The organism is Streptomyces sp. NPDC027189 (assembly GCF_055566975.1).
This window is the reverse complement of the sequence record NZ_JBVHRI010000007.1, coordinates 1-57,254: the sequence shown is the minus strand read 5'-3', so window position 1 is coordinate 57,254 and position 57,254 is coordinate 1. Positions and strand designations below refer to the sequence as shown.

General features: G+C 69.7%; 46 protein-coding genes, 1 tRNA gene and 2 pseudogenes (1 of these 49 running past the window's edge). 22 read left to right on the top strand and 27 right to left on the bottom strand.

The genetic code is table 11. From position 1 onward, the window contains the following. Both ACZ4RZ_RS18755 and ACZ4RZ_RS18750 read left to right on the top strand, forming a co-directional pair. Positions 1-549, top strand: the 3' portion of a protein-coding gene (locus ACZ4RZ_RS18755; protein ID WP_467745892.1) for a hypothetical protein. Its footprint begins 507 nt before the window's first position; the window shows 549 of its 1,056 coding nt (coding positions 508-1,056); its start codon lies off the left edge, out of view; its stop codon occupies positions 547-549. A gap of 114 nt (positions 550-663) precedes the next feature. Next, positions 664-1,896, top strand: a complete 1,233-nt coding sequence (locus ACZ4RZ_RS18750; RefSeq protein WP_467745890.1) for a lactonase family protein — start codon at positions 664-666, stop codon at positions 1,894-1,896. Here the strand turns inward: ACZ4RZ_RS18750 and ACZ4RZ_RS18745 are convergent. Beyond that, positions 1,864-2,589 carry a DUF2470 domain-containing protein gene (locus ACZ4RZ_RS18745; protein ID WP_467745889.1) on the bottom strand — a complete coding sequence of 242 codons (726 nt, stop codon included), beginning with the start codon at positions 2,587-2,589 and terminating at the stop codon, positions 1,864-1,866. The genes ACZ4RZ_RS18750 and ACZ4RZ_RS18745 overlap by 33 nt on opposite strands. Positions 2,590-2,708: 119 nt before the next feature. Beyond that, on the bottom strand, positions 2,709-3,317 hold the full coding sequence (locus ACZ4RZ_RS18740; protein ID WP_467745887.1) for a TetR/AcrR family transcriptional regulator: 609 nt from the start codon (positions 3,315-3,317) through the stop codon (positions 2,709-2,711). Positions 3,318-3,424: 107 nt separating this feature from the next. Here ACZ4RZ_RS18740 and ACZ4RZ_RS18735 point away from each other — a divergent pair, with 107 nt between their 5' ends. Beyond that, positions 3,425-4,909: a cytochrome P450 gene (locus ACZ4RZ_RS18735; protein WP_467745886.1), complete on the top strand. Its 1,485-nt coding sequence runs from the start codon at positions 3,425-3,427 to the stop codon at positions 4,907-4,909. Here ACZ4RZ_RS18735 and ACZ4RZ_RS18730 read toward each other — a convergent pair. After that, complete coding sequence (locus ACZ4RZ_RS18730; protein WP_467745884.1) at positions 4,871-5,725, bottom strand: pentapeptide repeat-containing protein; 855 nt, start codon at positions 5,723-5,725, stop codon at positions 4,871-4,873. The genes ACZ4RZ_RS18735 and ACZ4RZ_RS18730 overlap by 39 nt on opposite strands. Before the next feature lie 191 nt (positions 5,726-5,916). On the opposite strand from ACZ4RZ_RS18730, the gene ACZ4RZ_RS18725 reads away from it, so the two are divergent. Together ACZ4RZ_RS18725 and ACZ4RZ_RS18720 are read left to right on the top strand one after the other, a co-directional pair. Further along, positions 5,917-6,005, top strand: a tRNA-Asp gene (locus ACZ4RZ_RS18725). A 268-nt stretch (positions 6,006-6,273) separates the two neighbouring features. Next, on the top strand, positions 6,274-7,149 hold the full coding sequence (locus ACZ4RZ_RS18720) for an SDR family oxidoreductase (RefSeq protein ID WP_467745883.1): 876 nt from the start codon (positions 6,274-6,276) through the stop codon (positions 7,147-7,149). A gap of 3 nt (positions 7,150-7,152) precedes the next feature. Here ACZ4RZ_RS18720 and sigJ read toward each other — a convergent pair whose 3' ends face one another. The 10 genes from sigJ to ACZ4RZ_RS18670 form a co-directional block, all read right to left on the bottom strand. Beyond that, complete coding sequence (gene sigJ, locus ACZ4RZ_RS18715) at positions 7,153-8,043, bottom strand: RNA polymerase sigma factor SigJ (RefSeq protein ID WP_467745881.1); 891 nt, start codon at positions 8,041-8,043, stop codon at positions 7,153-7,155. A gap of 51 nt (positions 8,044-8,094) precedes the next feature. Then, positions 8,095-8,928 carry an enoyl-CoA hydratase/isomerase family protein gene (locus ACZ4RZ_RS18710; protein WP_467745880.1) on the bottom strand — a complete coding sequence of 278 codons (834 nt, stop codon included), beginning with the start codon at positions 8,926-8,928 and terminating at the stop codon, positions 8,095-8,097. Positions 8,929-8,985: 57 nt separating this feature from the next. Further along, a complete protein-coding gene (locus ACZ4RZ_RS18705) occupies positions 8,986-10,287 on the bottom strand; it encodes an alpha/beta fold hydrolase (protein ID WP_467745878.1) in 1,302 nt (433 codons plus the stop codon). A gap of 168 nt (positions 10,288-10,455) precedes the next feature. Beyond that, entirely contained in the window at positions 10,456-11,481 is a 1,026-nt protein-coding gene (locus tag ACZ4RZ_RS18700) for a LacI family DNA-binding transcriptional regulator (protein ID WP_467745876.1), read from the bottom strand. Between the two features lie 76 nt (positions 11,482-11,557). Next, a complete protein-coding gene (locus tag ACZ4RZ_RS18695) occupies positions 11,558-12,976 on the bottom strand; it encodes a BNR repeat-containing protein (RefSeq protein WP_467745875.1) in 1,419 nt (472 codons plus the stop codon). 13 nt (positions 12,977-12,989) lie between these two features. Then, on the bottom strand, positions 12,990-13,310 hold the full coding sequence (locus ACZ4RZ_RS18690) for an L-rhamnose mutarotase (RefSeq protein ID WP_467745873.1): 321 nt from the start codon (positions 13,308-13,310) through the stop codon (positions 12,990-12,992). A 16-nt stretch (positions 13,311-13,326) separates the two neighbouring features. Then, positions 13,327-14,409 (bottom strand): rhamnose ABC transporter substrate-binding protein, encoded by a 1,083-nt coding sequence (rhaS, locus tag ACZ4RZ_RS18685; protein ID WP_467745871.1) that lies wholly within the window; start codon positions 14,407-14,409, stop codon positions 13,327-13,329. Positions 14,410-14,466: 57 nt separating this feature from the next. Next, a complete protein-coding gene (locus tag ACZ4RZ_RS18680; RefSeq protein WP_467746459.1) occupies positions 14,467-15,459 on the bottom strand; it encodes an ABC transporter permease in 993 nt (330 codons plus the stop codon). Between the two features lie 28 nt (positions 15,460-15,487). Next, positions 15,488-16,528, bottom strand: coding sequence for an ABC transporter permease (locus ACZ4RZ_RS18675; RefSeq protein ID WP_467745869.1), 1,041 nt, complete (start codon positions 16,526-16,528; stop codon positions 15,488-15,490). A 28-nt stretch (positions 16,529-16,556) separates the two neighbouring features. After that, the gene (locus tag ACZ4RZ_RS18670; protein WP_467745867.1) at positions 16,557-18,074 is read right to left on the bottom strand and encodes a sugar ABC transporter ATP-binding protein; all 1,518 of its coding nucleotides are present in this window, start codon (positions 18,072-18,074) and stop codon (positions 16,557-16,559) included. Positions 18,075-18,347: 273 nt separating this feature from the next. On the opposite strand from ACZ4RZ_RS18670, the gene rhaI reads away from it, so the two are divergent. The 6 genes from rhaI (at position 18,348) to ACZ4RZ_RS18640 (ending at position 26,231) form a co-directional block, all read left to right on the top strand. Continuing rightward, positions 18,348-19,508, top strand: coding sequence for an L-rhamnose isomerase (gene rhaI / locus ACZ4RZ_RS18665; protein WP_467745865.1), 1,161 nt, complete (start codon positions 18,348-18,350; stop codon positions 19,506-19,508). 145 nt (positions 19,509-19,653) lie between these two features. Next, a complete protein-coding gene (locus ACZ4RZ_RS18660; RefSeq protein WP_467745864.1) occupies positions 19,654-21,693 on the top strand; it encodes a bifunctional aldolase/short-chain dehydrogenase in 2,040 nt (679 codons plus the stop codon). Between the two features lie 14 nt (positions 21,694-21,707). Next, positions 21,708-23,144: a rhamnulokinase gene (locus ACZ4RZ_RS18655; RefSeq protein ID WP_467746457.1), complete on the top strand. Its 1,437-nt coding sequence runs from the start codon at positions 21,708-21,710 to the stop codon at positions 23,142-23,144. Positions 23,145-23,332: 188 nt separating this feature from the next. Further along, on the top strand, positions 23,333-24,088 hold the full coding sequence (locus ACZ4RZ_RS18650; RefSeq protein WP_467745862.1) for a (Fe-S)-binding protein: 756 nt from the start codon (positions 23,333-23,335) through the stop codon (positions 24,086-24,088). After that, a complete protein-coding gene (locus tag ACZ4RZ_RS18645; RefSeq protein ID WP_467745860.1) occupies positions 24,085-25,566 on the top strand; it encodes a LutB/LldF family L-lactate oxidation iron-sulfur protein in 1,482 nt (493 codons plus the stop codon). The genes ACZ4RZ_RS18650 and ACZ4RZ_RS18645 overlap by 4 nt, the downstream gene beginning before the upstream one ends. Further along, a complete protein-coding gene (locus ACZ4RZ_RS18640) occupies positions 25,563-26,231 on the top strand; it encodes a LutC/YkgG family protein (RefSeq protein WP_467745859.1) in 669 nt (222 codons plus the stop codon). Before ACZ4RZ_RS18645 ends, ACZ4RZ_RS18640 begins: the two co-directional genes overlap by 4 nt. Here the strand turns inward: ACZ4RZ_RS18640 and ACZ4RZ_RS18635 are convergent. Next, positions 26,204-29,224: a family 78 glycoside hydrolase catalytic domain gene (locus ACZ4RZ_RS18635; RefSeq protein ID WP_467746455.1), complete on the bottom strand. Its 3,021-nt coding sequence runs from the start codon at positions 29,222-29,224 to the stop codon at positions 26,204-26,206. The two genes, ACZ4RZ_RS18640 and ACZ4RZ_RS18635, sit on opposite strands and share 28 nt — an antisense overlap. A 364-nt stretch (positions 29,225-29,588) precedes the next feature. Between ACZ4RZ_RS18635 and ACZ4RZ_RS18630 the strand changes: the two genes are divergently transcribed. After that, complete coding sequence (locus ACZ4RZ_RS18630) at positions 29,589-30,743, top strand: ABC transporter ATP-binding protein (RefSeq protein WP_467745857.1); 1,155 nt, start codon at positions 29,589-29,591, stop codon at positions 30,741-30,743. Here the strand turns inward: ACZ4RZ_RS18630 and ACZ4RZ_RS18625 are convergent. The 5 genes from ACZ4RZ_RS18625 to ACZ4RZ_RS18605 form a co-directional block, all read right to left on the bottom strand. After that, entirely contained in the window at positions 30,710-31,666 is a 957-nt protein-coding gene (locus ACZ4RZ_RS18625) for a hypothetical protein (protein WP_467745855.1), read from the bottom strand. The genes ACZ4RZ_RS18630 and ACZ4RZ_RS18625 overlap by 34 nt on opposite strands. Positions 31,667-31,785: 119 nt before the next feature. After that, positions 31,786-32,373, bottom strand: a complete 588-nt coding sequence (locus ACZ4RZ_RS18620; protein ID WP_467745853.1) for a hypothetical protein — start codon at positions 32,371-32,373, stop codon at positions 31,786-31,788. A gap of 40 nt (positions 32,374-32,413) precedes the next feature. After that, complete coding sequence (locus ACZ4RZ_RS18615; RefSeq protein ID WP_467745851.1) at positions 32,414-33,349, bottom strand: ABC transporter substrate-binding protein; 936 nt, start codon at positions 33,347-33,349, stop codon at positions 32,414-32,416. Next, complete coding sequence (locus ACZ4RZ_RS18610) at positions 33,346-34,017, bottom strand: ABC transporter permease (RefSeq protein ID WP_467745849.1); 672 nt, start codon at positions 34,015-34,017, stop codon at positions 33,346-33,348. The genes ACZ4RZ_RS18615 and ACZ4RZ_RS18610 overlap by 4 nt, the downstream gene beginning before the upstream one ends. Continuing rightward, complete coding sequence (locus ACZ4RZ_RS18605) at positions 34,014-34,694, bottom strand: ABC transporter permease (protein ID WP_467745847.1); 681 nt, start codon at positions 34,692-34,694, stop codon at positions 34,014-34,016. The genes ACZ4RZ_RS18610 and ACZ4RZ_RS18605 overlap by 4 nt, the downstream gene beginning before the upstream one ends. A 167-nt stretch (positions 34,695-34,861) precedes the next feature. Here ACZ4RZ_RS18605 and ACZ4RZ_RS18600 point away from each other — a divergent pair, with 167 nt between their 5' ends. The 3 genes from ACZ4RZ_RS18600 to ACZ4RZ_RS18590 all read left to right on the top strand — a co-directional run bounded on the left by ACZ4RZ_RS18600 (position 34,862) and on the right by ACZ4RZ_RS18590 (position 37,404). Further along, positions 34,862-35,644: an ABC transporter ATP-binding protein gene (locus ACZ4RZ_RS18600; RefSeq protein ID WP_467746453.1), complete on the top strand. Its 783-nt coding sequence runs from the start codon at positions 34,862-34,864 to the stop codon at positions 35,642-35,644. 3 nt (positions 35,645-35,647) lie between these two features. Continuing rightward, entirely contained in the window at positions 35,648-36,958 is a 1,311-nt protein-coding gene (locus ACZ4RZ_RS18595; RefSeq protein WP_467745845.1) for an FtsX-like permease family protein, read from the top strand. A gap of 122 nt (positions 36,959-37,080) precedes the next feature. Further along, on the top strand, positions 37,081-37,404 hold the full coding sequence (locus ACZ4RZ_RS18590) for an ANTAR domain-containing protein (protein WP_467745843.1): 324 nt from the start codon (positions 37,081-37,083) through the stop codon (positions 37,402-37,404). A 162-nt stretch (positions 37,405-37,566) separates the two neighbouring features. Here the strand turns inward: ACZ4RZ_RS18590 and ACZ4RZ_RS18585 are convergent, their stop codons facing one another. Further along, complete coding sequence (locus ACZ4RZ_RS18585) at positions 37,567-38,361, bottom strand: RNA polymerase sigma factor SigF (protein WP_467745842.1); 795 nt, start codon at positions 38,359-38,361, stop codon at positions 37,567-37,569. A 462-nt stretch (positions 38,362-38,823) separates the two neighbouring features. Here ACZ4RZ_RS18585 and ACZ4RZ_RS18580 point away from each other — a divergent pair, with 462 nt between their 5' ends. After that, positions 38,824-39,618 (top strand): COG4705 family protein, encoded by a 795-nt coding sequence (locus ACZ4RZ_RS18580; protein ID WP_467745841.1) that lies wholly within the window; start codon positions 38,824-38,826, stop codon positions 39,616-39,618. 144 nt (positions 39,619-39,762) lie between these two features. Further along, a complete protein-coding gene (locus ACZ4RZ_RS18575; RefSeq protein ID WP_467745840.1) occupies positions 39,763-41,208 on the top strand; it encodes a glyceraldehyde-3-phosphate dehydrogenase in 1,446 nt (481 codons plus the stop codon). 224 nt (positions 41,209-41,432) lie between these two features. On the opposite strand, the gene ACZ4RZ_RS18570 is transcribed toward ACZ4RZ_RS18575, so the two are convergent. Further along, positions 41,433-42,047 carry a toll/interleukin-1 receptor domain-containing protein gene (locus tag ACZ4RZ_RS18570; RefSeq protein WP_467745839.1) on the bottom strand — a complete coding sequence of 205 codons (615 nt, stop codon included), beginning with the start codon at positions 42,045-42,047 and terminating at the stop codon, positions 41,433-41,435. 228 nt (positions 42,048-42,275) lie between these two features. After that, positions 42,276-44,498, bottom strand: coding sequence for a catalase/peroxidase HPI (gene katG, locus ACZ4RZ_RS18565; RefSeq protein WP_467745838.1), 2,223 nt, complete (start codon positions 44,496-44,498; stop codon positions 42,276-42,278). 347 nt (positions 44,499-44,845) lie between these two features. On the opposite strand from katG, the gene ACZ4RZ_RS18560 reads away from it, so the two are divergent. Beyond that, positions 44,846-45,256 (top strand): Fur family transcriptional regulator, encoded by a 411-nt coding sequence (locus ACZ4RZ_RS18560; protein ID WP_467745836.1) that lies wholly within the window; start codon positions 44,846-44,848, stop codon positions 45,254-45,256. A 149-nt stretch (positions 45,257-45,405) separates the two neighbouring features. Here ACZ4RZ_RS18560 and ACZ4RZ_RS18555 read toward each other — a convergent pair whose 3' ends face one another. The 3 genes from ACZ4RZ_RS18555 to ACZ4RZ_RS18545 form a co-directional block, all read right to left on the bottom strand. Continuing rightward, positions 45,406-46,812: an IS1380 family transposase gene (locus ACZ4RZ_RS18555; RefSeq protein ID WP_467745834.1), complete on the bottom strand. Its 1,407-nt coding sequence runs from the start codon at positions 46,810-46,812 to the stop codon at positions 45,406-45,408. 476 nt (positions 46,813-47,288) lie between these two features. Continuing rightward, complete coding sequence (locus tag ACZ4RZ_RS18550; protein WP_467745832.1) at positions 47,289-48,185, bottom strand: alpha/beta fold hydrolase; 897 nt, start codon at positions 48,183-48,185, stop codon at positions 47,289-47,291. Between the two features lie 272 nt (positions 48,186-48,457). Beyond that, entirely contained in the window at positions 48,458-49,360 is a 903-nt protein-coding gene (locus tag ACZ4RZ_RS18545; RefSeq protein ID WP_467745830.1) for a LysR family transcriptional regulator, read from the bottom strand. Between the two features lie 167 nt (positions 49,361-49,527). Between ACZ4RZ_RS18545 and ACZ4RZ_RS18540 the strand changes: the two genes are divergently transcribed. Then, complete coding sequence (locus tag ACZ4RZ_RS18540; protein ID WP_467745828.1) at positions 49,528-51,015, top strand: MFS transporter; 1,488 nt, start codon at positions 49,528-49,530, stop codon at positions 51,013-51,015. A 379-nt stretch (positions 51,016-51,394) separates the two neighbouring features. Here ACZ4RZ_RS18540 and ACZ4RZ_RS18535 read toward each other — a convergent pair. Then, a pseudogene (locus ACZ4RZ_RS18535) lies at positions 51,395-52,792 on the bottom strand (IS1380 family transposase); the annotation flags it as partial. A 383-nt stretch (positions 52,793-53,175) separates the two neighbouring features. On the opposite strand from ACZ4RZ_RS18535, the gene ACZ4RZ_RS18530 reads away from it, so the two are divergent. Continuing rightward, positions 53,176-53,526 (top strand): hypothetical protein, encoded by a 351-nt coding sequence (locus ACZ4RZ_RS18530; protein WP_467745826.1) that lies wholly within the window; start codon positions 53,176-53,178, stop codon positions 53,524-53,526. A gap of 1,579 nt (positions 53,527-55,105) precedes the next feature. Then, a pseudogene (locus tag ACZ4RZ_RS18525) lies at positions 55,106-56,005 on the top strand (replication-relaxation family protein). 169 nt (positions 56,006-56,174) lie between these two features. On the opposite strand, the gene ACZ4RZ_RS18520 reads toward ACZ4RZ_RS18525, so the two are convergent. Beyond that, positions 56,175-56,681: an allene oxide cyclase barrel-like domain-containing protein gene (locus tag ACZ4RZ_RS18520; protein ID WP_467745824.1), complete on the bottom strand. Its 507-nt coding sequence runs from the start codon at positions 56,679-56,681 to the stop codon at positions 56,175-56,177. Positions 56,682-57,007: 326 nt separating this feature from the next. Between ACZ4RZ_RS18520 and ACZ4RZ_RS18515 the strand changes: the two genes are divergently transcribed. Continuing rightward, positions 57,008-57,254: transposase (locus ACZ4RZ_RS18515; RefSeq protein ID WP_467745822.1), on the top strand; the 247-nt coding region annotated here is incomplete at its 3' end.

Below are 57,254 nucleotides of genomic sequence, written 5' to 3'. Positions count from 1 at the left end.
GACGGGGAGCTGGCCGCGTGGCGCGAGGCGGAGCGCCGCAGGGCGGAGGAGCTGACGCGCATGCCCGTGGGGGGCTACGGCACCGCGTTCCCCATGGCAGCCGCTCCGCCCGCGCCGGGTGCCGCTCCGTCCCCCGCGGGCGCTCCGGCGGGGCGCCCGCGGAGCGCTCCGGCGATGGGCCTCGGCGTCGGCGGTTCGATGCGCCAGGAGGTCTACCGGGACGACCGGCCGCTGCGGGCCTGGGCCAAGGAGCCGGCCGGGCGTGTGTTCGTCCATCTCGTGACGCCCCCGGAGTGGCGCCGTATCACCGGCGAGACGCCCCCGCCGTCCCCGGTGGACCGCGCGGCCTACACCCGGGCCGGGCTCCCCTGGTTCGACTACTACGACCAGGACGCCACCGACCTGGCCCCGACGGACACGCTGGGCTCGGTGCAGCCGGTCGGCGACTGGCTCGGCGACGACCACGAGCCCTGGCAGCAGCCCTCGCCCCACCAGGTGAAGCCGCTCGGGGACGCGCCAGGCAAGCCGGTCGAGGACGGTGACTGGTAGTCGACGACCCGGCGTTGCACCGTACGCAACGGCTGTTGCCGTTCTTGCACTCCACGGGTGTCGCACGTCATGGTGGCTGTCACAGCTGAGGCAACCGACACCCGAGGTGCAGGCATGAGCAGTGGTGCAGACCCGGCGCGAGGCCCGGGCGGCGGCTGGACCAGGCGCCGCTTCGTCGGGGCGCTGGCGGGAGCCGTCGCGGTGACGACGGTCCCGGCACCGGCCGCCCCCCGGACGGACCCCGCGGTCGCCTCCACGACACCGACAGCACCGCCAGCACCGGCAGCCAGTTCCTCCCCGTCCCCCGCCCACCGCTCCGGACCACGCCCGCTCTTCCTCGGCACGTACACCTCGGTCGACGGCGGCGGCACCGGCATCGGCCTCGCCACCTACGACGCCACGACGGGCCGTATCACCGCCGCCGGCACCATCACGGGCGTCGGCGACCCGTCGTATCTCGCGCTGCACCCGGACGGCCGCACGCTGTACGCCGTCAATGAGCGGGAGGAGGGCGGTGTGACGGCCGTACGGCTTCCGAAGAACAAGGTGCTCGGCACGCGCGGCACCGGTGGCGCGGCGCCCTGCCATCTGTCCGTGCATCCGAGCGGGCGTTGGCTGCTGAGCGCGAACTACGGCTCGGGCAGCGTCGCCGTGCACCCCATCGACGCTTCGGGCGCGCTCGGCGAGCGCACCGATCTGGTCACGCACTCCAGTCCGGCGCCCGGCCCGGGCCAACAGGGCCCGCACGCCCACCAGGCCATCACCAGCCCCGACGGCGGCCATGTGCTCGCCGTCGACCTCGGCACCGACACGGTCTACAGCTACCGCCTCGACCGGTCCAAGGGCACGCTCACCGAGGTCTCCCAGGCGCATACCCGGCCGGGCGCGGGCCCGCGCCATCTCACGTTCCACCCCGGCGGCCGCTACGCCTACCTCGCCAACGAGGTCGACAACACCGTGGCGGTCTGCGCCTACGACCCGGCGACCGGGCGCCTCACGCCGGGTGAGGCGCAGTCCACGGGTACGGGCGCGGGCACGAGTTACCCCGCACAGATCGTGGTGACGTCGAACGGGTCGTACGCCTACCTCGCCAACCGCGGCCACAACAGCCTCACGCGCTACGCGATCGAGGCGGACGGGGCCCGTCTGAGGCTCCTGGACACCGTGCCGGTGGGCGGCGACTTCCCGCGCCACATCGCGTTCTCGCCGGACGGGCGGCTGCTGTTCGCCGCCAACCAGAAGTCGGGCACGGTCAGCGTCTTCCATGTGGACGGCAAGCGCGGCGAACTCCGGCTCGCGGGCGAGCCGTTCGCCTCACCCGTCGCCGTCTGTGCGCTGCCGCTGTAGGGCGCGGGGGCAGGTGGCCGCCGCGGCCTGCGCGAGCAGGACGTGCATGCGTTCCGTGAGCTCGGCGACATCGTCGGCGGGTGCGTGGAAGGGCAGGCGTACGTCACCGTTGCCGCGCGCCCGTTCGATGCGCAGGGTGAGGCCGTGGCGGTCGACGGCGAGCGGCTGGACGCGCACCACACCGTGCAGGCTGTCGGGTTCGACGAGGCGGGTGAGCCGCTCGACGGCGTCCGGGTGGGCGTCGGCGAGGTGGGTCAGCAGCTTGGCCTCGGCCGTCGCGAGCGGGTCGGGCCGGGCGTCGGCGAACTCGTCGAGGTCGAGCACGACCGTCCCGGACGCTTGGCGCAGCACCGCCCGCGTCGGCCGGAATGCCAGGTGTCCGTCCTCGGGGGCGAACCAGCCGGCGAGCCACAGCCGGGCGCGGATCCGGTTGCGCAGCGGAACGGGCGCGACATCGGCGAACTCGAGGACGGCGGACGGCTCGCCACGCGGCGCGCAGATCGCCGCCGTGAGCAGCACACTGTCCTCCGGCACATGCAGGAGCACCCGGCCGTCCGCGGCGACGGTGTGCGCGCCGACGAGCTCCTCCCGGCCGCCCTCGGCGGTCACCGCGCAGGACCATGCCGCGGCGAGTACCGAGCGGGCGCGTTCCGCCGCGGCGGGCGCGGCCGTCCAGGTGTGACGGTCACCCATCAGATTCCTCCTTAGGTAAGGCTTGCCTAACCTATCGAAGATCCGGGGGTACGCCAACCACGCCTCGCCACCCTGTGAGCACCCTGTCCAACCTGCGAGCCCGCCGAGCGGGAGCCGATTCAGGGTGTGATCGCGCCCAGCAGCGCCCGCGCGCACAGATCGCGCACCTGCTCCCGGGTCAGCTCCGCCCCCCTGAGCCACTCCAGGCACACGGCCGTGGTGAAGGCCAGCCACCCCCGGACGGCGATCCGGAGGTCGGGGCGGTCCTCCGGCGCCCAGCCGAGCTCGGGGTCCGCGGCGAGCGCCTCGAGGATCTGCCGCTCCTGTGCGGCCAGCGCCTGCTGGTAGACCTTGCGTACAGCCTGGTCTCCCGCCGCGTCGGCGCGATGGAAGGCGCGGAAGCCGTGCGCGTGCTCCTCGACGTATCCGAGGAAGGTGTCGAGGCCCGCGCCGAGCTGCTCGCGGACCGGAATTCCGGGCACGGCCGCGGTCATCCGCAGCATCCGCTTGCTCTCGCGCTCGACGACGGCGGCGAAGAAGTCCCGTTTCGTCGGGAAGTAGTGGTACAGCAGCCCGCGCGAGACTCCGGCGATCTCGGCGACCTGCTCTATCCATACGTCGTCGTACGGGCTCTCCGAGAACAGGCAGGCCCCGACCGACAGGAGCTGTTCCCTGCGCTCCTCGGTGCTGAGCCGCCGACGCGGGCGCTCCCCCTGTTTCCCGGCCATGCCCGCACTTTACTTGACGTCGGTTCAACAACGGGACGAGACTGAAATCCGTTATTGAACCCGCGTACAACAGATTCGACCTGCCCAGGCACGAAGGAGACGGCGTCATGGCGGAGACGACGGGGGCCGTACAGCCCAAGGGGTTCCGCAGCGCGGAGCTGGGGTGGCCGGAGCTGCACCGCATTCCGCATCCACCGCGTCGTGTCCCGCTGATCGGCGATGTGCTCGGCGCCGGCGTCCGTTCGCCGCTCCAGGACTCGATGCGCTTCGGCCGCCTGCTCGGGCCGATCTTCCGCCGCAAGGCCTTCGACAAGGAGATCGTCTTCGTATGGGGCGCGGATCTCGCGGCCGAGCTGGCGGACGAGGCGCGGTTCGCGAAGCATGTGGGACTGGGGGTCGCCAATCTCCGGCCGGTGGCCGGCGACGGCCTGTTCACGGCGTACAACCACGAGCCCAACTGGCAGCTGGCGCACGACGTCCTGGCCCCCGGCTTCAGCCGAGAGGCGATGGAGGGCTACCACCCGATGATGCTGGCCGTGACCGAGCGGCTGACCGACCGCTGGGACCGGGAGCAGGCGGCGGGACGCAGCGTGGACGTGGCCGGCGACATGACGAAGCTGACGCTGGAGACGATCGCCCGGACCGGCTTCGGGCACGACTTCGGTTCCTTCGAGCGCTCCCGGCCTCATCCCTTCGTGAACGCGATGGTGGGCACCCTGACGTACGCGCAGCGCCTCAATGCCGTGCCCGCGCCGCTGGCCCCCCTGCTCATGCGCGGCGCCTCCCGCCGCAACGAGTCGGACATGGCGTATCTCAATCGCACGGTCGACGCGGTGGTGCGGTCCCGCCAATCCTCAAGCGGGGACGGGGACTTGCTCGACCGGATGCTGGAGACCGCCCACCCGGAGACCGGGGAACGACTGGCGCCGGAGAACATCCGCCGCCAGGTCATCACCTTCCTGATCGCCGGCCACGAAACCACGTCCGGGGCGCTCTCCTTCGCCCTGCACTACCTCTCCCGGCACCCGGACGTCGCCGAGCGCGCCCGGGCCGAGGTCGAGCGCGTCTGGGGCGACACGGACCGGCCCGGCTACGACCAGGTCGCCAAGCTGCGCTATGTCCGCCGGGTCCTCGACGAGTCGCTGCGCCTGTGGCCGACGGCGCCGGCCTTCGCGCGCGAGGCCCGGCAGGACACGGTGCTGGGCGGCATCCACCCCATGCGCCAGGGCGCCTGGGCGCTGGTCCTGACGGCGATGCTGCACCGTGATCCGGAGGTGTGGGGCGCCGATGCCGAGAAATTCGACCCCGACCGCTTCGACGCGAAGGCGGTACGGGCCCGGCCCGCGCACACGTTCAAGCCGTTCGGCACCGGGGCGCGGGCCTGCATCGGGCGCCAGTTCGCGCTGCACGAGGCGACGCTGGTCCTCGGGCTGTTGCTGCGCCGCTATGAGCTGCGGGCCGACCCGGACTACCGGCTGCGGGTGACCGAGCGGCTGACGCTGATGCCGGAGGGACTGCGCCTGCACCTCGAACGGCGCGTGCCCACACCGGACTCAGTGCCGGCCCGCCCAGTGGCCCGGACGGGTGACTGACTCCGGCAGCCTGGTGCCGGCGCTCCCCCGGGCCGCGTTCAGCTGGGGCTGGGTCAGGAAGAAGGCGCCGGTCAGATCGGCGTCCGTGAGGTCGGTGTCGCGCAGGTCTGCGCCGATCAGGTCCGCGCCCCGCAGATCGGCGCCGGTGAGATCGGCGGCGATGAGGTAGGCGCCGCGCAGGTTGGCGCCGCGCAGGTCGGCTCCCTTGAGACGGGCGCCCATGAGGTCGGCGCCGCGGCGGTCCTTGGGGCGGCCCTTCTTTCCGCGCCCGGCTCCCGCGCGCACGAGTTCGCTGGTCCGCAGCAGCAGAACGTTGACCTCCTGCCGGTGCGCGGCCACGTCCAACTCCGCGAGCTCTTCGGGGGTTTGGCGGGTGAGCCGATCCGTAGTATCGAGGGCGCGGCGGACATCGGCGTGCACCGGGCGGGCGGCGGGAAGCGTCAGCGCCTCGTTGAGGTACCAGAGCAGCTCGTGCAGCTGACGGACGACTGGGAACACGTCGAACATCTGCCGGGCGTGCTCTCGCGAGCCCGAGCGCCAGTCCGCACCGCCGAAGGTGACCTGGGAGACCTTCTGCCCGGCGCCGAAGCAGTCGTACACCGTGCAGCCCGTGAAGCCCTCCTGCCGCAGCCGCGTGTGGATGCCGCACCGGAAGTCGATCCGCAGGTTCGGGCAGGGCTTCCCGGCGTCCTTGTCGATGGCGAAGTCCGCCGAGCGTGCGAAGGGCAGAGCGACACAGCACAGCCCGAAGCACGATCCGCAGTCGGCCCGCAGATCGAGGAGCCGGCCCTGGACTGTTCCGCTGTCTTCTTGCATGACCCCAGCGTACTGAGCCGGGAGGGGCGGTCTGAACTGGGCCGACGCATTGGTCTGCACCATTATCGAGGTGATCCTTGCCGTCTCCGGCGTCTGCTTGAAGAGCGATCCAGAGGTGGCGTGGCGGGAGAGCTGCGGACGGAGCGGGGCGTCATCACCGCGGCATAAATGGGGTGCTCGCCACGGCTGCCGCCGCTAGGGTGAACGCTGTTCAGGTGCGCAGGTTGCGGCTACTTCTCCTGTCAAGAGAGCAACGCGGGTTCGAATCCCGCCGCCGGCCCAGGCCGGTGTCGTCCAGTGGCCCAGGACGCTTACGTTGCCGCCGCCGATTCTGATCTCTGAACACCCGGTCACGAGCCGCTCACCACGGGGGATCCAGGTGGGCGGCTTCGTCCGTCTTACCGGCCGGCTCACCCCGCCCGCCCGAGCGCGCCGTGTGGCCCGGCCGGCGGCCGCTGGATTGGCCGGCGGCACTGGACGATGCCCGGTGTCGTTGACTCCCGCGCCACCTCTGGAGATTTGGAGGCACACCGGGTATCGAGGCCGCCATGGATGACACACCTCTCCCCGGCCTCCCCAGCCCTCCCCCGCTGGGTGCGAGTGCGCTGCCGCCCGGGACGTACGACGGCTCGCTCGTGCTGATCACCGGCGGCGGCACCGGACTCGGCAAGGCGATCGCGGCGGAGTTCGCCCGGCTGGGGGCCGATCTGGTGATCGTCAGTCGCCGCGAGGAGCATCTCGCCCCTGCGCAGCAGGAGTTGGCGAAGCTGGGCACGCGGGTGACCACCGCCGTGTGCGACGTACGGGACCCGGAGCGGATCGCCGAGGTCTTCGACGGCTTCGCACTGCCCGATGTGCTGGTCAACAATGCGGCCGCGAACTTCCCCGTCCCCGCCGAGGACATGTCCCCGAACGCCTGGCGGGCGGTCGTCGACATCACGCTCACCGGGACGTTCCTGATGACCCGCGAGTTCGGCCGACGTCATCTCGCCGCGGGCACGCCCGCTTCGATCATCGACGTCGGCGCGTCGTACGCCTGGACGGGCGGCCCCGGTTTCGCGCACAGCGCGGCGGCCAAGGCGGGGGTGCAGAACCTGGTCCGGACGCTGGCCGTGGAGTGGGGGCCGCACGGCATCCAGGTCAATGCGCTGGTGCCCGGGCTGATGCCGCACGAGGAGATGACCGACGACATCCGCGGCCATCTGGACCGGACCGACGCGCACAACGCCCGCCAGCCCGCCCTCCGGGTCGGCGCGCCGCGCGAACTCGGCTGGGCCGCCACCTTTCTGGCGTCCCCCTACGCCCGATTCATCACCGGCCACACTCTGGTGGTGGACGGTGCGAACTGGCAGCGCAGGGGTGTCGTCAGCCCGCCGGTGGTGCCGGTGCGGGACCAGCTGGGGCGGGGGCCCTTCACCGGCTGAAGGTCAGTCGCCCAGCTCCCCGAGGTCGAGCCGCGCGAGCCGCTCGGGGTCGGCCAGGATGTGCAGGGCGACGATCTTCCCCTCCGCGACGGTGACGCCCATGACCGACATCGGCTGTCCGTCGATGGTCGCGACGACGCCCACCTCGCCGTTGACCAGCACGAGCCGCGAGGACGCCGCGAACCGCGCGAAGGTGAGCGCCTGTCGAGCGACGGCCCCAGCGCCACGGACCACCTTGGAGGCGGCCGCTCCGCCGACGAGCGGGCCGGAGTCGGCGCGCAGCACGACGTCGGGGTCAAGGACGGAGACGAGGGCCTCGAAGTCCCCGCCGCGGGAGGCCGCGAGGAAGGCGTCGAGGACCTGCTTCTGCCGGGTGACGTCGCGCTCGGGCTCCGGAGCGGCTCCCTGCACCCGGCGGCGGGCCCGACTGGCGAGCTGGCGGGTCGCGGCGGAGGAACGGCCGACAACGGGCGCGATGTCGTCGAAGGGCACCGCGAACATGTCGTGCAGGACGAACGCGAGCCGCTCGGCGGGCTCCAGCGTCTCCAGGACCACGAGGAGCGCGATCCCGACCGAGTCGGCCAGCAGCACCTCCTGCTCGGGGTCGATCCGGGCCAGGGGACTGACGACCGGGTCGGGGACGAAGGCGTCCATGGGCTCCTCGCGGCGTGACGCGCGCGAGCGCAGCATGTCCAGGCACACCCGGCCGACCACGGTGGTCAGCCAGCCCCCGAGGTTCCTGACCTCGTCGGCGTCGGTGCGGCTGAGCTTCAGCCAGGCCTCCTGGACGGCGTCGTCCGCCTCGCTCAGCGAGCCGAGCATTCGGTAGGCCACCGCTCTCAAGTGGCCGCGGCGCTCTTCGAACCGGTCCGCGAGGAGTTCACTGTCGTGCATCGGTCCCCCATCCTCCGTGGTGCAGAACAGTGACCGATCAAAACATGCCGGTCACTTCCCCTCGAAGCGAGGCATGCGGCGGGCGCCCTTCGCCCCGTATCCCTCGCGCGAGTCGTCCGAGGTCAGGGTGAGCGCCGCCGACATGGCCGTACGGTCGAGGGCCGCGGCGAGTCCGGCGTCCACGTAGGCGTCGATGTCGTGTTTGATGCCCTGCACCGCGAGGGGCGCGTTGGCCGCGATCTCGGCGGCGACCGCGCGGGCCGTCCGGTCCAACTCGTCGGGTGCGACCCGGAGTTGGACGAGGCGGAGGCGCTCGGCCGTGACGGCGTCCAGCCGGCGCCCGGTCAGCGCGAGCAGCTTCGCCCATCCCGCACCGGCCTCGCGCGCGATCCGCAGATCACCGCCCGCGTCGACCGCGACCCCCAACTGGGCCTCCGGCAGAGCAAACACCGCGTCGTCGGCCGCGATCCGGATGTCCGCCATCAGCGCGAGCTCGAATCCGAAGCCGAGGCAGTAGCCCCGCACTGCCGCGACGACCGGCTGCGGCATGCGCGCGAAGGCCGCGAACCGTTCGTGTGCCCACCGGATGCCCTCGTAGTAGTTGCGGGCGCGCTCCGCCCCGGACCGGCCGGTGATCGCGCCGCCCGGCGCCGTGACGTCGATCCCCGCGCAGAAGGCCCGCCCCTCGGCCCGCAGCAGGACCGCCCGGATCGACTCGTCGAAGCGGATCCGGTCGGCGAACAGGCCGAGTTGACGCGTGGACTCCCAGCTCCACGCGTTGAGTTTCGCCGGGCGGCAGAGGGTGAGGACACCGATGCCGTCCTCGACGTGGAGGCGCAGCCGCTCCTCACCCTCCGGGATGTCCGTACGCGTGGTGTCGATCATCCGCACGCCCCTCCAGAACGCTGACGGTCCGTCAGAATTCTAGTGGGCCCGGGGATCTCAGACCTCGTCGCGCGTCAACGCCAGCAACCGGTCCAGTACGCGTGTGCCGCCGGCCCGTACACCGTCGTGCTCGAACTCGTCCGTCACCCAGGGGCGCAGACCCCGGATGGCGCGCGCGGTGCGCAGGGAGTGTTCGGCGTCGACGTACATGTCGTCGTGGTAGACCGCCGCGGCAACCGGCACTTCGTTGGCGGCGAGGCGGGCGGGGTCGTACAGCGGCCGCCAGTCGGTGCGGGCTGCCAGTTCCTCGGCGGTCTCGCGCAGGGGGCGCAGCGCCGGGTCGGTCTCGAACGTCCAGGGGTGCACCGACTCGCCGGTGAACAGCAGCGGTCCGTCGTCCGCGAGGGCCTTGGCCGCGTCGAACTGCGGGAACTCGGCGCGCACCCGCTCGGCGGACCAGGCGGTGGGACGGTTGCCCTGGGCGTAGCAGGCCTCGTGGACGAGCGCATACAGGGGGTGGCCCGCGTACGAGAGGAGGCTCTGGACGTCCTCCTGGAAGGCGTCGGAGAGGGCCGGACCCTGCGGAGTGCGGACGAAGGCCTCCTCCAGGAGATAGTGCAGCCGGTGGCTGCCCTCGCTGCCGCCGAGAACGATGCCGAGCGACTGGAAGGCCTCGACGGTCAGGCGGTATCCGCCACTGAGGACCGGCTCGTGCTGCAGGAGGTAATCCGCGATCTGGCGGGCCCGCTCGACGTCCTGCGGATAGCGCGCGTAGTGCGCGGCGACCTTGCGCTCGACGCGGGGATACGCCGCCCGGTAGACGTCGTCCGCATGCCCGTCGAGCGAGGGCAGGCCACCGGTGATGACGGCGGCGCGCAGCCCCTCGGGCGCGGTCGACAGGTAGTGCACCGCACAGAAGCCGCCGAAGCTCTGGCCCAGTACGGTCCAGGGGGCGCCGCCGGTGAGCCGGGGCCGGATGACCTCGCAGTCGCGGACGATGGAGTCGGCACGGAAGTGCGCGAGGTAGTCGGCCTGTTCGCGCGGGCCGCCGCGCAGCGGAAGGGTCTGCCGGTTGGCGGGCGTGGAGTGGCCGGTGCCGCGCTGGTCGAGGAGCAGCACCCGGAACTCCTGCAGCGCGCGGCCGAGCCAGGCCTGCCTGCCGACGAAGCGGTTGGCGCCGAAGCCGGGGCCGCCTTGGAGGTAGACCAGCCAGGGGAGGTCCTGCTGTGCCTTGTCGCTCGCGACGACCTCGCGGGCGAAGAGCTCGATGCTCTCCCCCGCCGGGTCGTCGTGGTCGAGGGGCACGGTGAAGCGGTGGTCGGTGAGGACGACACCGGGCTGGCGGTAGCTGACGGTCAACAGGGCTCCCGAGACGAACGGATTCCAGGCTGCGTCCCAGTTGAGCACATGTTCCGCAGGCTGCGACGCCCGGGATCAAGAAAATCTACTGAACAGCGGCTCAGCCCTCGGGTCGAAAGGAACTGAACAGCGGCTCAGCCATCCGGTCGACTGGAACTGAACAGCCGCTCAGCGCGCCGACAGACTGGAGCGGCGCACCACCAGTTCCGGCTGGAGCACGACCCGCCGGTGTTCGTGCGGCGCGGGCGCGGTCTCCGTCTCGATCTCCTCCAGGAGGAGTTCGGCGGCGAGGGATCCCATCGTCACCGCGGGCTGCCGTACGGAGGTGAGCGGGACTGCCGCGGCGGCCGCGAACTCGATGTCGTCGTAGCCGACGATCGCGAGGTCGTCGGGCACGCCGACCCCCGCCGCGTACATGGCCTGCAGGACTCCGAGCGCGAGCAGGTCGTTGGCACAGAAGACGGCGGTGGGGCGCTCGGCGAGGCCGAGGAGCCGGGCCCCCGCGTCGCGCCCCGCGGCCACGTCGAGACGCTCGGTGGGCAGCTCGCGCAGGCTGTCCGGGCCGAGCCCCGCCTCGGCCAGGGCGTTCAGGGCGCCCGTGCGGCGGTCCCTGACCTGGTTCAGTCCGGGCGGCCCGCTGACGTACGCGATGGAACGGTGACCGGCGTCCACGAGGTGCCGTACGGCCAGCGCGCCGCCCGCCACGTCGTCGACGGAGACCGAACACTCGGTGGTGCCCTCGGCGACCCGGTCCACCAGCACGAAGGGGATGCCGTTGCGGCGGAACGCCTCGATGTTGCGCCCGCTCGCGTCGGTGGGCGTCAGCAGCACCCCGCGCACTCGCTGCTCGGCGAAGAGCGACAGATAGTCGGCCTCCTCGCTCGAACTCTGCGCACTGTTGCAGACCATCACGCCGAGCCCGGCGTCCCGCGCGGCGCGCTCGGCGCCGCGCGCCACGTCCACGAAGAACGGGTTGCCCATGTCGAGGACGAGCAGGCCCATGATCCGGCTGCGCCCCGCCCGCAGCTGACGCGCCGATTCGCTGCGCACGTAGCCGAGCCGGTCGATCGCGGACAGCACGCGGGCCCGGGTCTCGGAGGCGACCGTGTCGGGGCGGTTGATCACGTTCGACACCGTGCCGACGGAGACACCGGCGGCACGGGCGACGTCCTTGATACCCACCGACTGGGCCATCAGGCGGAAACCTCCAGGGGAACGAGAAGCGGCGGGCAGGCCATCACATTACCCGCGCGCGGTCCGAAGCCGGTGCTCATGCGGGCAGCCGGAAGTCGACGACATGGAGCGGCGAGGGCGTGGTACCGCTGGACTTCTCCTGGTACATGAACGACAGGATTCCATCCTGCGAGACCCGCGTCTCATCGATCACGACCTCGCCGAAGGCGTTCAGACCGCTGCCGTCGTACAGGAGCGTCCAGTCGGTGTACCCGGAGGACTTCGAGGCGCCTGCGATCCGGCCGAACGGCATGATCGCGTAGGCGTTGTCGTACGTGTCGAGGACCAGCTTGGTGCGCTGGCTGGAGTTCAGGGCGATCGGGATCTCGGTCTTGGTCCAGGCGCCCGAGGAGTTCTTGCGGACGTGGAAGGCTCGGCCGTTGGCCGTCCGGTCGGTGACGTAGTTGGTCGTGCACTGGCCGAAGCGGCCGGGTACGTAGCTGATGATCGCGTGCGGCAGGCCGGTGGAGTCGGTGGCCTGGCTCTCCTGGTTCATGAGGGAGTGGTCGGGGTTGAGGTAGTCGACGACGAGTCCCGGGTCGGTGACAGCGACCATGTCCGAGCTTCCGGTGGTGCCGACGAGGGTGCCCGCGTCGTTGCGCCAGGTGCGGCCGCGGTCGGTGGAGTAGACGTAGCCCGTGTCGTGGTTGGTGATGCCGCCGCTGTTGCACATCACGGCGCCGTTCTGCTCGCGCCAGGTGAAGAAGGAGTGCAGTCGGCCATTGATGTCGTAGTCGATGCCGTGCAGATACATGTTGCGGGCGGTACTGGAGCCGTGCGAGCTGGTGTACGTCCCGGTGGAGCTGGACCACTCGCCGAGCGCGGTCCAGGACGAACCGTCGTACTCCGCCAGGGCGTTGCGTCCGCTTCCGGAGATGCCGACGCGATAGCTGAGCTGGAGCCTGCCTTCCGGAGTCGAGACGAACTGCGGGTAGGTGAACTGCGTCGTGAGCGCGAGCCCGTCGAGGGTCGTCTGTACGGCGCCGAAGACCGCTGAAGTCCATGCCGGGGCGTTGTCGAGCAGGCCGGCCACCGACTTCACGTAGAAGAAGCCGTCGCTGTGCGAGTCCATGTTGAGGTGCAGCCGGCCGTCGGTCCTGGACACGCCCATGGAGATCACGTTGTGCGAGTCGGAGCTCTTCAGCTGGTGGGCGAGGGTGACCGTGGACCAGCTGGACGCGCCGAGCGCCCGGCGGGCGACGACGGCGCTGCGGTCCGTGGTGTACCAGGCCGCGTACTGGTAGCCCTGGTAGGTCAACAGCCCGTTCTTCTGGAACGAGTTGTTGTTGACCAGGCCGTCGTAGGACACGAAGAACAGGGCCTGGGCGTCGAGTTGAGTGGTGCCGGTCAACGTGACGGAGGGGCCGGGGTCGGCCGCCCGCGCCGTACCGGCTTCCAGACCGGGGCCGGCCACCGCGCCCAGCAGTGCCGTCGTGAGCAGTGTGCGTCGTCTCATGCGGAGCTCCTGGTCAGGCGAGGTGGAAGACTTCGGTGAGGGGCTTCATGACCTCGTCGGGTCTGGCGCCGTCCAGTGACTCGAAGAACGGCGCCATCTCCGTCTGCCAACGGGCATTGATGTCGGCGGCCTCCATGCCGGCCTGTGCGGCCGCGAAGTCCTCGGTCTCCAGGTAGCCGACCAGCAGGCCGTCCTCGCGCAGGAAGAGCGAGTAGTTGTGCCAGCCGGTGGCCGAGAGCGCTTCGAGCATCTCGGGCCACACGGCGGCGTGCCGCTCGCGGTACTCGTCGAGGCGGTCCTCGCGGACCTTGAGCAGGAAACAGACGCGCTGCATGAAGTACCGCTCCGAACTAGAAGTTGAACTGGTCGATGTTCTTCGCGTTGAAGACGGTCGGCTTGCCCAGGTTGATCACGCCGTCCTTGCCGATGGTGAAGGAGCCCATGTCACCGGCCTTGAAGGTCTCGCCCTCCTTGCCGGTGATCTGCCCGGAGGCCAGCGCCACGGCGGTACGCGCGGCCAGCTCGCCGAGCTTCGCCGGGTCCCAGAGCTCGAAGGCCTCGACGGTGCCGTTCTTGACGTACTTGCGCATGTCGTTGGGGGTGCCGAGGCCGGTCAGCTTCACCTTGCCCTTGTACTTCGAGCCGGACAGGTACTGGGCGGCCGCCTTGATGCCGACGGTGGTCGGGGAGATGATTCCCTTGAGGTTCGGGTGCTCCTGGAGCAGGCCCTGGGTCTGCTGGAAGGACTGCTGGGCGTCGTCGTTGCCGTACGCGACCTTGACCAGCTTGACGTTCTTGTACTTGGGGTCCTTCAGCTCGTCCTTCATGAAGTCGATCCAGGTGTTCTGGTTCGTCGCGGTCTGCGCGGCGGACAGGATCGCGATCTCGCCCTTGTAGCCGATCTGTTCGGCGAGCAGCTGCACCTCGGTGCGGCCCAGGTCCTCGGCGCTGGCCTGCGAGACGAAGGCGTTGCGGCAGTCGGTCTTGGTGTCGGAGTCGTAGGTGACGACCTTGATCTTGTTCGTCATCGCCTGCTTGAGCGCGGTGCACAGGGCACCCGGGTCCTGTGCGGAGACCGCCATCGCGTCGACCTGCTGCTGAGTGAGCGTGTTGACGTAACTCACCTGGCCCGAGGTGTCGGTGGCACTGCTCGGGCCGACCTCCTTGTACGTGGACCCCAGCTCCGTCACGGCCTTCTCGCCGCCCTTGTCGGCGGAGGTGAAGTACGGGTTGTTGACCTGCTTGGGCAGGAAGCCGACGGTCAGGCCCTTCTTGGTGGCGGCGTTGGGGTCGGCCTTGCCCGCGGCGGCAGCCGAACCGCCCGAGTCCTTGACGTCGTTCTTGGTGGTGCCGCCGCAGGCGGTGGCGGCCAGGGCGAGCGAGGTGACGGCGGCGAGCGCCGCGCAGGTACGGCGGATCGATGACTTGCGCATGGCGAAAGGTCCTTTACGAGGGTGAGCGGAGGGGTTGGAGGGCGGGCCGGGTGGGAGCTACGAGGCCGGAGTCGAGGCGGCTCTGCGGCCCGCCCTCGCAACGGAGATCTGCCGCGTGACCCGGGGGCCGAGCACGGAGACGACGAGCAGCACGCCGGTGACGACGATCTGGGACTGTGCGGAGACGTTCAGCAGGCTCATCACGTTCTGCAGCGCGCCGAGCAGGAACACTCCCGCGATCGCGCCGCCGAGCGTGCCCTTGCCGCCGTCGAAGTCGATGCCGCCGAGCAGCACGGCCGCGACGACGGAGAGTTCGAGGCCGGTGGCGTTGTCGTAGCGGGCGCTGGCGTAGTGCAGCGCCCAGAACACGCCGGTCAGGGAGGCCATGAAGCCGGTGGCGACGAACAGGATCAGCTTCTGCCGCTTGACGCGGATGCCGGCGAATCGCGCGGCCTCCTCGTTCGCGCCGATCGCGAAGGCCGAGCGCCCGAACGGGGTGGCGTGCAGGACGACCACCGCGATGGCGAGCAGCACCACGTAGGGCAGGAAAGCCTGCGGGAGGAAGGTGTTCCCGATGCGTCCGGCCGCGAAGTCCAGGTACTGGGTGGGGAAGTCGGTCACCGCGTCCGAGCCGAGCACGATCTGTGCGATGCCACGGTAGGCGGCGAGCGTGCCGATGGTGACGGCGAGGGACGGCAGCCCGAGCCGGGTGACCAGGAGCCCATTGACCAGCCCGCACACCACGCCCAGGAGCAGGCACATCGGAATGATCGTCTCGATCGACATGCCCTGGTTCCACAGGGCGCCCATGACCGAACCGGATAGTCCGGCGGTGGACGCGACCGAGAGGTCGATCTCCCCGGCCACCACGAGCAGCGTCATCGGCAGGGCGATCAGGGCGATCGGCAGCGTGTTGCCGATCAGGAACGACAGGTTGAGCGCGTTGCCGAAGCCGTCCACGAAGCCGAAGGAGAACAGCAGCAGGACGATGAGGAGGGCGCCGACGACCGTGTCCCAGCGGACGGCGCGCGCGAGGAGCGAGTCAGCCATGGCGGGCGTCTGCTTCAGGGCGGGCGAGTCAGCCATGGCGGGCGTTCCTCTTCTTCAGTGCGGAGGCCACGCGCAGCGCGACGATCCGGTCGACCGCGATGGCGAGGATGAGCAGGATGCCGTTGATGGCGAGCACCCAGACGGAGCTGACGCCGAGGGCGGGCAGCACGCTGTTGATGGAGGTGAGCAGCAGCGCGCCGAGCGCGGCGCCGTAGACGCTGCCGGAGCCGCCGGTGAAGACGACACCGCCGACCACGACCGCGCTGACGACGGTCAGTTCGTAGCCGTTGCTGGTGCCGGAGTCGACGTTGCCGAACCGGGCGAGATACATGGCGCCCGCGAGTCCGGCGAGGCCCCCGCAGACGACGTACGCGGTCAGGATCCGCTTGCGGACCGGGATGCCGGCGAGCCGCGCGGCCTCCGGGTTGGAGCCCAGCGCGTACAGTTCGCGGCCGCTGCCGAAGTGCTTGAGGTAGTACGCGGTGACCAGCAGCACCGCCAGCGCGATCAGCGCGAGATACGGGACCGCCGAGATACCGCCGGAGCCGAAGTCCACGAAACTGCCGGGGAGATCGGCCGCGGTGATCTGCCGGGAGCCGACCCAGATGGAGTCGATGCCGCGGATGATGTAGAGCGTGCCGAGGGTGACGACGAGCGCGGGCACCTGACCGCGGCTGACGAGCAGCCCGTTCACCAGTCCACAGCCGATGCCGAGCAGCACCGCGAGGAAGACGGCGACGACAGGGTTTCCGCCGCCCTGCAGATAGGTGCCGGCCGCGAAGGCGCTGATGCCGAGCGTCGAGCCGACCGACAGATCGACGTTCCGTGTGATCACGACCAGCGACTGACCGGTGGCGACCAGCACCAGGATGGTCGCGTTCAGCAGCAGGTCCTTGATGCCCTGCTCGGACAGGAACTGGCTGTTGCCCATCTGGGTGATGGCGATCATCACCAGGAAGACGACCAGGATGGCGAGTTCGCGCATCTTGAACACGCGGTCCACCAGCCGGGTGCCGCTCGACTTGGGCACCTCGGCGGCGGGGGCGGGGTTGGGTGCGGTCACCGTCATGCGGCGGCCCTCTCAATGATCGTGGTCGTCATGCGGCGGCCCTCCCGGTGGCTGCGGCCATCACGGTTTCCTCGGTCGCTTCGGAGCGTGGGATCTCCGCGGTGAGCCGGCCCTCGTGCATGACGAGCACACGGTCCGCCATGCCGAGGATCTCGGGCAGATCGGAGGAGATCATCAGGACGGCCACCCCGTCGGCGGCCAACTCGCTGAGCAGCCGGTGCACTTCGGCCTTCGTACCGACGTCGATGCCACGGGTCGGCTCGTCGACGATGAGTACCTTGGGGCCGGTGGCGAGCCACTTGGCGAGGACGACCTTCTGCTGGTTGCCGCCGGAGAGCGTGGAGACGGCGTCGGCGATCCGGGCGTACTTCACCTGGAGCTTGACCGCCCAGTCGAGGGAGCGGCTGCGCTCGGCGCCGCGGTCCATCAGGCCCGCCTTGACCGTCGTACGCAGCCCGGTCAGGCCGATGTTGCGCTCGATGGACATGTCCATCACGAGGCCCTGCGCGCGCCGGTCCTCAGGGACGAGGGCGAGCCCGGCGGCCATGGCCGTCGAGGGCGCGCCGTTCGTCAGCGTCCTGCCGTCGACCTCGACCTCACCGGCGTCCCAGCGGTCGACGCCGAAGACGGCCCGGGCGACCTCCGTGCGCCCGGCGCCCACCAGCCCGGCGAGACCGACGATCTCGCCGCGCCGGACGTCGAAGGAGACGTCCGTGAAGACGCCTTCGCGGGTCAGGCGGCGCACGCTCAGGGCGACCGAGCCCGCCTCGACCTCCTGCTTCGGGTAGAGCTCCTCGAGGTCGCGGCCGACCATCCGGCGGACGAGGTCGTCCTCGGTCATGCCGTCCAGCGGTTCGCTGGCGATCCAGGCGCCGTCGCGCAGCGTCGTGACCCGCTGGCAGATCCGGAAGATCTCCTCCAGGCGGTGCGAGATGAACAGCACCGCCGAGCCCTGCTCGCGCAGGGTGCGGACGACACCGAAGAGGCGGGCCACCTCACTGCCGGTGAGGGCGGCGGTCGGCTCGTCCATGATCAGGACGCGGGCGTCGAAGGAGAGCGCCTTGGCGATCTCGACGATCTGCTGGTCGGCGATGGACAGGCCGCGCGCCGGACGGTCGGGGTCGAGTTCGACTCCGAGGCGCTTCATGAGGGCGGCGGTCGCCGCGTGGGTGGCCTTGTGGTCGATGCGGCCGAGGGCCCGCCGGGGCTGGCGGCCCATGAAGATGTTCTCGGCGATCGACAGATCAGGGAAGAGCGTGGGCTCCTGGTAGATCACCGCGATGCCCGCGTCGCGGGCATCGGCGGGACCGTGGAAGACGGTGGGTTCGCCGTCCAGCAGCACCTGACCGGCGTCCGGTCGGTGCACGCCGGCGAGCGTCTTGATGAGGGTCGACTTGCCCGCGCCGTTCTCTCCGGCGAGCGCGTGCACTTCGCCGGGAAACAGTTCCAGGGACACGTCCCGCAGGGCACGTACGGCGCCGAAGGACTTCGAGATGTCCTTGAGCGCCAGCACGGGGGCCGGACCCGTATCGGACGGGTGGGTCATGGGAGCTCCTCAACGACGCGGGCGTCGCGGCCTCACGACGTCGTGAAAGGTTTCAACTAGGTTGCCGGGACGTTAGGCATGTAGCCCAGGTCACGTCAATGGGTACGGGTCGAAATTCTTGATAGACAAAGGTCACAACCGAGTCACGGAGAGCGGTCTTTGCGTGAGGGCTTGACAGCCCTACGGGCGGCTCATAGCTTCGGCCTGCTGAATCGTTTCAGACTGAACTCTTCAAGAAGTCCTTTTCAGACCCGAAGTCGTAGGAGCCCCGAAGTGACCGAGCTCGCCGCGGTGAAGGCCGCCCTCAAGACCCAGGCCGTCGAGACGCCGTCATGGGCGTACGGGAATTCGGGGACCCGATTCAAGGTGTTCGCGCAGCCTGGAGTGCCGCGCACACCTCAGGAGAAGCTCGACGACGCCGCGCAGGTGAACGCGTACACGGGTGCCGCGCCGACCGTCGCGCTGCACATCCCCTGGGACAAGGCCGACGACTACGCGGCGCTGGCGAAGTACGCGCAGGAGCGCGGCCTGAAGCTGGGCACGATCAATTCCAACACCTTCCAGGACGACGACTACAAGCTGGGCTCCATCTGCCATCCGGACGCGACGGTGCGCCGCAAGGCTCTTGATCACCTGCTCGAGTGCGTCGACATCATGGACGCGACGGGGTCCAAGGACCTGAAGCTGTGGTTCGCGGACGGCACGAACTATCCCGGCCAGGACGACATCCGTGAGCGTCAGGACCGGCTCGCCGAGGGTCTGGCGCTCGTGTACGAGCGGCTCGGCGACGACCAGCGGATGCTCCTGGAGTACAAGTTCTTCGAGCCCGCCTTCTACACGACGGACGTCCCCGACTGGGGCACGGCGTACGCGCACTGCCTCAAGCTCGGCCCCAAGGCGCAGGTCGTCGTCGACACCGGGCATCACGCCCCCGGCACCAACATCGAGTTCATCGTCGCCACGCTGCTGCGCGAGCGGAAGCTCGGGGGCTTCGACTTCAACTCCCGCTTCTACGCCGACGACGACCTGATGGTGGGCGCCGCCGACCCCTTCCAGCTGTTCCGGATCATGTACGAGGTGATCCGCGGCGGCGGCTTCACGCCGGGCGTGGCGTTCATGCTCGACCAGTGCCACAACATCGAGGCGAAGATCCCGGCGATCATCCGTTCCGTCATGAACGTCCAGGAGGCCACGGCCAAGGCTCTCCTCGTCGATCGCGCCGCGCTCGCCGAGGCTCAGCGGGGCGGCGACGTGCTTGCCGCGAACGCGGTGCTGATGGACGCGTACAACACGGACGTGCGGCCCTTGCTGGCCGAGGTGCGCTCGGAGCTCGGGCTGGACCCCGATCCGGTCGCCGCGTACCACCGGTCCGGGTACGCGGACCGGATCGCCTCCGAGCGGGTGGGTGGGCAGCAAGCCGGTTGGGGGGCTTGATCACTGCGATTCGTTTGCCCAACGAGCCCTTTGCAGTCTGCGGGTAGCAGTGGGCTGATCGCGCAGTTCCCCGCGCCCCTGAAGGGGCGCTCCCCCTCGGGTTCGTCCCGAGTGCACGTACACACTCTTCCAAAGGACCAGGACCATGGCACCCCATCCCGAAGCCGCCGCCCTCCTCGCCCGGTCGCACCGGCTCGGCGCCGATCCCCGCAACACCAACTACGCGGGCGGCAACGCCTCCGCGAAGGGCACCGACACCGATCCCGTGACCGGCGGTGATGCCGAGTTGATGTGGGTCAAGGGGTCGGGCGGTGACCTCGGCACGCTCACCGAGTCGGGGCTGGCCGTGCTGCGGCTGGACCGGTTGCTGGCGCTCAAGGACGTCTACCCGGGCGTCGAGCGCGAGGACGAGATGGTCGCCGCGTTCGACTACTGCCTGCACGGCAAGGGGGGCGCGGCGCCGTCCATCGACACGGCGATGCACGGGCTGGTGGACGCGCCGCACGTCGACCACCTCCACCCAGACTCCGGGATCGCGCTCGCCTGCGCGGCCGACGGGGAGAAGCTGACCGCCGAGTGCTTCGGGGACAGCGTGGTGTGGGTGCCCTGGCGCCGGCCCGGTTTCCAGCTCGGTCTGGACATCGCGGCGGTCAAGGAGGCCAACCCGCAGGCGATCGGCTGCGTCCTCGGCGGGCACGGCATCACCGCGTGGGGTGCGACGGCCGAGGAGTGCGAGCACAACTCGCTGCACATCATCCGCACCGCCGAGACCTTCCTGGCCGAGCGCGGGAAGGCGGAGCCGTTCGGGCCGGTCGTCGAGGGATACGAAGCACTGTCCGAGACGGACCGCCGGGAGCGGGCCGCGGCTCTGGCGCCGTACATCCGGGCCATCGCCTCCCAGGACCGCCCGCAGGTCGGACACTTCACCGACTCCGATGTCGTCCTGGACTTCCTCGCCCGCGCCGAGCACCCGCGTCTCGCGGCGCTCGGCACCTCCTGCCCGGACCATTTCCTGCGGACGAAGGTCAGGCCGCTCGTGCTGGATCTGGCGCCGGCCACGGGCCTGGACGAGGCGGTCGCCCGGCTGAAGGAGCTGCACGCCGAGTACCGCGAGGAGTACGCCGCCTACTACCAGCGGCATGCCCTGCCCGACTCCCCCGCGATGCGCGGCGCGGACCCGGCGATCGTGCTCGTGCCCGGAGTCGGCATGTTCTCCTTCGGCAAGGACAAGCAGACCGCGCGGGTGGCGGGCGAGTTCTACGTCAACGCCATCAACGTGATGCGCGGTGCCGAGGCCGTCTCGACGTACGCGCCGATCGAGGAGTCGGAGAAGTTCCGCATCGAGTACTGGGCTCTGGAGGAGGCCAAGCTCCAGCGGATGCCGCAGCCCAAGCCGCTCGCGACGCGGGTGGCGCTGGTGACGGGCGCGGGCAGCGGCATCGGCAAGGCGATCGCCGAGCGGCTGGTGGCCGAGGGCGCGTGCGTGGTGGTCGCGGACCTCAACGCAGAGAGTGCGGACGACGTCGCCTCGGCACTGGGCGGTCCCGACAAGGCCGTGGCCGTCACCGTCGACGTGACGTCCGAGGAGCAGATCGCCGAGGCGTTCAAGGCGGCGGTACTCGCCTTCGGCGGGGTCGACCTGGTGGTCAACAACGCCGGTATCTCCATCTCCAAGCCCCTGCTGGAGACCTCGGTCCGCGACTGGGACCTCCAGCACGACATCATGGCTCGCGGCTCCTTCCTCGTCTCGCGCGAGGCGGCGCGGGTGATGATCGCGCAGGGGCTAGGCGGCGACGTCGTCTACATCGCGTCCAAGAACGCGGTCTTCGCCGGTCCGAACAACATCGCCTACTCCGCCACCAAGGCCGACCAGGCCCACCAAGTGCGCCTGCTGGCCGCCGAATTGGGTGAGCACGGGATCCGGGTCAACGGCGTCAACCCCGACGGGGTGGTCCGCGGCTCGGGGATCTTCGCGGGCGGCTGGGGCGCGCAGCGGGCGGCGACGTACGGCATCGAGGAGGAGAAGCTGGGTGAGTTCTACGCCCAGCGGACGATCCTGAAGCGTGAAGTGCTGCCGGAGCACGTCGCGAACGCGGTGTTCGCCCTGACGGGTGGGGACTTGACGCACACCACGGGGTTGCACGTCCCGGTCGACGCCGGCGTCGCCGCCGCGTTCCTTCGGTGACGCGGGTGACCGAGGTGAAGTCGTACGCCGCGGTCGACCTCGGCGCGTCCAGTGGACGCGTCATGGTCGGCCGCGTCGGCCCCGACACCCTGGAACTCGCCGAGGCGCACCGCTTCCCGAACCGGCCGGTCCGCGTCCCCGAGGGTCTGCGCTGGGACATTCTTTCCCTGTACGCCGGTGTCCTCGACGGTCTGCGAGCAGCCGGGCAGGTCGACTCGGTGGGCATCGACAGCTGGGCCGTGGACTACGGCCTGCTGGACGCGGACGGGGCGCTGCTCGGCAACCCGGTGCACTACCGCGACGCCCGTACGGAGGGTGCCGCGGAGAAGGTGTGGGCGACTGTGCCGGCCGCCGAGCTGTACGCGGCGACCGGGCTGCAGTACGCGCCGTTCAACACGCTGTACCAGTTGGCGGCGGCCCGCTCGACGCGCCAACTCGCCTCGGCCGAACGGCTGTTGCTCATCCCCGATCTGCTGACGTACTGGCTCACGGGCGAGGCGGGCACCGAGCTCACCAACGCCTCGACCACCCAGCTGATCGACCCGCGCACCCGCGACTGGGCATACGACATCGCCGAGCGGCTCGGCATCGACCTGAAACTGTTCGCGCCGCTGCGCCGCCCCGGCGACCCGGCCGGGCTGCTCCGGCCGCACGTGCTGGAGGAGACCGGGCTGACCGGCCCGGTCCCGGTGACCACGGTCGGTTCGCACGACACCGCCTCGGCAGTGACCGCCGTACCCGCCACCGGAGAGCGGTTCGCGTACATCTGCACCGGCACCTGGTCCCTGGCGGGCCTGGAGCTGGACGCGCCGGTGCTCACCGAGGCGAGCCGGGCGGCCAACTTCACCAATGAGCTGGGCCTGGACGGCACGGTCCGCTATCTGCGCAACATCATGGGGCTGTGGCTTCTCCAGGAGTGCGTACGCGAATGGGGGCACCCCGACCTGGGGGATCTTCTCTCGGCCGCCGCCGAGGTGGCGCCGCTGCGGTCCGTCGTGGACGCCGGCGACGCGGGGTTCCTGGCGCCGGGACGGATGCCCGCCCGGATCGCCAACGCCTGCCGGGAGTCCGGGCAGGCGGTGCCCGAGTCGCCCGCCAAGGTGACGCGCTGCATTCTCGATTCCCTCGCGCTCGCCCATCGCCGCGCGATCGACGCGGCCCAGTCCCTCGCCGACCACCCGGTCAACATCGTGCACATCGTCGGCGGCGGCGCCCGCAACGCCCTGCTGTGCCAGCTCACCGCCGACGCCTGCGGCCTGCCGGTCGTGGCGGGCCCCGCGGAGGCGGCCGCGCTCGGCAACGTCCTCGTCCAGGCCCGGGCCCACGGGTTGGTCGGCGACCGTACGTCGATGCGGCGACTCCTCGCTCGTACGCAGCCGTTGAAGCGATACGAGCCCCGAGGTGACACGGCGGCGTGGCGCGCCGCCGGGGACCGGATCACCCCTCCGTGAGCGGGGGCTCGCGTGGCGCGCGACCGGCTCACCCGTCCGTGAGAGGGAACTGCCCGGATGCGCGACCGACTCACCCGCCTGTGAGCGGGGCTCCCCTGACGCGCGACCGCCGCGTACTCCCCCACTACGCTAAGCGCGTGTGGGGGTGCCCCCAGCACTCATCCGATGATCGAGAACAAGGAGCTGCGATGCGTGTCGCCCTGTTCCTGACCTGTGTCAACGACACGCTGTATCCGGACACCGGCCGGGCCGTGGTGAAACTGCTGACCAGGCTGGGCGTGGACGTCGATTTCCCGATGGGCCAGACGTGTTGCGGGCAGGCGCACTACAACACCGGGTATCGCCATGAGGCCGAGCCGCTGGCCCGGCATTTCTCCGATGTATTCGGGGAGTACGAGGCGATCGTGACGCCGTCCGGGTCGTGCGGGGCCATGGTGCGGGAGCTGTATCCGCGGATGGGTGAGCGGGCGCGCGCCGAGGGGCGTGGCGACTCGCTGGCCAGGACGCTGGCTCCGGTCGTGCCCAAGACGTACGAGCTCACGGAGTTCCTGGTGGACGTGCTCGGCGTGACCGATGTCGGCGCGTACTACCCGCACACGGTGACCTACCACCCCACCTGTCACGGTCTGCGCAGCCTGGGCCTGGGCGACCGGCCGCGCCGTCTGCTCCAGGCGGTCAAGGGACTTGAGCTGCGCGAGCTGCCCGGCGCCGACGAGTGCTGCGGCTTCGGCGGGACCTTCGCTGTCAAGAACCCCGATGTCTCCGCGGCGATGGGTGCCGACAAGGTGCGCAACGCCGAGTCGACGGGCGCCGATGTGCTGTGCGCGGCCGACAACTCCTGCCTGATGCACATCGGCGGCACGATGAGCCGCCTCAACACGGGCATGCGGCCCGTCCACATCGCGGAGATCCTGGCGAGCACGGAAGAGGAGCCCTTGGTATGAGCGGGACCTTCGTCGGCATGCCGGCCTTCCCGGAGGCCGCGCACGAAGCAGTGCACAACGCCACCTTGCGCGGCAATCTGCGCCACGCCACCCACACGATCCGCAGCAAGCGCGCCAAGGCGGTCGCTGAGGTCTCCGACTGGGCCGCGCTGCGCGAGGCGGGCAAGCAGATCAAGGACCACACACTCCGTCATCTCGACCGCTATCTCGCGCAGTTGGAGGAGACGGTCACCGCGGCCGGCGGCACCGTGCACTGGGCCGCCGACGCCGACGAGGCCAACCGGATCGTCGCCGACCTCGTGAAGGCGACGGGCGAGACGGAGGTCGTCAAGGTCAAGTCGATGGCGACGCAGGAGATCGGCCTCAACGAGGCCCTTCTCGAAGAGGGCATCCACGCCTACGAGACCGATCTCGCCGAACTCATCGTCCAGTTGGGCAAGGACCGGCCCTCCCACATCCTCGTCCCGGCGATCCACCGCAACCGCGGCGAGATCCGGGACATCTTCGTCCGGGAGATGAGCGAGTGGGGCCGCCCGGCCCCCGAGGGCCTGACCGACACGCCCGCCGAGCTGGCCGAGGCCGCCCGGCTGCACCTGCGGGAGAAGTTCCTGCGCGCCAAGGTCGGCATCTCCGGCGCCAACTTCATGGTCGCCGAGACCGGCACGCTGGTCGTCGTCGAGTCGGAGGGCAACGGCCGGATGTGCCTGACGCTCCCCGAGACCCTGATCTCGGTCGTCGGCATCGAGAAGATCGTGCCGACCTGGCAGGACCTGGAGGTCTTCCTCCAGACCCTCCCGCGCTCCTCGACGGCCGAGCGCATGAACCCGTACACCTCGACATGGTCCGGCACCACGGACGAGGACGGACCCCGGACCTTTCACCTGGTCCTCCTCGACAACGGCCGCACCGACACGCTCGCCGACGAGGTCGGCCGCCAGGCGCTGCGCTGCATCCGCTGCTCGGCGTGTCTGAATGTCTGCCCGGTCTACGAGCGGGCGGGCGGCCACGCGTACGGCTCGGTCTACCCGGGCCCGATCGGCGCCATCCTGAGCCCCCAACTCCGGGGCACGCAGAGCGAGATCGACGCCTCCCTCCCGTACGCCTCCTCGCTCTGCGGCGCCTGCTACGAGGTCTGCCCGGTCGCCATCGACATCCCGGAAGTCCTCGTCCACCTGCGGGAACGGGTCGCCGAGGGCGGTCCGACAACGCGGGACGGCAACAAGGTCGTGCTCAAGCCCGCCAAGGGGCATGCCGCCGAACGGGCGGCGATGCGCGCGGCCCGCTGGGCGTTCAGCCATCCCGGCGCGCTGCGCACCGGCCAGCGGCTCGCGTCGCGGACGCGCCGCTTCCATCCGCGGACGCTGCCCGGCCCCGGCAGGGCGTGGAGTGCGAGCCGTGATCTGCCGGCGGTGCCCGCGGAGCCGTTCCGCGACTGGTGGCAGCGTACGCAGGGCGGAAAGAAGGCGGACTCGAAGTGAGCAGCAGGGATCTGATCCTGGGCCGGGTGCGACGCGCGATCGCGGACGTACGACAGGACGACACGCCGTACGAGCAGGCCGTTGACCGGAGTTATCTGCGCGAGCACGGTGCGCGGAGTGTCGCGGAGACGGTGGATCTGCTCGCCGAGAACCTGGCGGACTATCGGGCCGTCGTGCATCGCACGGACACCGAGGAACTGCCGTACCTGATCATGCGGTTGTTGTCCGCGCGTGGCTCGCGGTACGTCCTCGTTCCTCCGGGTCTGCCGCCCGAGTGGATGTCGGCCGCCGATGCCACACGGGTGCACGACCGCGCTGAGAGCACTCCTCAGGAGCTGGACCAGGTGGAGAGCGTCGTCACCGGCTGCGCTGTCGCGATCGCCGAGACCGGCACCATCGTCCTCGACGGCGGCCCCGACCAGGGCCGCCGCCGCATCACCCTCGTCCCCGACCACCACATCTGTGTCGTGCGCGTCCCCGACCAGGTGGTCTCCTCCGTGCCCCAGGCCCTGGATCGCCTCGACCCGGCCCGCCCGCTGACCTGGATCTCCGGGCCTTCGGCGACCAGTGACATCGAGCTGGACCGGGTCGAGGGTGTGCACGGTCCGCGCACTCTGGAGGTGGTGCTGGTGAGCGATCAGCCCAAGGCGGACGTCACGTCGTAGCCGCCGGACGGCAGCCGGTAGGACGCCGCCGAGTTGTCGAAGCCCAGGAACTCGACGCCGGGAACCTGGGCCAGCGGCGTTCTGCCCGCACGGACCGTGGAGGGATCGGTGGTCGGCAGGCGCAGCGTTGCCTCGCTGTTCGCGGGGACCACCGCCCGGTAGGTCAGCGTCCGGTCCCGCACCGTCCATGCGCTGACGATCTCGCCGTATGGGGAGACATGTGAACCGGCCACATGAGTGATCTTCCCGGTCGGGTCCGTGTGCGGCTTGAGCAGGAAGTGCTTGAACCCGGGATGGGCCGGGTCCTTCGCGATGCCGGCCATGTCCTCGTACATCCACTCCATGATCGCGCCGTAGGAGTAGTGGTTGAACGAGTTCATCTCGACCGGTCCGAAGCCATCCTGCTTCGAGTACGAGTTCCAGCGCTCCCAGATGGTGGTGGCGCCGTTCTTCACCGAGTACAGCCATGAGGGCATGGCGTCCTGGAGCAGCAGCTTGTACGCGAGGTCGGCGCGGCCCTGGTCGGTGAGCACCGGGGCGAGCACGTTCACGCCAAGGAAGCCGACGGACAGGGTGTTCTCGGCGTACTGCACGCGGGTGCTGTCGGGATGGGCCGCCTTGTAGCTCGCGTCGTTCCCGATGTTCTCGGCGAGCAGGTCGACGATCTGGCGGCGTTGGGCATCGGTGTCGTACAGACCGAGCTTGAGGACCCACACCAGCGCGGTCTGGCTGTTGTCCTCGGGCGCCGTGCCCATGATGGGGGACCCGCCGAGGCTGGAGCGCACGGTGACTTTCCCGCCGTCGGTGCTGAGGTACTTGGCTATGAAGGCCCGCTTGATGTCGGCGAAGAGCCTGTCGTACTTCTCGGCCTCCGTCGTACGCTCGGTCGCTCGGGCCATCTGGGCCATCAATTGGGTGCTGTAGCCGTAGTAGAGGTCACTCATCAGTTGGGTGCCGGTGCTCTGCGGCGCCAGCCAGTCGGCGAAGAGCGCGCCCTGACCGGCGTAGGTCTCCCCCGTTTTCCCGCGGATCCAGTCCAGGTACCGGCTCATCGCCTCCCAGCTCCGGTCGACGACCGTCCGGTCCCCGCTCATCTGCCACACGGTCCACGGGATGATCACGCCGCAGTCGGCCCAGCCGCTCACCGGGGCTGCGGCGTTGTACCGGTTTCCCGGAGAGACGGCGGTGAACTGGGCGCCGTCCAGGCCGTAGATCTTCTGCGAATCGATCAGGTTGTCCTCGAAGTGGCTGAGGAAGTTGACCGCGTCGACGTTGTAGAGCCCGGTGTTGGAGAACAGTTGGGTGTCGCCGGTCCAGCCGAGGCGCTCGTCGCGCTGCGGGCAGTCGGCGGGGACCCACAGGTAGTTGCCGCGCTGGCCCCAATGCACGTTGCTGATGAGCTGGTTGACCTGGGGGTCGTTGGTTGTGACGGCGCCGGTCCCACGGATCGCGGAGGTGGCGACCTTCCCGGCCAGGGCGGTGATCGTGACCTCGGGACCGGATGTCGTGACGGAGACGTAGCGGAATCCGTAGAAGGTCAGCGAGTCCTGGTGGCTCTCGCCGTCGGGGTCGCCCTTGAGCGTGTACGTGCTGGTTGCCTTGGCGCTGCGCAGATTGGCCCGGTACACCGAACCCTCGGGGCCGTCGGCGCCCTTGCTGGTGTCGTTGAGCATCTCGCCGAAGGCGAAGGTGACTTGGGCGCCTTCGGGGCCGCGCACCGAGTAGCGGGGCACGCCGACCATGTTCTGGCCGAGGTCGAAGACGGCGGTGTCGCCGCTGCCGATCGTGACCGCGGCGGTGGCGGCCTGGGCGGGGTCGGTCACCGACCGGGCGGCGTCGACGACGATGTGGCCCCTGCCGTTGGCGCTGCCCGTCTCACCGGCCACGCCGGTGCAGACAGTGATGGACTGCGGTGTGCGGTCCCACTGGGGCATCAGTCGGGCGGTCTCGCCGGGGTAGGCGACCAGCTTCGAGTCGGGGAACTTGGTGGCGAAGTCGTTCTCCTCGACGCCCGCCCAGGCGGCATCGTCGAAGCCGGTCGCCGTCCAGCCCGGTACCTCCTTGCGGGCGTCGTAGGCCTGCCCGTCGTAGATGTCGTCGGCGCGGTAGGGGCCCGTGTCCGTCGCCTTCCAGCCCTCGCCGGGCGCGCTCACCACGGACTGGGTCGATCCATCGGCGTACCGGAGCAGGAGTTTGGCCTTCAGGGCAAGCCGGTTGCCGTCCTTGGAGTAATAGGTGCTGCCGTCCGAGATCCGGCTGTTGTACCAGCCGTTGCCCAGCACGGCCGCGAGGGTGACCCGCCGCTCGCCGGCGACCAGGTCCGTCACGTCGTAGCTGATGTAGCTGATCCGGCTGTGGTAGTTCGTCCAGCCCGGGGTCAGCAACTCCTGGGTCGTGCCCCCTCCCTGGGGCACCGAGACGCGTCGGCCGTTGACATAGGCGTCGTACACGCCCAGGGCCGAGACGTACAGGCGAGCCTCACGGACCCGCCCCCTGAGCGCGGTCTGCCGTCGGAGCAACGGTGCCCCCGCGCTGTTCGGCGCCTTGCCCGCCATGCTGATCCACGTCGCGCCGTCCCAGCCCGACACGCCGTCGGTGCTGCGCAGCCCGGTCTCGAAGTGGGCGGGCGGCACGCCGGTGACGGCGCGCCCGTCCTCGTCCCACGCGGTCACGGTCCAGAAGTAACGCGTCGAGGCGCGCAGCCGTGTGCCGTCGTAGCGCACCGCCACCGAGTCCGATGACTCGACACGGCCGCTGTTCCACACGTCGGCGCGGGCTCGGGTCAGGCGCTCGGGTGATGTGGCCACCAGGATCTGATATGCCGTCTGGCGCCGACCGCGGGCCGGGGACGCCATGCGCCAGCCGAAGCGTGGCGCGTCCGTGTCCACGCCGAGTGGGTTCGTGCGGTGTTCCACGGTCAGCCCTGCCAGCGAGGTCCGGTCGGAGGCCGGCGCGGCCCATGCCGTGCCTCCCGTGCCGACCCCTCCGGCCATCGCCACGACTCCGGCGCCCAGCGCGGTGGTGAGCACCGTTCTGCGCCGGACGTTGCCTGTTCCTTCGTTGGGTGTCGCCTCGTTCACGCCGTCATCCCTTCGGCTTCGGAGGAAGTGAGTTGTAACGTTTCACTTCAACTGGCTGCGAAGGTAGTGGCGGCTGAGGCGCATGTCCACCACCCCAACAACGCGACTATCAGACAGAATTCAACAGAACTGAACCGCCGGACGGGTGTCGTGGAGTAACCGAGACCCATGCACCACTCAGGTCGAATTGAAACTTTTCAAAAGCAGAACGTACAGCTCATGCACAGGGGGCCGCAGCTGGTGAGCGGGTATCGGGCGTCCCGGTTAGCGTGAGGGGATGATCCGGTTCGAGCAGGTCACCAAGCGCTACCCGGACGGCACCACCGCCGTGGACGGCCTCTCCTTCGAGGTCGCCCAGGGCGAACTCGTCACGCTCGTCGGCCCGTCGGGCTGCGGCAAGACGACGACCATGATGATGGTGAACCGGCTGATCGAGCCGACATCGGGCCGGATCTTCGTGAACGGCGAGGACATCGCCACGGTCGACCCCGTGCAGCTGCGACGGCGCATCGGATACGTCATCCAGCAGGTCGGGCTGTTCCCGCACCGGACGGTGCTCGACAACACGGCGACCGTACCGACGCTGGTCGGCTGGAAGAAGGCCAAGGCGCGGGCGCGCGCCGCCGAGCTGCTCGATCTCGTGGGCCTGGACCCGAAGACATACGGACCGCGCTATCCGGAGCAGCTGTCGGGCGGTCAGCGCCAGCGGGTCGGCGTGGCACGGGCCCTGGCCGCCGACCCACCCGTACTGCTCATGGACGAGCCGTTCGGGGCCGTCGACCCTGTGGTGCGGGAGCAGTTGCAGGACGAGTTCCTGCGGATGCAGGAGGCCGTGCGCAAGACGGTGCTGCTGGTCACGCACGACATCGAGGAGGCGGTACGGCTCGGCGACCGGATCGCCGTGTACGGGCAGGGGCGCATCGAGCAGTTCGACACGCCCGGGGCGGTGCTCGGCACGCCCGCCACGCCGTATGTCGCCGAGTTCGTGGGCGCCGACCGTGGTCTGAAGCGGCTGTCGGTCACCGCGATCGAGGTCGACGACCTGGATCAGCCGCCGATCGCGCGCCTGGACGAGTCCGCCGCGCAGGCCGCCGCCCGGCTGGACGCCGAGGGCGCCCGCTGGGCCGTCGTGCTCGACGCCGGCGGCGATCTGCACGGGTGGGTCGGCGTCGACGAACTCGCGGCGGGCGGTACGGTCGGCGACCTCGCCCACCGTATGAACTCCTGGGTTCCGGTGGGCGCCCCGCTGAAGCAGGCGTTTGGTGTGATGCTCCAGGACGACGCGGGCTGGGTCGCCGTGCTGGAGGGGGCGCGTTTCCTCGGTGTGCTGACCCCGGCGAAGCTGCACGAGGCGCTGCGGCGGTCGGTGGACGCGGACGCCCTTGGTGTGTCGCGGGGTCAGGTGGACTTCGACTCGGTGGCGGACGCCTGAACCGTGGACCGGGTGGTGCGCTCCGACCGGTTCGAGCGGTCGAGGAGTCCGAAGGCCCAGCGTTCGTTGAAGCCCGCCAGGAAGCCGACGGCGCACCAGAATCCCCAGAAGGTGGTGCTCTGTCCGTCACCGTTGCCCGCGCAGATCTCGGCGGGCGTGGCGGGCATCTCGAACAGCTTGATGAACCCGGCGTTGAGCAGGAAGTAGACGGCCAGCGCCAGGATCCAGCCCACGAAGACCCGGTAGACGCCCTCGTGGCGCATCCCGCGCGCCATCTGGCCGGGCGCGACGGCACCCCGGTCACCGTTGGTCTTCCGGCGCGTCAGCTCCTCCCCGCTGTTGCGCAGCCGTACGAGGACGCTGAGCACTGCGCCGAAGGCTCCCACTCCCCCGCACACGAAGGCCCCCATCAGACTCCAGCGATCGCTGCAGCCCACCTCGACCCGCAGCAGGTCGAGCAGCCCCGCGGCTCCCACCAGCAGCGGGACGATCAGCAGCACGACGCTGATGAGCGCGCCCAGACTGAGCCCCACGTTGATGCCCCTGCTCACCGCCAGCGCGCAGTCCTGGTCGATGCGCGCCCGCAGGCCGGAGATCTCCTTGCCGAGATAGTCGGCCAGGTGGCGGTTGGGCTCCGTGCCGGTCAGCCGCGCGTCCCGCAGGACGTTGCTCAGCACGCATCCCACGGTGATCCTGAGCGACTGTCTGGTCTGCGACTCGAAGGCCCGCTGCGACTCGCCGTAGAGCAGCTGAAGCTGCACCTGCTGCTTGGAATAGACGAGTTCGAACCGCTTGTACGCCTTCTCGCAGCCGGGCTCGACGAGATTCGCCAGCCCGTCGGCCTTGGTGTCGGTGCGCGCCCCCAGGACCGCTTCACGTAATGCCTGCCGCCATGTCCGGCGGAATCCCCCGTAGTCCCCCATAGAGAACGTGTACCGGCACCCGTCCCGCCCGGGAAGCCGCCCGACCGCACCAGTACGGTCACCGACGTCACGGAGCCGTCACCTCGGGCTCCGGCCTCCATGACCGCGGCGCCGAGCCCTCAGCAGTAGACGATCGGGCAGCCGCGCCGGAGCGAGTGCTGGGCGGCGCGCAGGTACAGCGCCACGTAGAAGGCCGTGTCCAGGTCGTCGCTCCACGGGCCCGGCCGGGCGGCGGCCGCTTCCTTCGCCGCCCCGTCCAGGAACCAGCTGGTCAGATCGAGGTTGTCGGACGTCCTCGGTATCTCGGCCGGCAGCTCGACGACCGCCGCCAGCCGCTCGGCGAGGGCGAGCACCTGAGGAGCGCCGGCGACCATGGTCGTGTCCGTGTAGGCGGAGCCGACGGTCAGCCAGATGTCCTCATCGAGCGACAACGGCACCAGCACCGACCAGCCGAGGAGAGTCTCCTCTTCCTCCCGTGAGAGGTGAGTCCGGCACAGCGTGCCGAATCCGTCCATGGGAGGGACCAGCTTCTCCTCGAACGCCTGACCGGAGCCGCTCACGAACTCCGTCTCCTCGGGAACGGACTCGTACGGCGGCAGAGCGCGGCCTCTCAACTCCTCATTCAGCGCGGAGGCGACGTCCCCCCGCCCGTCCTCGCTCGCGTCGAACCACTCCTGCGCACCGACACTGACCAGATAGATCCCCATGACCGCAACGTACAGCGCACCACTGACACACCCCGGAGCCTCACTTCAGCAGGCCCTTGTCCTTCAGATAGGTCCGGGCCACGTCCTCCGGCAGCCGTCGCCAGCTGTCCACCTGCTGGTTCATGGACGCCAAGTCGGCAGTCGTGAGTACGTCGTTGAGCTTGCCGAGCGCCTTGGTGACGCCCTCGCTGCCGGCCCGCGAGCGGTTGACGACGGGCACGATGTAGTCGGCGTTCTGCAGATGCTTGTCGTCGGCGAGCAGGACGAGCCCGAAGTCGTCCAGGGTGGCATCCGTGGTGGTGGTCAACACCATCTGGTCCTGGCCGCTCTGCACGGCCCGCTTCGCCTGGGTGGTGCCGACACCCTTCGGGTCGACGGCGGTGATGTCGATGCCGTACGTCTTCTTCAACCCCGGTTCGCAGTACGGCCGTTGCACGCACTCGTCGCCCGCGGCGAGGCGCACCTTCAGGCCGGACCTTCCGAGGTCGCTGAGCGTCTTGAGGTGATGCCGGCGCGCGTACGCCTCGGTCACGGCGAAGGCGTTCTGGTCGACGGCCCTGCCGGGGGCGAGGACGGTGAGGCCGCGAGGCGTGGCCAGCTTGCGCAGCGCGGCCATCGTCGCGTCGAGGTCGGGTGAGCCGGCGGGGGATGCGTCGGGGCCGTTGGTCTTGGCGTTCAGCCAGTCCGCGAAGGTGGCCGCGTATTCGGGGACGACGTCGATCTGGCCGGATTCCAGGGCCGGTTCGTACAGTTCGCGGTTGGCGACGGTGAGCATGGACGTCTTGTAGCCGGCCCGGTTCAGCAGCAGCGTGTACATCTGGGCAAGCAGGTCGCTCTCGGTGAAGCCGGCCGAGCCGATGGTCAGGTGCTTGCTGTCGCCGGGCGACGCGGTGACCGCACCCTGGGTCTCCAGGGAGGGGCCGGTGGTGCAGCCGCTCACGAACACCAGGGACACCAGTGCGACGCGCCGCCTCACCGCGAGCCCCTCGCCCAGTGCGGCGCCAGCCGCTCGGCGACCTCGAAGACCCCCTCGACGATCAGCGCGAATACGGCGACCAGGACCGCACCGGCGACGACCTGCGGCGTACTCGCCAGATTGAAGCCCGCGGTGATGATCCGGCCGAGCCCTCCGCCGCCGGCGAGCGCGGCGATGGTGGCGGTCGCCACGAGCTGTACGGCGGCGATCCGCACCCCGTTCAGGACCATCGGGAGCGAAAGGGGCAGTTCCACGTGTAACAACATCTGTCGCCCGGTCATCCCCATCCCGCGCGCTGCCCGCACCACGTCGCGGTCGACCTCGCGCATCCCGACGTAGGCGTTGGTGAGCAGGGGCGGCACGGCGAACAGGACGAGCGCGACGACGGTCGGTCCCTCGCCCCACTTCCCGATCGGGGTGAGCAGCAGAAGCACCAGCACGGCGAAGGTGGGGACCGCCCGGCCGACGTTGGAGATGTTGACCGCCAGCGCGCCGCCCTTGCCGAGGTGGCCGAGAACGAGAGCGACGGGCAGCGCGATCAGGCAGCTGATGACCAGGCAGACCACGGTCAGCACGAGATGCTGGGCGAGGCGGTGCCAGATGCCGTCGTCACCCGACCAGTGCGCGGAGTCGGTGAGCCAGTGCCAGGCCCCGGTCAGAGTGTTCATCCGCGGGCCGCCCTGGCCCAAGGGGTGATGAGCCGCTGTACGCCCAGCAGGAGGAGGTCGGCGGCGACGGCGATGACGACGCACAGCACGGACGCGGTGAGGACCTGGGCCTTGAAGTAGGTGTTCATGCCCGCGTAGATGAGGTTGCCGAGCCCTCCGAAGCCGACGATCGCGCCGACCGTGACCAGCGACACGGCCGAGACCGTGGCGATCCGCAGTCCGGCCATGGCGGCCGGCACGGCCAGCGGCAGTTCCACGGTGAGCAGCAGGCGGATGGGCCCGTATCCCATGCCGCGCGCGGCCTGCCGGGTCTCCTCGGGGACGGCGCGCAGACCCGCGAGGATGTTCCGCACCAGGAGGGTCAGCGAGTAGAGGACGAGGCCCGCGACGACCAGTGCGGCCGACAGTCCGTAGACGGGCAGGAGCAGCGAGAACATCGCCAGCGACGGGATGGTGTACAGGATCGTGGTCACGCCGAGGACGGGTCCCGCGGCCCAGCCCCAGCGGCGGGCGAGTACCGCGAGCGGCACCGCGAGGACGAGCCCGATGAGCACGGAGACCGCCGTCAGTTGAAGGTGCTGGACCACCGCGTCGAGGAGGATCTGACGGCGGGTGCTCAGATACTCACCGCAGATCCATTGGTTGCGCGCGAGGCAGTCGTCCGGGGGCGCGGTCACGCGTCCATTCCATCGGGGGCGGGCAGGGGTCGGCGCGTTCTGGTGACCCGTACGGGGTGGTGCTGTGTACACCCCGGAATACGGGTTCTGCGCCCCATGTGGTCCGGCCTCCGTCTCCGTAGCTTCGTCGGCATGGCACAGGGTGTGCCGGACGGAGAGTGATGACGATGTTTCGCCGAGCGCGACGTACGCACGAATCGGGACCCGCCCCGGAGGCTCTGCGGCTGGTCAAGGTGAGCAAGACGTTCGGGGTCGAGGAGAGTGCCGTGACCGCTCTGGACGGGGTGACGCTCAGCCTGGCGCGGGGCACGTTCACCGCGGTGATGGGGCCCTCGGGGTCCGGCAAGTCCACGCTGCTGCAGTGCGCGGCGGGGCTCGACCGGCCCGACAGCGGCATCGTGATGGTGGACGGCGCGGAGATGACGGGCGGTGGCGAGGCCGAGCTGACGAAGTTCCGGCGCAGTCGGATCGGCTTCGTGTTCCAGCAGTACAACCTGCTGCCGACGCTGACCGTCGCCCAGAACACGGTTCTGCCGCTCAGGCTCGCCCGGCGGCGCGTCGACCGTGCGCGGACCCGGGAGATCCTGACGGCCGTCGGTCTCGGGGACCGGCTCGACCATCTGCCCGACCAGCTCTCCGGAGGACAGCGGCAGCGCGTGGCGATCGCCCGTGCGCTGGTCACCGAGCCCCGGGTGATCTTCGCGGACGAGCCGACCGGCGCGCTGGACACGCGGAGTGCGCGGGATGTGCTGCGTCTGCTCCAGGAGGCGGTACGGGTGCACGGCAGGACCGTGGTCATGGTGACGCACGACCCGGTCGCCGCCTCGTACGCCGACTCCGTCGTGTTCCTCGCGGACGGACGGCTGGCGGGCGAGTTGCACGCGCCGACGGTGGACGCCGTGGCCGAGCGCCTGGCGCACCTGGGCGACGACGCGTTGATGGGGGCGTGAGTCATGTTCGCTCTGGTCCTGCGCTCGATTCGCAAGCGCCCCGGACGCTTCGCGGCGACCCTGCTGTCCGCCTTCCTCGGCGCGGCGATCATCATGACGTTCAACTCGATGCACGACACGGCCGGGCAGCCGGGCGTGGACTCGGTGAGTGCCGAGTCGCTGTCCACCGCGGCGAGCGTCGTCGGCGGCTACGGCACCCTGCTGGTGTTCTTCGCGGTCGCCTCGACGCTGACGGTGAACGTCCGTCAACGGAGCGCCGAGATCGAGCTGTTGCGGTGCTCGGGGGCGACTCCGGCGCAGATCAAGCGGATGGTCGTCGGCGAGTCGGTGGCGGTCGCGCTGGTGGGCGCGGTGCTGGCGATCGGTCCGGCGATGCTCGGCGGGCGCGCTCTGCTGCGCGTCTTCCAGGACAGCGGCCAGGTGCAGCGGTCCGTGGACTACTCCTTCGGTCCCCTCGCTCTCCTGTCGGGCATCGACGTCACGGTGCTCGCGGCGGCGGGCGCGGCCTTCCTGGCGGTGCGGCGGGCGACGCGGAGCCGTCAACCCCGGGGCGGCGCACGGAAGTTCCTCGCGTACGCGGCCCTGGTCGTCGGTGTCACGGCCGTCTGCTCCACGTTCGCCTTCTCCGCGCGGGACGCCGCGCTGATGGCGCCTCCCGCGTACGGCGCGATCCTGCTCTCGGTGGGCTTCGCGCTGCTGTCCCCGAGGCTGCTGAAGGGCCTGCTCGACCGGCTCCCGCTGTCGGGCCCGAGCGGCTATCTGGCCGTACGGAACATGCGCCGGCGCGCCGACGAGCTGTCCGGTGTCCTGATGCCGCTGATCCTGTTCACCTGCATGGCGACGGCGACGCTGTACATGCAGGCGGTGGAGAACGACGCGATCGACGCCTCGGGCGTGCCGAAGTCCATCGACGCCAAGAACCTGGAGACCCTCAACCTCGTGGTTGTCGGCATCATCGTGGTCTTCTCCTGCATCATGCTGATCAACTCTCTGTACGCGGCGACGACTTACCGCGGCCGGGAGTTCGGGCAGCAGCGGCTGGCCGGTGCGACGCCGGGCCAGGTGCTCTCCATGGTCGGCGCCGAAGGCGTGATCCTGACGGTGACCGGGGTCTTCTTCGGCACCCTGGCCGGGCTCGCGGGAATCGTCCCGTTCACCCTGGTCCGTACGGACGCGACGTGGCCGGGCCACGGCCTGGGCATCTGGCTCGCCATCGTCGCGGTGGCGGCGGCGGTGACGCTCGGCACCAGCCTGATCACGGCCCGGCGCGCCCTGCGGACGCCCGCGGTGGCGGCGGTGACGCTCGCCGCTTGACCGGATGCCCGATCCGGGGAGGGGCACCCGCCCGAGCGGGTGCCCCTCCGCCTGCGTTGGCACGCACCCCGTCGAGTGGCGACGATGTAATCGAAGGACGCGGCCCGACCCCGGAGGGGACGATGAACCAAGACGCCAAGGAGCCGGACCGGATCGTCGAGCTGCGGGAAGAAATAGACCAGTTGAAGGAAGCCGTCACTTCACACGCCGTCGTGGACCAGGCGATCGGCATGATGGTCGCCCTCGGGCGGGTGACACCCGATCAAGGGTGGGCCGTTCTGCGGGAGGTGTCCCAGCACACGAACATCAAGCTGCGCACGATCGCGGAGATGATCATTGTCTGGGGCCAGAAAGGAGATCTGTCGCCCGATATTCGCGCGGTCCTTGAGGACACGCTCGACAAATACGGGCCTGCCCAGATCCCGGATCCTCCGTCCACTCCGTGACCCGAAAAGTGTTTGGATCGGGTCCGCCCCGGTAGTCCGAAGAAAGGCGAGAAGCTGGCCAACCATTCCCGGGAGGGTTCGGCAGTGAGCTCGCCGCCTGGCCGCCCGGCCCGAGGAAACTCGCCCGGGCGGCCAGGTAGGCGCACACATCCGTTCCGGGAGTCATGCCGCATCGGCGAGCACCTGCTCGCGCAGCGTGGCGCAGCAATTGCTGATCAGACGGGACACGTGCATCTGCGAGATGCCGAGCTGCTCGGCGATGAGGCTCTGTGTCATACCGCCGAAAAACCTCAGGTAGAGGATGGTCCGCTCGCGCTCGGGCAGCGCGCTCAGCGCGGGCTTCACGGCCTCGCGGTCGACGACCAGGTCGAAGCCGACGTCGAATTCGCCCAGAACGTCTGCCAGGGCATATCCGTCCTCGCTGCCCGGCAGCTCGGCGTCCAGCGAGAGGGCGGCGAAACTGTCCAGGGCTTCCAGGGCGATGCGTACGTCTTCCTCGCAGAGGTTCGCGCACTCGGCGATCTCGGCGACGGTGGGCTGTCGGCCCTGGATCGTCTGGGACAGGTCCTTCAGTGCGGCGCGCACCCGGGTGCGCAGGTCCTGGACGCGGCGCGGCACGTGCAGGATCCACATGTGGTCGCGGAAGTGACGCTTGATCTCGCCCGTGATCGTCGGGATCGCGTAGCTCTCGAACGCGTTGCCCAGGGCCGGGTCGTACCGGTCGACGGCCTTGACCAGGCCGAGGGCCGCGACTTGGTTCAGGTCCTCGATGGATTCGCCCCTGCCGCGGTATCGGCCCGCGATGCGGTCCGCCATGGGCAGCCAGGAGCGGACGATCTCGTCGCGGAGTGCCTGGCGCTCGGGTCCGTCGGGCAGATCGTGGAGCCGGGCGAAGGCGGCCGCGGTGTCCGGGGCGTCGTCGTGGGGGTGTTGCTTCGTTCTGACCGTGCCGGGCATGGTGCTCACAACTCCCTCATGGGGTGTTGAGTGGACAGTCACCATGGGAGTGCGCGCACGGAGACCGTTCGGAGACACCCGCGGTCGGCGTACCGACTCCCACGGACGTGCCTCCTGTCCGAAGCACTAGAAATCAAATTCCCCGCAGCGACGAACGCAAACAGATTCGTGATTTATGTGACGCTTGGCAATCGGCCGGTCCTGGAGTGTGACCGGTCACCTTTTCGCCCGCTTCCCTTTCATCTTCGGATTCCGAAAAGAACCCTCAGATGATTGGGATGTCGGCCGCAAGGTGACCGCTCTTCGTATCACCCGGATCATGTCGTTGACCAGGTGTTCCGTTCAGGTGTTCAGGTTGTGTTCAGGCCTGTCGCCGCCGTTGGCAATTCCTGCACCAGCAGCGCTCAAGCGATGGCAAAGACCCCTGTGGCAATGCCAGTTCGTCATGTCATCGTGCGGGGCATGAGCACAGAGCACCTCACCCGTCACCGCCGCGTCACCGGTCCCTCCGTCACCGCCCTGGCGAGCAAGGTTCCGGAAGTCACCGTCTATTTCTGGGTGATCAAGGTGCTGACCACCGGCATGGGCGAGACGGCCTCCGACTTTCTGGCCCAGCGGCTCGGACCCGTCCCCGCCGTCGGCCTCGGCGGGCTGGCCCTCGCGGCCTCACTGGCGCTCCAACTCACCGTCCGCCGCTACGTCGCCTGGATCTACTGGACGGCGATCGTCATGGTCAGTGTGTTCGGCACGATGGCCGCCGATGTCCTGCACGTGGGCCTCGGTGTCCCGTACACGATCTCGACGCCCTTCTTCCTCATCGCGCTCGCCGCCGTGTTCGCCGTCTGGTACGCGAGCGAACGGACGCTGTCCATCCACAGCATTCGCACCCGCCGCCGCGAGATCTTCTACTGGGCCACCGTGCTGGCCACCTTCGCGCTCGGCACCGCCGCCGGGGACCTCTCCGCCACGATCGGCCTCGGCTACCTGGGCTCGGCCGTCCTGTACGCCGTCGCCATCGCCGTCCCGGCCGTCCTGCACCGCCGGGGCGCCCTCAACGCGGTCGCCGCCTTCTGGTCCGCGTACGTCATCACCCGCCCGCTCGGCGCCTCGGTCGCCGACTGGATGGCGCTCGGCCACTCCCGTGGCGGCCTCGCCCTGGGACTGGGGCCCGTCACCCTGTCCTGGACCGTCGCCATCATCGGGTTCGTCGCCTTTCTGGCCGTGTCACGGGGCGATGTCCAGGACGTCCCTCACTAGGTGCACGCTCGCTTCGGCGCGGACAGTCGGTGCGTCCCTGCGTGCCTGCCGGTGAGGCGAGGAGACCCGGTCAGGGCACCCGGTGCATGATCAAAACGGCGACCGTTTAGCATATGAGCACCGCCTAGCTCGAAAGATAAACTTGTGACTGTCAACGACGACTCGTTCACCAACTGGAAGAACCGCGAGGAGATCGCGGAGTCGATGATCCCCCTCATCGGGAAGCTGCACCGGGAACGGGACGTCACGATCCTGCTTCACAGCCGCTCCCTGGTGAACAAGTCGGTGGTCAGCATCCTCAAGACGCACCGATTTGCCCGGCAGATCGCCGGCGAGGAGCTCTCGGTCACCGAGACGCTGCCGTTCCTGCAGGCTCTCACCGCGCTCGATCTCGGCCCCTCCCAGATCGACATCGGCATGCTCGCCGCGACGTACCGGACCGACGACCGCGGCCTCTCGGTCGAGGAGTTCACCGCCGGGGCCGTCGCCGGAGCCACTGGCGCCAACAAGATCGAGTGCCGGGAGCCGCGCGACGTCGTTCTCTACGGGTTCGGCCGCATCGGTCGTCTCGTCGCCCGCCTGCTCATCGAGAAGTCCGGCTCCGGCAACGGCCTGCGGCTGCGCGCCATCGTCGTCCGCCAGGGCGGCGAGCAGGACATCGTCAAGCGCGCCTCACTGCTGCGCCGCGACTCGATCCACGGCCAGTTCCAGGGCACGATCACCGTCGACGAGGCGAACAGCACGATCATCGCCAACGGCAACGAGATCAAGGTGATCTACGCCGGCGATCCGTCGGAGGTCGACTACACGGCGTACGACATCAAGAACGCCATCCTGATCGACAACACCGGCAAGTGGCGGGACCGCGAGGGCCTGTCCCAGCACCTGCGCCCCGGCATCGACAAGGTCGTCCTGACCGCGCCGGGCAAGGGTGATGTCCCGAACATCGTGCACGGCGTCAACCACGACACGATCAAGCCGGACGAGCAGATCCTCTCCTGCGCCTCCTGCACCACCAACGCGATCGTCCCGCCGCTCAAGGCGATGGCGGACGAGTACGGCGTCCTGCGCGGCCACGTGGAGACCGTCCACTCGTTCACCAACGACCAGAACCTGCTGGACAATTACCACAAGGCGGACCGCCGCGGCCGCTCGGCGCCGCTCAACATGGTCATCACCGAGACCGGTGCCGCCTCCGCCGTCGCCAAGGCGCTGCCCGACCTCAAGGCACCGATCACCGGCAGCTCGATCCGCGTCCCGGTGCCGGACGTCTCGATCGCGATCCTCAGCCTGCGGCTCGGCCGCGAGACCACCCGCGAGGAGGTCCTCGACCACCTCCGCGACGTGTCGCTGACCTCGCCACTCAAGCGCCAGATCGACTTCACCACCGCCCCCGACGCGGTCTCCAGCGACTTCATCGGTTCGCGCCACGCCTCGATCGTCGATGCCGGAGCCACCAAGGTCGACGGCGACAACGCGATTCTGTACTTGTGGTACGACAACGAGTTCGGCTACTCCTGCCAGGTCATCCGCGTCGTCCAGCACGTCTCCGGGGTGGAGTACCCGACGTACCCGAGCCCGGCGGTCTGATCCCGGCGGACTGACCCATCCCGTGTCCGGTCCGGCGGGGCGGGGCAGAGGGGCGGGCGATGGGAGGGCAGCCGATCCCGATCGGCATTCGGTCGCCCTCCCGCCGAACGCCCCGCCTGCCGGCCTGGAGAACCCATCGCACGGTGTCGGTGCGTACGGATTCGGTTCGCACGCCCCCGCCTGGCGTGCTTTCGGGTCGTCAGAGCTCTTCCGGTTCGCCGGAGTCAGAGGTCGCAGGCGTCCTGCCAGCCGCACGCGCCGCAGATGACCAGGCGCAGGGCCCTGTCGCTGAAGTGGTCGACGGTCAGGTACGGGCGCAGCCGGTCACTGCTCACACCGCATCGCGGACAGGCCGCGAACAGGCCCAGGCGGCCGAAGTCGGCGATGGCCGGGGAGTCTTCGCGGATGTCGCCCCGAACGGCGGGCACGGACACGGTGGTTGACCCGAGGTGCATGATCATGGCCGCCGCCGCGTCCGTCATCCGGTCCGTGCCCTCCGCGAGGCGCATGTGGCGGAGGCTGCCCAGAGAGGGCGGCAGCGGCGTGTCGTCGAGTCGGACGGGGACGAGGCGCGCCTCGTCGGCGGGGGTGAGCCCGCTCGGCGCGCCGGATTCGGCCGAGATCTCGCCCCACGCGACTGCGGCGACAGCCGACCACAGGAGGACGACGGCGTCGTCCCTGTCGGCCGAGAGGCTCGCCACGCCGCAGAACGCGGCAGAACCGTCCTGGCCGGTCGTCCACGCGTCGAGTACGACGTCGGCCCCGACACGCCGCAACGCGGCCGCCAGCGAGGAAGCCGGTCGCTCGTCCTGCTGCCGGTACGAAAGTCGGGCGCGCACGATCTCATGGTGCGGCATGGGGACACGCCATCGCCCACCTTTTCGAACACTGAAGCCGTGGGGGCCGGCTGAAGGGGCGTCAGCCCGTCGGTACGACGCGCAAACCATCGAACCCGCTCCCCCGCCGACCGCGATCCTGTCGACGTCGCGCCGAAGAGGGACGGCTTCGGGATCCCGCGGACCCAGGGCGTCCAGGTCGGCCCGCGCGGGCCGACCTGGACGTCATGATCAGACCAGGTCGAACCGGTCCAGGTTCATGACCTTGTCCCATGCCGCGACGAAGTCGTTCACGAACTTCTCCTTCACGTCATCGCTCGCGTAGACCTCGGCGAGCGCGCGCAGCTCGGAGTTCGAGCCGAAGACGAGGTCGGCACGGGTGCCGGTCCACTTGACCTCGCCCGTGGCGGCGTCGCGACCCTCGAAGGTGTTCTGGTCCTCCGACGTCGCCTTCCACGTCGTACCCAGGTCGAGCAGGTTGACGAAGAAGTCGTTCGTCAGCGACCCGGGGGTCGTGGTGAGAACGCCGAGCGAGGACTGCTGGTAGTTCGCGCCCAGGACACGGAGGCCACCGACGAGGACCGTCAGCTCGGGGGCGCTCAGGTTCAGCAGGTTCGCCTTGTCGATCAGCAGGTACTCGGCCGGCAGGCGGTTGCCCTTGCCGAGGTAGTTGCGGAACCCGTCGGCGGCCGGCTCGAGAGCGGCGAACGACTCCACGTCGGTCTGCTCCTGCGAGGCGTCCACGCGGCCCGGCGTGAAGGGCACCTGGACGTCGAACCCGGCGTCCTTGGCGGCCTTCTCGACGCCCGCGGCACCGGCGAGGACGATCAGGTCGGCCAGCGAGATCTGCTTGCCGCCGGAGTTGAAGGACTCCTGGATGCCTTCGAGCGTGCGCAGCACCGTCGCCAGCTGGTCGGGCTCGTTGACCTCCCACCCGATCTGCGGCTGCAGGCGGATGCGGGCGCCGTTGGCGCCGCCGCGCTTGTCGCTGCCGCGGAAGGACGAGGCCGACGCCCACGCGGCGGACACCAGCTGGGACACCGACAGGTCCGAGGCGAGGATCTGTGCCTTGAGGGAGGCGACGTCCTCGGCGTCGACGAGCTCGTGCGTCACCGCGGGAAGCGGGTCCTGCCACAGCAGCGTCTCGCTCGGAACCTCCGGGCCGAGGTAGCGCACGACCGGGCCCATGTCGCGGTGGGTCAGCTTGAACCACGCGCGGGCGAAGGCATCCGCGAACTCGTCCGGGTTCTCGTAGAAGCGACGCGAGATCTGCTCGTAGGCCGGGTCGAACCGGAGCGAGAGGTCGGTCGTCAGCATCGTCGGGGCGAGGCTCTTCGACGCGTCGTGGGCGTGCGGAATGGTGCCTGCGCCGGCACCGTCCTTCGCGACCCACTGGTGGGCGCCGGCCGGGCTCGTCGTCAGCTCCCACTCGTAGCCGAACAGGTTCTGGAAGAAGCCGTTGCTCCACTGGGTGGGCGTGCTGGTCCAGGTGACCTCGAGGCCACTGGTGATCGCGTCGGCGCCCTTGCCGGTGCCGAAGGAGTTCTTCCAGCCAAGACCCTGCTCCTCGATCGAGGCGGCCTCGGGGTCGGCGCCGACGTGGTCCGCCGGGCCCGCGCCGTGGGTCTTGCCGAAGGTGTGGCCGCCCGCGATCAGGGCGACCGTCTCCTCGTCGTTCATCGCCATGCGGCGGAAGGTCTCACGGATGTCGCGGGCGGCGGCCAGCGGGTCCGGGTTGCCGTTCGGGCCCTCCGGGTTGACGTAGATGAGGCCCATCTGGACCGCGCCGAGGGGGTTCTCCAGCTCGCGGTCGCCGGTGTAGCGCTCGTCGCCGAGCCAGGTGGTCTCGGGGCCCCAGTACACGTCCTCGTCGGGCTCCCAGACATCCGCGCGGCCGCCGGCGAAGCCGAAGGTCTCGAAGCCCATCGACTCCAGGGCGACGTTGCCGGCGAGGATCATGAGGTCGGCCCACGAGAGGTTCTGGCCGTACTTCTTCTTGACCGGCCACAGCAGACGGCGGGCCTTGTCGAGGTTGCCGTTGTCCGGCCAGCTGTTGAGGGGGGCGAAGCGCTGCTGGCCGGCCCCGGCGCCGCCGCGGCCGTCGCTGATGCGGTAGGTGCCCGCGCTGTGCCACGCCATGCGGATCATGAACGGGCCGTAGTGGCCGAAGTCGGCGGGCCACCAGTCCTGGGAGGTGGTCAGCACCTCGGCGATGTCCCGCTTCACGGCCGGAAGGTCGAGGGTCTTGAACGCCTCGGCGTAGTCGAACTCCTCACCGAGCGGGTTGGCCACGGCGGGATTCTTGGCAAGGATCTTCAGGTTCAGCCGCTCCGGCCACCACTGGCGGTTTCCGCCGCCCTGGGTGGGGTGCGGGGCGCGCCCATGCGCGACCGGGCAGCCGCCCGCCTCCTCCGGCTTCGGGTCTGTGACGATCGCATCGTGGTTCTCAGTCATGGGAATCCTTCCGGACGGGGCGGATCTCGGTGCTCAGGAACTGCGGGCGGCGGAACAGTCCGGGTGCAGGCCCCGGAGTGCGTGGAGGGGGCTCGGTCACGACTTGAACGGAGGAATGGCCCGCGCGATCGCGCACCCCGGAGGCGGTCGCCTCGACGCCGAGGTGGTCCCTCACGTCTCTGTCTCCTGCCGTACTGGCGTCTTCCTGTCCCTTGGCTATCGCCAGAACCGATCCTACGATGGACAGAATCCAAGTCAAGAAGCGGGCCAAGCCCACATCCAATCGGAACCCGGACGTCCACCGATAGACCTCGCGTATTCAACTGAGCCCGAATAGGTGAACAGATATGAGTGACCTGCTGGAGCGACTGCGACAGCGCGGCTGGCGGATGACCTCCCAGCGGCGTGTCGTTGCGGAGGTCCTCGACGGCGACCATGTACATCTCACGGCCGACGAGGTGCACGCCCGCGCGGCACAGCGGCTGCCGGAGATCTCCCGGGCGACCGTCTACAACGCCTTGGGCGAGCTGGTCTCCCTCGGGGAGGTCATCGAGGTCTCCACCGACGGCCGCGCCAAGCGCTACGACCCCAACGCGCACCACGCGCACCAGCACCTGGTGTGCTCCAACTGCGGCACCATCCGCGATGTCCACCCGACCGGCAATCCCCTGGCCGACCTCCCGACGGATGAGCGGTTCGGCTTCACGGTGTCCGAGGTCGAGGTCACCTACCGCGGGCTGTGCCCGGCCTGCGCCTAGCCTCGCCGTTTCGGTTGGGGTGATGAGGTGTCGCTGAGGGGTAACTGCCGGGTGGCCGAGGTGATTTCGATGCTCGGGCATGGCGGAGTCCCGGCGCGGTGGTCGGGTTCTCCAGGGTCCTTCGGGTCGTGGCGGGCAGAGTTTGCCGGTCAGCCGGTGGGACGGGGCAGTGCGGCGAGCCGATGGAAGGCCGTGGCCAGTTCGTTTCTCCAGGGCCAGGTCGCCGCTATCCGCAAGCGCAGGCGGCGGCCGCCGCGGGTGAGGCGTGCGGCGACGTGCAGCAGCCGGTAGCGGAGCTTCTTCGGCTCGGCAGCCGCGAGTTCGCCGCCCAGCAGCAGGACACGCATCCAGGCCAGCAGATCGATTGCCGTGAGGCTGAGTTCGAGCCAGACGGCGTTGATGGCGAAGTCGCGCGAGGGGAAGCGGCCGAAGCCTGTGGTCTTGCCGCACCGGATGTGGTCCTCGACCGTGGCATGCCCGCGGTGACGGACCTCCAGGAACTGGGCGGAGCCGCCACCGGAGTACGGGGTGTCGGTGAGGAACACCTGGTGGCGCAGGCCCTCGTCCTGATCGAACAGGGACAGCTGGGCTCCGGGGTGCGGTCGCTCCCGGCGCACGATGATGCGGGTGCCGACGGGGTAGCCGGTCAGGTCGACCATGCCGGTCAGCTCGGCGACCTCGGCACCATCACGCAGCGTCCCGTCCTGGTCCAGGGCGGGATGCCAGAGGCGGTCAGGTATGGCCCGGATGGCGCGGCGGACCGGCTCGGTGATGGCGTATCCGACCGAGAAGAAGGTACGGATTCCTCGTTTCCGCACGTCGCGGACGTGGGCGAGGAAGACTTTCGCGGATCCGGCGCTGTCGGTGCGGATGAGGATGTCGGTGCCGTGCCGGTGGGCGTCGGGGATCTGCGCGAGTGCCTGGTCGAGCACCGTGATGTGGTCGGCGGCGGTGTTGGCGCCGGCGTTACCGGGCCGTAGTCGGCCGGACAGTGCCTCGCCGGTGTTGGCGAGGAAGCACAGCAGCGGGTGGAAGCCGAAGCCGCCCTTATAGGTCGGGGCGGCCTGCTCTTTCTCGGAGTGGCAGGTGACCAGCGTGGCGTCGAGGTCCAGGACCAGCCCGGGCAGAATGCGTCCCGCGGCCCGGGCTGCGGATATGCCCTCGCCGTGCTCCGCGGCCTGCAGCCAGGCGACTTCCCGGGCCTGGGCGCGGGCCGAGCGCACAGAAGCCAGTGTCCTCTCGTCGGTGTCGGCGAGCAGCCGCCAGGCCGTCAGGTTCGAGGCAACGGGGCCGAACACCCCTGCCTGGTCCCGCAGTACGGCCAGATCCGCGATGGCCTCGCCGCCATCGGCGAGCATCACCGCCAGGTCGGTGGCGATCCGGCCCGGATCATGCCCGGTCCCACGCGGCCGAAGCGGCCTGAGAGCGGTGGAGTAAGCGGCGGTCAGCCCGGTGGCATCAGCGAGATCCGCCAGCAACCGTGCCCCGGCATGCCCGACCACCCCCGAACCATCAGCGCTGACATGGACCTTGGGACGCAACCCGATAGCCTGCATGTAGAAAGTGCCCTCCGCCTGGACCGACAGAACCCCTCAGCAAGGTTCATCGTCCCAGGTCAGGAAGGCACTTTCGTATTTCCACCCCAAAGTCAGCCATCCCCAAGTGAAACGGCGAGGCTAGTACCAATGCCGTGATGCTGTTGGTGATCTTCGCTCGGTCGAGTGAAGATCACGAACAGCATCCATTCCGTGACGGCCAGGATCGTGGTTGGAGTTCTGCAGGCCCGAAGGCCAGCACCTGATCCCGGGACGGCCGCTCTCCAGCGCATTCCGTACCGCCTTCAATGCCCCGGCGAGGCCCCGACGACCGCTCGCTCAGGGTGCGTTGGCGCTTGCCGTACACGCCTCCTGCCCGCTTGCGGCAGTCCGGGTACCGGTCTGGACGTGCGCAGTGAACACCGCCTCATCGACCGGGTGCTGGTTATCCTGGGCCTGCCCGCGCCCGGGGTTGCCGCACGAGGCCTTGCCGAACCTCAGTCGCCTGCGAAGAAGTCGAGGTAGGCCTGGGCCAGGGTGGTCGGGTTCTCGAGCGCGATGTTGTGTCCGGATGCGGGGATGACGACGCCGCGGACGTCGCGGGCCACTTGCGCGAGCTGTCTGGATACTTCGTCGCCGAGATAGTTCTGAGCGCCGACGGCCAGGACCGGGCAGCTGATCGGGTCGGCGTAATGCGGGCGGTTCTGTTCGGCGTCGGTCTGGCGGGCTCGGTACATCTCCAGGATGGCCTTGGTGCCGCCCGGCTGCTCGGCCGAGTGCACGATGTCGTCGATGTCCTCCTCGGTCAGCGCGCTGGGGTCCCACATCTGACGTCTGGCGTAGTACGTCCAGAAAGGCCGTTCCCGTCCGGCCAGCAGCAGTTCGGGCATGTGCGGCAGGCTGAAGAAGCTGAAGTGCCAGCCGGTGCGGCCGTCGTCGGCGGCGAGTGAGGGGTCTTGCTCGCCGCCCGGCAGTCCAGGGCCGGCCGGCAATCCCGGCAGGAGCGTTTCCTGGAAGACCAGTTGCTGCACCCGGGGCCGGTGGAAGGCGGCGACGGCGTAGGCGATGGCCGCCCCCCAGTCCTCGCCGACGACGCGGAACTGGTCGAAGCCCAGGTGGGTGGCCAGTTCGGCGACGTCGCCGGCCATGGTGGCGGTGTCGTAGCCGGTCAGGGGACGCTGGGAGCCGCCGGCGCCTCGGTTGTCGACCGCGATGACGGTGTAGTGCGGGGTCAGCAGGGGCACGACGTGGCGCCAGTACGACATGGTCTTCGGTACGCCGTGCACCAGGAACACCGGCTCGCCGGCGCCGCCGATCGCGTAGTGGATCTCCACACCGTTGACTTTGGGCTTTCCGTGTGTGAGCCGGACTCCGGCGTGGTCAGTGAGGTTCATCTCGGCGACCTCCTTCTTGTCTTCGGCCGTGCGGGCGCCGACCGAGTGGCGAATCTTCCGGGGCGGCATCTCTGTTCTGCCGTTGGCCCGGCGTCCACGGTCGGCGTGGAAGTTTCACCCGGTACAACCGCGCCTTCGTTGCCGCTGATGTCGCCTGCGTCGCACCTGTCTCAGATGGAGCCCATCTGACGATCAGATGGTCGCGGCATGGGCGCACCGGCGGCCGCGCCATTTCTGGGTCGACAGGGCTGCGTTGGCCAACAGGCGCCGGGTCAGCTGCCCGCGGGGTGAATACGCAGCAGCTGATCGGCGAACTGCCGGGCTGCCGGGCTGGTCTCGCCCGCCGAGGGCAGCATCAGGTAGATGTGCCTTTCCAGATGCACGCCCTCGACCGCGATCAGCCGCAGAACGCTGTCCGGTGCGGTCAGCACCGGGTACTGCAGGCCGACTGGAGCGAAGCCGATACCGACGCCTGCGCTGACCAGTTCGAGGAACAGTTCCCAGTCGCCGACCTCACAGACGACGCGGCGCTGTATTCCTTCGCCGGTGAACGCGGCGTCACTCAACAGGCGTGCCGTCCACCCCGGGGGTACCTCGACGAACCGCTCGTCGGCCAGTTGTCCGATGTAGACCTCGGTGCGCTCCGCCAGGCGATGATCGGCGCGGCAGACGAGGTGCAGCGGCTCTCGCGCCAGGCGGGTCATCCGGACGCCCGGGACCTGGCTGACCGCGGGTCCGATCACGCAATCCAGTTCTCCGGCCTCGAGCATCGAGATCATCGTCAGCGCGGGCGCGTAGTGCAGGCGCAGGTCGATGCCGGGATGATCGCGAGTGAACTCGCCGAGATAGGAAGCGAACGGCACCAGATGCTGAGCGGAGAGCGAGACGCCGAGGCGCAGTGTGCCGATGAGCACGTCACGGGTGTGATGTACGGCCTCTTCCGCCTGCGCGGCGCTGGTCACGGTCCGGCGGGCCGGGCCCACCAGAGCCTCGCCGGCCGCAGTGAGCCGGACGGGCCTGGTCCCGCGGACGTAGAGGGCCGTACCGAGTTCGCGTTCGAGGGCCTGGAGCGAGTTCGACAGGCCTGACTGCACGATGAGTTCGCGCTTGGCGGCGCGAGTGACGCTGCGTTCCTCGACCAACGCCAGGAAGTGACGTAGCTGTCTGAGTTCCATCGGCCACCGCCTCTAGGCCTGAATTGCAGCACATCTGGACAGTTCCATCTGCCAGACAGATGCAGTCTATCTGTGCGCGCTGCCGCCGGACCGCCATCGAAGTTCCGACGGGCGTGGTTGACGCCGACGAACCAGTAAGGAACACCGCCAGGACAGGGGATTCGCCCATGGCAGACCACCCGAAGAATGACGCCACGCCTCGGCACGCTGCGAGCGGCTCACAACGGACCGCGTTTGTCGTCTCGCTGATCTGCGCCGCCCAGTTCGTGCTGCAACTGGACTTCAGCATCGTGAACGTGGCGCTGCCGTCGATCCAGCGGGAGCTGGGCATGCCCGCAGCGGAGTTGCAGTGGATCGTCACCGGGTACGCGCTTGCGTTCGGATCGCTGCTGCTTGCGGGCGGCCGCCTGGCGGACCTGCTCGGCAGGCGGCAGGTCCTGGCCCTGGGCCTGGCCCTGTTCGGGATCGCGTCGCTGGCCTGCGGGCTCGCCCAGTGGCCGATCATGCTGATCATCGCCCGGATCGTGCAGGGCGCGGCCGGGGCGATGGCCTCCCCGGCCGCGCTGTCGCTGCTGACGACGACCAATGCAGAAGGGGCCGCCCGTAACCGGGCGCTGGCGATGTGGCAAGCCACCACCGCGGCGGGCGCGACCGCCGGGATCGTGGCCGGCGGGCTGCTCACCCAGTACCTCGGCTGGCGGGCGGTGTTCCTGATCAACCCGCCGGTCATCGCCATCATGCTCGCGCTGGTACCGCGACTGCCGGCCGCGAAGCGGTCCGGCAGTCGCGGCAGCGTCGATGTGCGCGGGGCGCTGCTGGTGACCACCGGCAGCGCCGCGCTGATCTTCGGGCTCAGCAGCGGGCAGCAGCACGGCTTCACCGCGCCCGCGACCCTCGTCACTCTCGCCCTGGCCGTGTTTCTGACCACGGGATTTGTGTTCGCCGAGAAGCGGTCCGCGGCACCCATGCTGCCTCTGTCGATCCTGGCGGAGCCGGCCCGGCGGGCCGCGATCGCGGCAATGCTGCTGATCGGCGCCATCCTGGCCGGCTACGTCTACTTCGCCTCGCTCTACCTGCAGAAGGTGCTGGGGTTCAGCCCGGTGGCGACCGGCCTGGCGCTGGTCCCGTCGACCGCCACCGTCGTGCTCGTCTCCACCCTCGGCACCCGTCGGCTGCTGGCCCGGTTCAGCATCAGGGGCCTCCTGCTTGCCGGGCTGGCCAGCATGGGCGCCGGACAGCTGTGGCTTGCCCAGATCACCGCCGGGGCCAGCTACCCCGCAGCGGTGCTGCCCGGCCTGGTGCTGACCGCGGCCGGGGTCGGGCTCGCCCTGCCGGCCGCGTCGATCGCGATCACCAGCGGAGTCCGGGCCGGCGACCAGGGACTGGCCGGGGCTCTGTTCACCACCAGCCAGCAGACCGGCGCCGCGGTCGGCCTCGCGATTCTCGCCACCGCCGCTGCGGCCACCTCTGGCCACAGCAGCTCTCTGGTGGACGGCTACCGCCTGTCGTTCCTCATCGCGACCGGTCTCGCAGTCCTCGCCGCGATCATCGTCGCGCTCCAGCTCAGCTCGAAACCCCACCGCGTTGAAGCCGAGCACCAGCACGCCGACGGACCGCCCGCCGCGCCGACCGAGGCACAGCTCGACAAGAAGTGACAGGTGCAACGGCAGCCTGACCGGCAGCGTCTGCCCGGCGAGATGTTCGCGGGGCCAGGGGCGTGTCATCGATTCGGAGTGCGACGCGGGCTCGGCTGTGGATGAGGGATCCGTCATCAAGGTCGACGCCCCCCACACCTCCACTCCGCGAACAGTCGCATCACCGAGGTTGGTGCCATCTGGCAGCCTGTCTTCGCAGACAGAGGCGATCTGGCCGGCCCGCTCGGATGTCCGCCGGACCGAAAGGAAGACCCGAATGGACAATTCAACGCCAGCGGTGACCGACCGGGCACCGATATCCGACAGCTCGCAGCATCCGCCGGATGCAGCTATAGCGCCGTCTTTGAGCACCACGAACTGTTCGTGAAGGAACTGAGGGTGGTAGTGCCGTGAGGCGGTTGAACGCGTTGATGAGTTCGTGCCGCCAGGGCCACGTCGCGGCGATCCGCAGGCGAAGGCGGCGGCCGCCGCGAGTGATGCGGGCGGTTGCGTGCAGCAGCCGGTAGCGCAGCTTCTTTGGCTCGGCGGTGGCCAACTCTCCTTGCAGCAGCAGGGTCTGGGTCCAGGCGAGCAGGTCGGTGGCGGCGAGGGACAGCTCCAGCCACGCTTGGTTGAGGGGGAAGTGGCGGGAGGGGAAGCGGCCGAAGCCGGTGGTCTTTCCGCAGCGGATGCGGTCCTCGACGCGTGCGTGCGCGCGGTGACGGACCTCCAGGTGCTGCAGCGAGCTTTCGCCGTAGGGGGTGTCGGTCAGGAAGACCTGGTGGCGCATGCCCTCGTCGAGGTCGAACAGGGACAGTTGGGCGCCGGGGTGCGGGCGTTCGCGGCGGACGATGATCCGGGTGCCGTCGGGGTAGCCGTCCAGGTCGAGCATGCCGGTCAGCTCGGCGACCTCGGCGCCGACGCGCAGGGTGCCGTCCTGCTCCAGCGCGGGGTGCCAGACCTCATCGGGCAGGGCGCGGATCGCGCGGCGGACCGGCTCGGTGACGGGATGTCCGACCGAGAAGGATGTGTGGACGCCTCGGGCGCGCAGGGCCCGCAGGTGAGCCAGGAACGCTTTGGCTCCTCCGGCGCTGTCGGTGCGGACGAGGATGGGGGTGCCGTGGCGGCGGTCGTCGGGGATCTGAGCGAGCGCCGCATCGGGGACGGTGATGTGGTCGGCGGCGGTGTTGGCGCCGGCGTTGCCTGGCCGCAGCAGTCCGGCCAGGGCTTCGCCGGTGTTGTCCAGGAAGCACAACAGCGGGTGATAGCCGAAGCCCCGCTTGTAGGTGGGTGCGGCCTGCTCTTTCTAGGAGTGGCAGGTGACCAGGGTGGCGTCCATATCAATGACCAGCCCGGGCAGGTCCCGCCCGCCGGCCTGGGCTGCGGGTATGCCGCTGTCCGTCTCTGCGGCCTGCAGCCAGGCGACCTCGCGTGCTGCAGCTCGGGCCGTGCGCAGTGCTGCCAGTGCCGTGTGGTCGATGCCGGCCAGGAGGCGCCAGGCGGTCGGGGTAGAGGCCACTGGGCCGAAGACCTCGGCCTGGTCGCGCAGTAGGGCCAAGTCGGCAATGGTTTCGCCGCCGTCGGCGAGCATCACTGCCACGTCCACCGCGATCCTGCCCGGGTTGTGTCCGGTGCCGCGTGGCCGCAGGCGGCACAGGCGGCGCAGCGCGTCGGTGAACGCGGCGGTCAGGCCGGTGGCGTCAGCGAGATCGGCCAGCAGACGGGACCCGGCATGGCTGACCACCCCGTGGCCGTCAGCCGAGACGACGAGCTTGGGGCGCGCCCCGGTAGTGTGCACGCAGAAAGTGCCTTCCTGCTGGGATGACAGAGACCTTCGACAAGCCTCATCTTCCCAGCTCAGAGGGCACTTTCGCGTTTGGGATCAAGATCCGGACACCGCGGCAAGTGAAACGCACAGGCTAAGCCCCGCTGTCCTGTCCGCAGCCGGGCATCGCGACCGTAGGGGTCCCGGGCTGCCCCCGTACTGATTGACGCCGGCCCCCACGGCCGCCAGGCGCTCGTCGAGATCCCGCATCACGCGGCGGGCCCGCGCGCCGACGACGAGGAAGTCCCCGTCGTCCAGCTCGATGACGTCCGGGCAATTGTTGTACCCGGTCGACCCGCGCTCGGCAGGTCGATCCGATACGGCGCATGGGACTCCTTGGTGACAGGATCGATGCCATGGGCACCGAGACGGACTGGGTGTACCGGGTGCTTGAGCCGCACGGCTCGGAGGGATGGCGCCCCTACGGCAGCGACCCCGAACGGTGGCGGGGCGCGATCACCGCCGACGATTCGAGCGAGGGCCCCCAGTACGCCGCCGCCCTCGTCGTCACCGACCTGATGACCGAGTGGAAGGCGCGCGGCCTTCACCGGGCGAAGCACGTGCGGGTCATCCTCTGGCGCGACGAGGAGGGTGACGAGGCGGACGCGGACGTCATCGTGGAGCTCCGGCCGAGAAACCACGATGAGTTACCGGCGAGCGACCGGATCCGCGCACAGGCGGGACACCGGCCCGGGGACACGGGATAGATGGATCAAGGGATGCGCAGGTCCCGGGGATGTGACCGAGCGTGAGCGCGCGGATTTTCCGGGTTTTTTTGGGGGGAGGGGGCGGAAAATTTTTGCGGGTGCCGACCGCCTGCCGCCTCCGATGGGACCCATGATCGCGACCCGCGTACGCCCTGCCGCGCCCCCGCCCGCACGCCTGCCGCGCACCGTCCACGCTACGCGGCCGCGACCTGCCGCGATACGGCATACGCGCAGCTCAGCGGGTAGGGCGTAGTGAGTGTGAGGGGGTGTGGGGCGAGTGGGGGTGGCATAGGCCCTGGTCAGTGGGGGTGGGCATGCCGGTGGGGGTGATCAGGGCATGCATTGGCTGGCAGGGGGCGAGGCCCACGATCTTGACTCTGTGCCTGCCTGCCGTCTGCTCACATCCGGCGGGGGTGCGGTGCCAGCCCCGGGTACTTCCCCGACCCGGACGTCGTCGAAGAGATGGGCACCACGGAAAACCCCTACCGCCGCCAGCTGTGGCGCGTGCAGACCCTGCTGGACTGGATGGCCACCCGGCCCGGCCGCGACAAACACGCCGGCGCGAAGCGCGCGGCGCCGTCGCTGCCCGCCGTCCCCGTCGACGGCGACGCCACGAGCTCCTGGGAGCTTCACAGGCGGCGGCACTGCTGGGGTTCAAGAGCGTCAACTCCTTCTCCAGCAGCGTCTCTCAGGGCAACCTACCCTTGCTGGAAACCCACGACGCTGTCATGGAGAAGGGCGGGCGCCGGCGGTGGACGCGCCAGCGGATCCTCGAGCAGGCCGCCCAGCGCAATCCCAGAAGGTAGAAACCGGCGGTGAGCGCCCATCCGCTCACCGCCCCAGAGACGCGGCACCCGGTTACGGGTTGTTGGTCCCTTGCGGGCCGGGAGCCGCACGATGGCCGGCATGGCACGGCTCGCCACCGCGCCCCGCAGCAGCCACGGCTGCTGCGGACCGGCCATCGCCGAACTTCTCGTGGTGCCGCCCTCCGCGTAGTACGTCAGCGGCCTTGCCGAAGCTGGTCACGGAACCCACCACAGGCTGTCCTTGCGCGCCGACGCAGCCTCGTGGTCGGGGGCATGGATGCCGGCCACGGTGCGGACCACGAGGCTGTTTCGCGTTCGTGACCTTGGTCGGGGCTTCGTGGTCGGGGGTTTGGTCGGGGCCCGCGGGTTTCCTCATCAGCAACCGAAGGTTCTGACGGAGACCGCCACGGCCCGCGGAAGGGAACACCCCATGAGCAGCGATTGGACGTGCGACGGCTGCGCGTCCCCAACGTCGACCGCGCGTCATGCGAAGCGTGCGGCACGAGCAGCCCGACCGCCACCGCTGCCGATCTCGCGAGAACTGCCCTGAGGGACGCGGCTGCTGCCCGCGCGGCCCAGGTCGAGGAAGCCGCTCGCGGTAATCACCGGTTGGCTTGCCACCTCGGCAGCGTGACGGATGCCCACCTCGACGACGCCCTCGCGGTGCGGCGTCTCGGTATCGCGTGACCGGCGCGCCGAGGGACGGGTGTTCTCGTGCGCGGAGCGGCCCAGTGCTCAGCGCCCAGGTCGCAGGCGTGTGTCGAAAGGATTGCATGACCAGCACTCCGGCCACGAGCTTGGCACCCAGCCCCGCTGAACCCCTGAGTCACCAGGTGCTGGCCGCGCTCGCCCAGCACCGCATCGCCACCACCAGCCAGCTGCGCCGGATGCTGCAGCCGGAGGGCACGCGGCAGTTGCTGTCCCACGTTCTGAACAAGCTGCGCTCCGACGGCGTCGTCGACTGCACGGTGCTGCCGGATGCGAACCGCTCACGTACCAACGCCTGGTACCTCACGCAGGAAGGCTCGCGCCAGACCCGGGATCTTCCTGTCCTGCGGGGACGGCCGCCCTACCCCATCACCCAACGACGGCAGCGTCACTGAAGACACCGCACACCCTCGCCGTCGTGCGCCCATCTGGCCTTTGCCGCAGACGCCCGTCGCCTCGGGCACGAGCACGGCCCCTGGGACTGGACACCTGAGGTATCTCACTCCATCGGCGAGGGCGAACGGATCTTGGCCGACGCTGTCATGTACTACACCGCCGTCGATTGCGAACACCGACGAAAGCTCCGCGCGTTCATGGAAGTCGATCGCACCACCATGAGCAGCGAGCGACTGGCCGTGAAGCTGATCGAGTACGCCCGCCTGTTCCAGTACGAGGCCCAGCCCGTCGGCCGCCGTAGGACGGCCGCCACAGATCCCGGCTGGCTCGGCTGGTATCCGGTCTTTCCCCGCGTGCTCTTCGTGCTCACCGGCGCCTCCCGAACCAGGCTGAACAATCGGATAAGCGATCTGCAGGCGATGGTTGCTCAGCACCCGCTCGTAGCGCCCCTCGCCCGCGCAGTCCCGCTCGGAGCCGCCGTACTCGAAGACATCGAGCAACACGGTCCCGCCCAGGCTGTGTGGGTGCCTCTGGCCGGTGGCAAGACTCGCCCGTGGACCGAGTCGTGAGTGCCTAATACTCCAGCTGTAGATCGCGATCTTCATGTCTGGGCGGCTTGTCGCTGATAGTGGATGGCCTGGGATCGAGCCTGGTGGCGGCGTCGCCATTGGGACCAATCGAGCCGGTGGGCCGTGCCGTGGACGGGCCAGCCTTCTCACCGGGCGGGGGCAGGGTCAGTCAGCGGTCGAGGTCGATCGTGAAGCGCCTCGTGCCCGTAGCGATCGTGTCGGCGTGGACCGAGCCACGAGCCCGGTCGAATTCCCCGGTGCCGCCGGTGATCCCGTTGTCGAACGAAGGGGGAGGGCCCGGGTTGAGAATGCCGAAGACCATCCCCTGCACGGAGAGCTGGCCGCCCGGGAGGTTGTAGGTCACGACGCACTCCTCCGCTCCGCCGTTGTCGACCCGGGTGGTGGTGCAGGTACCGCCGGTGTCGCCGACCTGGTTGCCGTCCTGGTCGAAGAGGATCGAGCGGAAGACGGTCCGATCGCCCTGGGCGGGGCCGCCGCCGGGGTTGACGGGGAAGCGCGTCTGCTGCGCGAGCCGGCCGATGAGTGTAATGACCCGGTCTCCGCCCTTGGCGTGGGCGGAATCGGTGTCCGTCGCGGCGGCCGCGACAGGGGCGCAGGCGAGAAGGGTAACCAGCGCAGTGGCCGTGCCGAGACAGGCTGCTCTGATGGGGCGCATCGTGTGGCTCCTGAGGTTGATGCTCATGGATGGTCAGGTGACGCATTCATAACCTCGGCTCTGCCGCCGCCCGGAACGTCCCGGCGCGACCCACCGGCTGATCCGACCAATCGGACCAACCCGGGACGAGAGACGGCCCGCCCGACCGGACGAGTCGCGCGGGCGGGTTGACGCTGGTGCAGCACATTGGCTCCTGAGCTTGTTCCTTAACCTCGGGCCTGGTCATTTGGTCACTCTTTGGAGTGATCGCTGGGTATGAGGGCGGCCTTCCTCGTGATCCTGAACTCTGCGACGAGATACGGGAGTTCACAAGGAAGGCCGTGGGGATGAGTGTGCTGGCGCAGGTCGGCGAGCGGGACGTGTTCGCGGAGCTGTCACGCTTTCGGACGGCCTTCTACGGGTGTCTGTCCGCGCGGGCGGATGCGTTCTTCGAGCTGACCGATGCGCTGCTGTGTGCGGATGGCCCGACACGGACGCTGGTGGAGCTGTCGCTGATCGCCGAGCACCAGCGCGGCTACGGCTCGCTGTACGGTGCGTTGAACCATGGCCGCCTGGACGTGGGCCGGCTGCGGG

Bases quoted from the DNA above. Each gene is read 5' to 3' on its own strand.
- ACZ4RZ_RS18750 (WP_467745890.1), top strand. From the start codon at position 664: ATGAGCAGTGGTGCAGACCCGGCGCGAGGCCCGGGCGGCGGCTGGACC.
- ACZ4RZ_RS18745 (WP_467745889.1), bottom strand. From the start codon at position 2,589: ATGGGTGACCGTCACACCTGGACGGCCGCGCCCGCCGCGGCGGAACGC.
- ACZ4RZ_RS18740 (WP_467745887.1), bottom strand. From the start codon at position 3,317: ATGGCCGGGAAACAGGGGGAGCGCCCGCGTCGGCGGCTCAGCACCGAG.
- ACZ4RZ_RS18735 (WP_467745886.1), top strand. From the start codon at position 3,425: ATGGCGGAGACGACGGGGGCCGTACAGCCCAAGGGGTTCCGCAGCGCG.
- ACZ4RZ_RS18730 (WP_467745884.1), bottom strand. From the start codon at position 5,725: ATGCAAGAAGACAGCGGAACAGTCCAGGGCCGGCTCCTCGATCTGCGG.
- ACZ4RZ_RS18720 (WP_467745883.1), top strand. From the start codon at position 6,274: ATGGATGACACACCTCTCCCCGGCCTCCCCAGCCCTCCCCCGCTGGGT.
- sigJ (WP_467745881.1), bottom strand. From the start codon at position 8,043: ATGCACGACAGTGAACTCCTCGCGGACCGGTTCGAAGAGCGCCGCGGC.
- ACZ4RZ_RS18710 (WP_467745880.1), bottom strand. From the start codon at position 8,928: ATGATCGACACCACGCGTACGGACATCCCGGAGGGTGAGGAGCGGCTG.
- ACZ4RZ_RS18700 (WP_467745876.1), bottom strand. From the start codon at position 11,481: ATGGCCCAGTCGGTGGGTATCAAGGACGTCGCCCGTGCCGCCGGTGTC.
- ACZ4RZ_RS18695 (WP_467745875.1), bottom strand. From the start codon at position 12,976: ATGAGACGACGCACACTGCTCACGACGGCACTGCTGGGCGCGGTGGCC.
- ACZ4RZ_RS18690 (WP_467745873.1), bottom strand. From the start codon at position 13,310: ATGCAGCGCGTCTGTTTCCTGCTCAAGGTCCGCGAGGACCGCCTCGAC.
- rhaS (WP_467745871.1), bottom strand. From the start codon at position 14,409: ATGCGCAAGTCATCGATCCGCCGTACCTGCGCGGCGCTCGCCGCCGTC.
- ACZ4RZ_RS18680 (WP_467746459.1), bottom strand. From the start codon at position 15,459: ATGGCTGACTCGCTCCTCGCGCGCGCCGTCCGCTGGGACACGGTCGTC.
- ACZ4RZ_RS18675 (WP_467745869.1), bottom strand. From the start codon at position 16,528: ATGACGGTGACCGCACCCAACCCCGCCCCCGCCGCCGAGGTGCCCAAG.
- ACZ4RZ_RS18670 (WP_467745867.1), bottom strand. From the start codon at position 18,074: ATGACCCACCCGTCCGATACGGGTCCGGCCCCCGTGCTGGCGCTCAAG.
- ACZ4RZ_RS18660 (WP_467745864.1), top strand. From the start codon at position 19,654: ATGGCACCCCATCCCGAAGCCGCCGCCCTCCTCGCCCGGTCGCACCGG.
- ACZ4RZ_RS18650 (WP_467745862.1), top strand. From the start codon at position 23,333: ATGCGTGTCGCCCTGTTCCTGACCTGTGTCAACGACACGCTGTATCCG.
- ACZ4RZ_RS18645 (WP_467745860.1), top strand. From the start codon at position 24,085: ATGAGCGGGACCTTCGTCGGCATGCCGGCCTTCCCGGAGGCCGCGCAC.
- ACZ4RZ_RS18635 (WP_467746455.1), bottom strand. From the start codon at position 29,224: ATGGCCGGAGGGGTCGGCACGGGAGGCACGGCATGGGCCGCGCCGGCC.
- ACZ4RZ_RS18630 (WP_467745857.1), top strand. From the start codon at position 29,589: ATGATCCGGTTCGAGCAGGTCACCAAGCGCTACCCGGACGGCACCACC.
- ACZ4RZ_RS18625 (WP_467745855.1), bottom strand. From the start codon at position 31,666: ATGGGGGACTACGGGGGATTCCGCCGGACATGGCGGCAGGCATTACGT.
- ACZ4RZ_RS18620 (WP_467745853.1), bottom strand. From the start codon at position 32,373: ATGGGGATCTATCTGGTCAGTGTCGGTGCGCAGGAGTGGTTCGACGCG.
- ACZ4RZ_RS18610 (WP_467745849.1), bottom strand. From the start codon at position 34,017: ATGAACACTCTGACCGGGGCCTGGCACTGGCTCACCGACTCCGCGCAC.
- ACZ4RZ_RS18600 (WP_467746453.1), top strand. From the start codon at position 34,862: ATGTTTCGCCGAGCGCGACGTACGCACGAATCGGGACCCGCCCCGGAG.
- ACZ4RZ_RS18595 (WP_467745845.1), top strand. From the start codon at position 35,648: ATGTTCGCTCTGGTCCTGCGCTCGATTCGCAAGCGCCCCGGACGCTTC.
- ACZ4RZ_RS18590 (WP_467745843.1), top strand. From the start codon at position 37,081: ATGAACCAAGACGCCAAGGAGCCGGACCGGATCGTCGAGCTGCGGGAA.
- ACZ4RZ_RS18585 (WP_467745842.1), bottom strand. From the start codon at position 38,361: ATGCCCGGCACGGTCAGAACGAAGCAACACCCCCACGACGACGCCCCG.
- ACZ4RZ_RS18580 (WP_467745841.1), top strand. From the start codon at position 38,824: ATGAGCACAGAGCACCTCACCCGTCACCGCCGCGTCACCGGTCCCTCC.
- katG (WP_467745838.1), bottom strand. From the start codon at position 44,498: ATGACTGAGAACCACGATGCGATCGTCACAGACCCGAAGCCGGAGGAG.
- ACZ4RZ_RS18560 (WP_467745836.1), top strand. From the start codon at position 44,846: ATGAGTGACCTGCTGGAGCGACTGCGACAGCGCGGCTGGCGGATGACC.
- ACZ4RZ_RS18555 (WP_467745834.1), bottom strand. From the start codon at position 46,812: ATGCAGGCTATCGGGTTGCGTCCCAAGGTCCATGTCAGCGCTGATGGT.
- ACZ4RZ_RS18550 (WP_467745832.1), bottom strand. From the start codon at position 48,185: ATGAACCTCACTGACCACGCCGGAGTCCGGCTCACACACGGAAAGCCC.
- ACZ4RZ_RS18545 (WP_467745830.1), bottom strand. From the start codon at position 49,360: ATGGAACTCAGACAGCTACGTCACTTCCTGGCGTTGGTCGAGGAACGC.
- ACZ4RZ_RS18540 (WP_467745828.1), top strand. From the start codon at position 49,528: ATGGCAGACCACCCGAAGAATGACGCCACGCCTCGGCACGCTGCGAGC.
- ACZ4RZ_RS18530 (WP_467745826.1), top strand. From the start codon at position 53,176: ATGGGCACCGAGACGGACTGGGTGTACCGGGTGCTTGAGCCGCACGGC.
- ACZ4RZ_RS18520 (WP_467745824.1), bottom strand. From the start codon at position 56,681: ATGCGCCCCATCAGAGCAGCCTGTCTCGGCACGGCCACTGCGCTGGTT.